Annotated in this window: 40 protein-coding genes; 23 read left to right on the forward strand and 17 right to left on the reverse strand. The window is 59.3% G+C overall.

What is annotated here, in order from left to right; translation table 11 throughout:
- The first annotated feature begins 84 nt into the window (after window positions 1–84).
- The gene (gene orn / locus ACJO5Y_RS16830) at window positions 85–627 is read left to right on the forward strand and encodes an oligoribonuclease (protein ID WP_406988839.1); all 543 of its coding nucleotides are present in this window, start codon (window positions 85–87) and stop codon (window positions 625–627) included.
- On the opposite strand, the gene queG is transcribed toward orn, so the two are convergent.
- Window positions 622–1,686 (reverse strand): tRNA epoxyqueuosine(34) reductase QueG, encoded by a 1,065-nt coding sequence (gene queG, locus ACJO5Y_RS16835; RefSeq protein WP_406988840.1) that lies wholly within the window; start codon window positions 1,684–1,686, stop codon window positions 622–624. The two genes, orn and queG, sit on opposite strands and share 6 nt — an antisense overlap.
- 131 nt (window positions 1,687–1,817) lie before the next feature.
- Here queG and ACJO5Y_RS16840 point away from each other — a divergent pair, with 131 nt between their 5' ends.
- From ACJO5Y_RS16840 to ACJO5Y_RS16890, 11 genes are all read left to right on the forward strand, one after another.
- On the forward strand, window positions 1,818–3,386 hold the full coding sequence (locus ACJO5Y_RS16840; RefSeq protein WP_406988842.1) for an NAD(P)H-hydrate dehydratase: 1,569 nt from the start codon (window positions 1,818–1,820) through the stop codon (window positions 3,384–3,386).
- Entirely contained in the window at window positions 3,386–3,916 is a 531-nt protein-coding gene (gene tsaE / locus ACJO5Y_RS16845; protein WP_406988843.1) for a tRNA (adenosine(37)-N6)-threonylcarbamoyltransferase complex ATPase subunit type 1 TsaE, read from the forward strand. Before ACJO5Y_RS16840 ends, tsaE begins: the two co-directional genes overlap by 1 nt.
- Before the next feature lie 5 nt (window positions 3,917–3,921).
- Window positions 3,922–5,283, forward strand: coding sequence for an N-acetylmuramoyl-L-alanine amidase (locus ACJO5Y_RS16850; RefSeq protein WP_406988845.1), 1,362 nt, complete (start codon window positions 3,922–3,924; stop codon window positions 5,281–5,283).
- Window positions 5,284–5,303: 20 nt separating this feature from the next.
- Entirely contained in the window at window positions 5,304–7,226 is a 1,923-nt protein-coding gene (gene mutL, locus ACJO5Y_RS16855; protein ID WP_406988846.1) for a DNA mismatch repair endonuclease MutL, read from the forward strand.
- 7 nt (window positions 7,227–7,233) lie between these two features.
- Complete coding sequence (gene miaA / locus ACJO5Y_RS16860) at window positions 7,234–8,283, forward strand: tRNA (adenosine(37)-N6)-dimethylallyltransferase MiaA (protein WP_406988848.1); 1,050 nt, start codon at window positions 7,234–7,236, stop codon at window positions 8,281–8,283.
- 34 nt (window positions 8,284–8,317) lie between these two features.
- The gene (gene hfq / locus ACJO5Y_RS16865; RefSeq protein ID WP_297791709.1) at window positions 8,318–8,569 is read left to right on the forward strand and encodes an RNA chaperone Hfq; all 252 of its coding nucleotides are present in this window, start codon (window positions 8,318–8,320) and stop codon (window positions 8,567–8,569) included.
- Between the two features lie 119 nt (window positions 8,570–8,688).
- Window positions 8,689–9,987 carry a ribosome rescue GTPase HflX gene (gene hflX / locus ACJO5Y_RS16870; protein WP_406988850.1) on the forward strand — a complete coding sequence of 433 codons (1,299 nt, stop codon included), beginning with the start codon at window positions 8,689–8,691 and terminating at the stop codon, window positions 9,985–9,987.
- A 78-nt stretch (window positions 9,988–10,065) separates the two neighbouring features.
- The gene (hflK, locus tag ACJO5Y_RS16875; RefSeq protein WP_406988851.1) at window positions 10,066–11,253 is read left to right on the forward strand and encodes an FtsH protease activity modulator HflK; all 1,188 of its coding nucleotides are present in this window, start codon (window positions 10,066–10,068) and stop codon (window positions 11,251–11,253) included.
- A gap of 2 nt (window positions 11,254–11,255) precedes the next feature.
- Window positions 11,256–12,131 (forward strand): protease modulator HflC, encoded by an 876-nt coding sequence (gene hflC, locus ACJO5Y_RS16880; RefSeq protein ID WP_406988852.1) that lies wholly within the window; start codon window positions 11,256–11,258, stop codon window positions 12,129–12,131.
- A gap of 180 nt (window positions 12,132–12,311) precedes the next feature.
- Window positions 12,312–13,493 (forward strand): ATP phosphoribosyltransferase regulatory subunit, encoded by a 1,182-nt coding sequence (locus ACJO5Y_RS16885; protein WP_406988854.1) that lies wholly within the window; start codon window positions 12,312–12,314, stop codon window positions 13,491–13,493.
- Window positions 13,494–13,507: 14 nt separating this feature from the next.
- A complete protein-coding gene (locus ACJO5Y_RS16890) occupies window positions 13,508–14,803 on the forward strand; it encodes an adenylosuccinate synthase (protein ID WP_406988855.1) in 1,296 nt (431 codons plus the stop codon).
- Between the two features lie 64 nt (window positions 14,804–14,867).
- On the opposite strand, the gene cmoB is transcribed toward ACJO5Y_RS16890, so the two are convergent.
- The 5 genes from cmoB to ACJO5Y_RS16915 are packed head-to-tail and all read right to left on the reverse strand — an operon-like array spanning window position 14,868 to window position 18,444.
- Window positions 14,868–15,860: a tRNA 5-methoxyuridine(34)/uridine 5-oxyacetic acid(34) synthase CmoB gene (gene cmoB / locus ACJO5Y_RS16895; protein WP_406988857.1), complete on the reverse strand. Its 993-nt coding sequence runs from the start codon at window positions 15,858–15,860 to the stop codon at window positions 14,868–14,870.
- A 9-nt stretch (window positions 15,861–15,869) separates the two neighbouring features.
- Entirely contained in the window at window positions 15,870–16,628 is a 759-nt protein-coding gene (gene cmoA, locus ACJO5Y_RS16900; RefSeq protein ID WP_406988859.1) for a carboxy-S-adenosyl-L-methionine synthase CmoA, read from the reverse strand.
- Entirely contained in the window at window positions 16,621–16,974 is a 354-nt protein-coding gene (locus tag ACJO5Y_RS16905) for a PA3694 family proteiin (RefSeq protein WP_406988860.1), read from the reverse strand. The genes cmoA and ACJO5Y_RS16905 overlap by 8 nt, the downstream gene beginning before the upstream one ends.
- A 35-nt stretch (window positions 16,975–17,009) precedes the next feature.
- On the reverse strand, window positions 17,010–18,011 hold the full coding sequence (locus ACJO5Y_RS16910; protein WP_406988861.1) for a serine/threonine protein kinase: 1,002 nt from the start codon (window positions 18,009–18,011) through the stop codon (window positions 17,010–17,012).
- Window positions 18,012–18,021: 10 nt separating this feature from the next.
- The gene (locus ACJO5Y_RS16915) at window positions 18,022–18,444 is read right to left on the reverse strand and encodes a hypothetical protein (protein ID WP_406988862.1); all 423 of its coding nucleotides are present in this window, start codon (window positions 18,442–18,444) and stop codon (window positions 18,022–18,024) included.
- Window positions 18,445–18,598: 154 nt separating this feature from the next.
- Between ACJO5Y_RS16915 and ACJO5Y_RS16920 the strand changes: the two genes are divergently transcribed.
- Window positions 18,599–19,708 carry an NAD(P)/FAD-dependent oxidoreductase gene (locus ACJO5Y_RS16920; RefSeq protein ID WP_406988864.1) on the forward strand — a complete coding sequence of 370 codons (1,110 nt, stop codon included), beginning with the start codon at window positions 18,599–18,601 and terminating at the stop codon, window positions 19,706–19,708.
- Here ACJO5Y_RS16920 and ACJO5Y_RS16925 read toward each other — a convergent pair.
- Window positions 19,705–20,439 carry a ComF family protein gene (locus tag ACJO5Y_RS16925; protein ID WP_406988866.1) on the reverse strand — a complete coding sequence of 245 codons (735 nt, stop codon included), beginning with the start codon at window positions 20,437–20,439 and terminating at the stop codon, window positions 19,705–19,707. The genes ACJO5Y_RS16920 and ACJO5Y_RS16925 overlap by 4 nt on opposite strands.
- A gap of 49 nt (window positions 20,440–20,488) precedes the next feature.
- Here ACJO5Y_RS16925 and bioB point away from each other — a divergent pair, with 49 nt between their 5' ends.
- The 9 genes from bioB (at window position 20,489) to ACJO5Y_RS16970 (ending at window position 30,042) form a co-directional block, all read left to right on the forward strand.
- Entirely contained in the window at window positions 20,489–21,547 is a 1,059-nt protein-coding gene (gene bioB, locus ACJO5Y_RS16930) for a biotin synthase BioB (RefSeq protein ID WP_406988867.1), read from the forward strand.
- A 37-nt stretch (window positions 21,548–21,584) separates the two neighbouring features.
- Window positions 21,585–22,763 (forward strand): 8-amino-7-oxononanoate synthase, encoded by a 1,179-nt coding sequence (gene bioF / locus ACJO5Y_RS16935; protein ID WP_406988869.1) that lies wholly within the window; start codon window positions 21,585–21,587, stop codon window positions 22,761–22,763.
- On the forward strand, window positions 22,760–23,503 hold the full coding sequence (locus ACJO5Y_RS16940; protein ID WP_406988870.1) for an alpha/beta fold hydrolase: 744 nt from the start codon (window positions 22,760–22,762) through the stop codon (window positions 23,501–23,503). Before bioF ends, ACJO5Y_RS16940 begins: the two co-directional genes overlap by 4 nt.
- Entirely contained in the window at window positions 23,503–24,348 is an 846-nt protein-coding gene (gene bioC / locus ACJO5Y_RS16945) for a malonyl-ACP O-methyltransferase BioC (protein ID WP_406988872.1), read from the forward strand. The genes ACJO5Y_RS16940 and bioC overlap by 1 nt, the downstream gene beginning before the upstream one ends.
- Before the next feature lie 11 nt (window positions 24,349–24,359).
- Window positions 24,360–25,052 carry a dethiobiotin synthase gene (bioD, locus tag ACJO5Y_RS16950; RefSeq protein WP_406988873.1) on the forward strand — a complete coding sequence of 231 codons (693 nt, stop codon included), beginning with the start codon at window positions 24,360–24,362 and terminating at the stop codon, window positions 25,050–25,052.
- Window positions 25,053–25,102: 50 nt separating this feature from the next.
- Entirely contained in the window at window positions 25,103–25,348 is a 246-nt protein-coding gene (locus ACJO5Y_RS16955; protein ID WP_406988875.1) for a flagellar basal body rod C-terminal domain-containing protein, read from the forward strand.
- Window positions 25,349–25,479: 131 nt separating this feature from the next.
- Window positions 25,480–26,022, forward strand: a complete 543-nt coding sequence (locus ACJO5Y_RS16960; protein WP_406988877.1) for a putative metalloprotease CJM1_0395 family protein — start codon at window positions 25,480–25,482, stop codon at window positions 26,020–26,022.
- Between the two features lie 240 nt (window positions 26,023–26,262).
- The gene (locus ACJO5Y_RS16965; RefSeq protein WP_406988878.1) at window positions 26,263–28,062 is read left to right on the forward strand and encodes an acyl-CoA dehydrogenase C-terminal domain-containing protein; all 1,800 of its coding nucleotides are present in this window, start codon (window positions 26,263–26,265) and stop codon (window positions 28,060–28,062) included.
- A 189-nt stretch (window positions 28,063–28,251) separates the two neighbouring features.
- Window positions 28,252–30,042, forward strand: a complete 1,791-nt coding sequence (locus tag ACJO5Y_RS16970; protein WP_406988880.1) for an acyl-CoA dehydrogenase C-terminal domain-containing protein — start codon at window positions 28,252–28,254, stop codon at window positions 30,040–30,042.
- Between the two features lie 78 nt (window positions 30,043–30,120).
- Here ACJO5Y_RS16970 and ACJO5Y_RS16975 read toward each other — a convergent pair whose 3' ends face one another.
- From ACJO5Y_RS16975 to leuS, 5 genes are all read right to left on the reverse strand, one after another.
- Entirely contained in the window at window positions 30,121–30,756 is a 636-nt protein-coding gene (locus ACJO5Y_RS16975) for an endonuclease (RefSeq protein ID WP_406988881.1), read from the reverse strand.
- A gap of 57 nt (window positions 30,757–30,813) precedes the next feature.
- Window positions 30,814–31,077 (reverse strand): hypothetical protein, encoded by a 264-nt coding sequence (locus tag ACJO5Y_RS16980; RefSeq protein ID WP_406988882.1) that lies wholly within the window; start codon window positions 31,075–31,077, stop codon window positions 30,814–30,816.
- An 88-nt stretch (window positions 31,078–31,165) separates the two neighbouring features.
- Complete coding sequence (holA, locus tag ACJO5Y_RS16985) at window positions 31,166–32,173, reverse strand: DNA polymerase III subunit delta (protein WP_406988884.1); 1,008 nt, start codon at window positions 32,171–32,173, stop codon at window positions 31,166–31,168.
- Window positions 32,174–32,175: 2 nt separating this feature from the next.
- The gene (locus ACJO5Y_RS16990) at window positions 32,176–32,757 is read right to left on the reverse strand and encodes an LPS-assembly lipoprotein LptE (RefSeq protein WP_406988886.1); all 582 of its coding nucleotides are present in this window, start codon (window positions 32,755–32,757) and stop codon (window positions 32,176–32,178) included.
- A 1-nt stretch (window position 32,758) separates the two neighbouring features.
- Entirely contained in the window at window positions 32,759–35,344 is a 2,586-nt protein-coding gene (gene leuS, locus ACJO5Y_RS16995) for a leucine--tRNA ligase (RefSeq protein WP_406988896.1), read from the reverse strand.
- 283 nt (window positions 35,345–35,627) lie between these two features.
- Here leuS and ACJO5Y_RS17000 point away from each other — a divergent pair, with 283 nt between their 5' ends.
- Window positions 35,628–36,176, forward strand: a complete 549-nt coding sequence (locus ACJO5Y_RS17000) for a zinc ribbon-containing protein (RefSeq protein WP_406988888.1) — start codon at window positions 35,628–35,630, stop codon at window positions 36,174–36,176.
- Window positions 36,177–36,211: 35 nt separating this feature from the next.
- Here the strand turns inward: ACJO5Y_RS17000 and lnt are convergent, their stop codons facing one another.
- From lnt to miaB, 5 genes are all read right to left on the reverse strand, one after another.
- A complete protein-coding gene (lnt, locus tag ACJO5Y_RS17005; protein ID WP_406988889.1) occupies window positions 36,212–37,759 on the reverse strand; it encodes an apolipoprotein N-acyltransferase in 1,548 nt (515 codons plus the stop codon).
- Window positions 37,749–38,594 (reverse strand): CorC family transporter, encoded by an 846-nt coding sequence (locus tag ACJO5Y_RS17010; protein WP_406988891.1) that lies wholly within the window; start codon window positions 38,592–38,594, stop codon window positions 37,749–37,751. Before ACJO5Y_RS17010 ends, lnt begins: the two co-directional genes overlap by 11 nt.
- Window positions 38,591–39,064 (reverse strand): rRNA maturation RNase YbeY, encoded by a 474-nt coding sequence (ybeY, locus tag ACJO5Y_RS17015; protein WP_406988892.1) that lies wholly within the window; start codon window positions 39,062–39,064, stop codon window positions 38,591–38,593. Before ybeY ends, ACJO5Y_RS17010 begins: the two co-directional genes overlap by 4 nt.
- Window positions 39,061–40,044, reverse strand: a complete 984-nt coding sequence (locus tag ACJO5Y_RS17020) for a PhoH family protein (protein ID WP_406988893.1) — start codon at window positions 40,042–40,044, stop codon at window positions 39,061–39,063. Before ACJO5Y_RS17020 ends, ybeY begins: the two co-directional genes overlap by 4 nt.
- A gap of 408 nt (window positions 40,045–40,452) precedes the next feature.
- Window positions 40,453–41,799: a tRNA (N6-isopentenyl adenosine(37)-C2)-methylthiotransferase MiaB gene (miaB, locus tag ACJO5Y_RS17025; protein WP_406988894.1), complete on the reverse strand. Its 1,347-nt coding sequence runs from the start codon at window positions 41,797–41,799 to the stop codon at window positions 40,453–40,455.
- Window positions 41,800–42,028 lie beyond the last annotated feature (229 nt).

Here is a 42,028-nt window from a genome sequence, read left to right on the forward strand (position 1 = left end):
CCGGCCATCCATGGCCTCCGACAGTCCCGGAGCGTGGCACCCGCCAGCACCCTGCACCAAACCGACAGTTTCGAGGAATAACGTATGGCGGACGTGAATAACCTGGTATGGATCGACCTGGAGATGACCGGTCTGGATCCTGAGAAAGAACGGATCATCGAAATGGCGACCATCGTCACCGACTCGGAACTGAACGTGGTTGCCGAAGGCCCGGTGATTGCCATCCATCAGTCAGATAGCCTGCTAGATGCCATGGATGAATGGTGCACCAAAACTCATGGTGAGAACGGTCTCACCCAGCGGGTGAAAGACAGCAAGGTGTCTGAGCGGGAAGCGGAGCAGGAAACCCTTGAGTTCCTGAAGCAGTATCTGGAGCCCGGCAAGTCGCCGCTGTGTGGCAACAGCATCGGCCAGGACCGGCGCTTTCTGGTGAAATACATGCCGGAACTGGAAGGCTTTTTCCATTACCGGAACCTGGATGTCAGTACCATCAAGGAGCTGGCGCGGCGCTGGCGGCCGGATGTGCTGGCGGGTGTGAAGAAGAAGGGCAGTCACCTGGCTCTTGACGACATTCGTGATTCCATCAACGAACTGCGCCACTACCGGGAAACCTTTTTCAAGCTATAGGCCGTGTTGTCTCAGTGCCCATTGGACGTGTTCCCGCACCATGTCTGATGGGTGGTCCGCGCGTTTCTTGAGGGCCTCGATTACCGGGATGGTGGAGGGCGCGTTGCCCAGGCCTACCGCCAGGTTGCGTAGCCAGCCTTCGTAACCGGTACGGCGTATCGCCGAGCCCTCGGTGCGTTTGAGGAACTGTTCTTCCGTCCACATAAACAATTCCGCCAGTTCGCTGTTGTTCAGGCCATGGCGGGGCTGGAAATCCGGTTCCTGAGTGGGTTTGCTGAACTTGTTCCAGGGGCAGACCAGTTGGCAGTCGTCGCAGCCGAACACCCGGTTGCCCATCAACGGGCGTAGTTCTTCCGGGATGCTGCCCTTGAGCTCGATGGTCAGGTAGCTGATGCAGCGGCGGGCATCCAGCAGGTGCGGGCCTTTGAAGGCGTCGGTCGGGCACAGCTCCAGGCAGGCGCTGCAACTGCCGCAGTGATCGGTTTCAAACGGCTGGTCCACCGGCAACGGGGCGCTGGTGAAGATTTCGCCCAGGAAGAAAAACGAGCCAGCTTTCGGGTGAATAACCATGTTGTTCTTGCCAATCCAGCCCAGGCCCGCACGCTGGGCCAGAGCCCTTTCCAGTACCGGTGCGCTGTCCACGAACGCGCGGTAATCGTAGCCGCTGACCGCTTCGTCAATGCGTTTGGCCAGGGTGGCCAGGCGCTTTCGCATCAGTTTGTGGTAGTCCCGACCCAGGGCGTAGCGGGTGACGTAGGCTTTTTCCCGGTTAGTAAGCGCTTCTTTCGGGCTGTCCGGTGACGCCAGGTAATCCATTCGTACAGAGATCACCCGCAAGGTTCCGGGCACCAGGGACGTTGGTGTGTAGCGCTTGTCGCCATGATCACCCATGTAGGCCATCTCGCCGTGGTAGCCTTTTTCCAGCCAGCTCCTGAGGCGTTCACCATGGACACCGGTATCCGGCAAGGTAATGCCTGCATCGCTGAAGCCCAGTTCCTGAGCCCAGGTGCGGATGGAATCGGGCAGGTTTTCAATGGCTTCGGTCGGTTTCGCGGTCATGGTCAGGCAAGCAGAATGAGCGTACGGAATTTTAATCTGATTAAGTTATGACCTTTTTCGCTGTTTTGCTATGCTTTACAGGTATCTGGCCAATTTTCTTAAACTGATTTCTTTAGCTGGAGCGCGGGTGCATGCCCCTGTCTGATTTACACAGTCTACCAGAAGACCTGTATTCCGCGGATGCAGTGCGGGAGATCGATCGTTATGTGATTGATCATCAAGGGGTTGATGGTTTCGAGCTGATGCAGGCAGCCGCCGCCTCGGTGTTCCGCCGCCTGATGAAGCGGTGGCCCGAGCCCGGCAGGGTGCTGGTACTTTGTGGCGCCGGAAACAACGGTGGAGACGGTTATCTGGTGGCGGCTGCTGTCCGTCGTCATGGCCTGGATGTGAGCTGTATTGCCGTGGCGCCGGTTGAAAAGTTGTCCGGTGATGCCCGTCTGGCCTGGCAGAAAGCAAAACAGGACGGCGTCGACATCATCGACTGTGGAAGTAGTGCCGCGGGAGAGCTGGATGCCCGTTTCGCTTCGGCGACCGTGATTGTCGATGCCATGCTGGGAACCGGTGTCGCGGGCGCTCCCCGGGAACCGTTCGCGGATATGATTCGTCGCTGTGAGGGCGCAGGGGTTCCGGTTGTGGCTGTGGATTTGCCGTCGGGACTGAATGCCACAACCGGTGCCGCAGCCGGGGATGTGGTGCGCGCGGATATGACCGTCACCTTCATTGGCCTGAAGGCGGGGCTGTTTACCGGTCATGGTCCGGAAGCCTGTGGCGAGATCTGTTTCGAATCTCTGGCCACAGAGCAGTGGCTTGAAGACAGTGGGCAGCTCCCCCTGGCGCGCAGGGTTGACTGGGCCGCCATGGGGGCGTTGGTGCCGCGCAGGCCGGTTACGGCCCACAAGGGGCGTTTTGGTCATGTGCTGGTGGTGGCCGGTGACCGGGGATTTGGCGGCGCGGGTATCCTTGCCGCCGAGGCGGCGTCCCGTGCCGGCGCGGGGCTGGTGACGCTGGCTACGCGGCCCGAGTACGTTGCGCCGGCATTGGCGCGTTGCCCGTCGATTATGGTCCAGGGGCTGATCCACGGGTCTGAGTTGCCCGCACTGCTGGACGCCGCAGATGTCATTGTGTGTGGCCCCGGGATCGGTCAGGGCCCCTGGGGGCAACAGATGCTGCAGCAGGTGGTGGCCAGTGGCAAGCCCAGGGTACTGGATGCCGATGCGCTGAATCTGATGGCATCCCGGGTTGCACTCAAGGATGATGACCATGTTCTGACCCCTCACCCCGGTGAAGCGGCACGGTTACTGGACTGCCAGCTGGCAGAGATCGAAATGGACAGGATCAAGGCCGTTACCCGATTGCGTGAGGTGTTTGGCGGCACAGTGTTGCTCAAGGGCGCAGGCACCGTGATTGCATCCGCGGAAGTCCTGCCCGGGGTGATTGCCGGGAGTAATCCGGGGATGGCGACGGGAGGCATGGGCGACGTACTTTCGGGTATCATCGGCGCCTTGTACGGGCAGCTTGGCAATCCATCTCTGGCGACCACCATGGGCGCGTGCCTGCATTTGGCCGCTGCCAACCTGGCCTCAGAGAGGCAGGGCTTTATGGGATTGCTGCCTGGTGATGTGATTGAAGCCCTGCCGCAGGTATTGGCAGAGGCAGAGCGAAATAACGGCGGTCTGGAAATGCTGGAGTCGAAAACGTGATGCAGTCTGATCAACCGGGGCTCCGGGTCTTCCTGGCTGACGAAGCCGCTACGGAAACGTTGGGGCGCCAACTGGCACAAGTGGTCTCAGGGGTCGGAGATGGCGTGACCGTCTTTCTGGAAGGCAACCTGGGCATGGGTAAGACCACGCTGAGCCGGGGTGTCATGAGGGGGCTTGGCCACGAAGGGGCCGTCAAGAGTCCGACTTATACCCTGGTGGAGCCCTATGAGCACCTTCGCCCGGCCGCTTACCATTTTGATCTCTACCGGCTGGGTGACCCGGAAGAGCTGGAGTATATGGGGATCCGGGATTACTTCGAGGGTGAAAATTTTTGCCTGATTGAGTGGCCGGAACGGGGGCAGGGCGTATTGCCGCGACCGGATCTGGTGATCACTCTCAGCCGGGAGGGCACGGGCCGTTCAGCGTGCCTGGTACCCGGAACACAGAACGGTGAGTCGCTGTTGGCAAAGTTACAGGATGCTGGCGGAATTCGACCCGGTGCAGTTGCGGGTCAGGACAAGAACAGGTGAGTCGTATGGATATCATCAGAACATCAGGCACGTCCCTGGCGGTAGGTTTGCTGGCTTTGCTGCTGGCTTTTCCTATGAGCGCCTGGGCGAGCAAGGAAGTGGAAGGTGTGCGTATCTGGCCAGCGCCAGATCACACCCGGCTGGTTCTGGATACTGCAGGCAAAGTGGAACATAACGTATTTTCCCTGTCTGGCCCGTCGCGGTTGGTCATCGACATGAAGAACGTCAGCCTGCAAGCCGATTTTTCGAAGCTGGATCTGACCGACAGCCCTATCCGGAGAATTCGCAGTGCACCGCGCAATGGTAACGACCTGAGGGTGGTGCTGGACCTCAAGAGTGATATCAAACCGCGCAGTTTTCAGCTGGAGCCCAACCAGCAATACGGCCATCGTCTGGTGGTTGATCTGATTGATGAAGGCGGGTTGAAAGTGCAAAAGGCCGCCAAGCCAACGGTGACAGAAAACGCCAATGGAAAGCGGGATGTCATTGTGGTTATTGATGCCGGTCACGGCGGCGAGGACCCCGGTGCTATCGGACCCCGGGGTACCCGTGAGAAAGACGTCGTGCTGTCCATGGCGAAAACCCTGCAGAAGCTTATTGATGAGAAGCCCGGCTTTACTGCAAAGCTGACACGCACCGGCGATTACTATATTGATCTTCGCAGCCGGACGTTGCTGGCAAGAAAGCATAATGCGGATCTGTTCGTGTCGGTGCATGCCGATGCGTTCCGGACACCGCAGCCCAGGGGCGCCTCAGTGTTTGCGTTGTCTGAGCGTGGCGCAACCAGTGAATCCGCCCGCTGGCTCGCCCAGAGTGAAAACCGTTCGGATCTGATCGGTGGCGCTGGCGGCGTGTCGCTGAATGGTCGTGATGAAATGCTGGCGGGCGTTCTCCTGGATCTGTCGATGACCGCGAGTATCAACTCCAGCCTGGGTATTGGCAGCTCAATCCTCGGCAAGCTTGGCAACATTACCAAGCTGCACAAGCGTGGCGTCGAGCAGGCGGCCTTTGTGGTGCTGAAGTCGCCGGACATCCCGTCCTTGCTGGTGGAAGCCGGCTTCATTTCCAACCCGCAGGAGGAGAGGAACCTTTCCAGCTCCGCCTATCAGCGCAAGCTGGCCAACGCAGTGTTTGAAGGGGTTTACGAGTACTTCTCCGAAACACCGCCTCCGGGGACGCTGCTGGCGGCCCGGAAGGCCAGCCGTCAGGGCGGGGACTCGGTTAGCCAATACCGGATTCGTCGCGGGGATACGCTCTCAGGTCTGGCGCGAGAGAACCAGACGACGGTCAGCGAACTGATGCGTTTTAACGGCCTGAACGACGACCGTGTTATGGTAGGGCAAACCATTCGTATTCCCGCATCCTGAACAAGAGGTTTTCCCGAAACATGCCCGCCATCCGATTGCTGACTCCACGGCTTGCGAACCAGATTGCCGCAGGCGAAGTGGTGGAGCGCCCCGCTTCCGTCGTCAAGGAACTGGTGGAAAATGCCCTGGATGCCGGCGCCAGCCGGGTTGACATCGATGTGGAGCAGGGCGGCGTTAAGCTGATCCGGGTGCGGGACGACGGCTCCGGCATCGGTGAAGCGGACCTGCCATTGGCTCTCAGTCGCCACGCCACCAGCAAGATAGAAAGCCTGGATGACCTGGAGGCGGTGGCCTCTCTCGGTTTCCGTGGCGAGGCCCTGGCCAGTATCAGCTCGGTGTCGCGGCTTGCGCTGACCTCCCGCACGGAGGATCAGGAAGCCGCCTCCCGGGTCGAAGTGGAGGGGCGCGACATGGATGCCCGCATCTCACCGGCGGCTCACCCCGTGGGCACCACCGTGGAAGTGCGGGATCTGTTTTTCAATACACCCGCCCGGCGCAAATTCCTGCGAACCGAGAAAACCGAGTTCAACCACGTTGAAGAGTGCGTTCGCAGGCAGGCGCTGAGCCGGTTTGATGCCGGATTCACTCTGCGTCACAACCAGCGGGTTATCCAGAGCCTGCGGCCGGCGGAGAATCCCCTCGACCGGGAGCGTCGTATCGGCTCCCTGTGTGGCCAGCAGTTTATCGACAATGCCGTGGTGATTGATGCCGAGGCCACCGGGCTGCGCCTGTGGGGCTGGGTCGCTCTGCCCACCTTTTCCCGCAGTCAGGCGGACCTGCAGTATTTCTTCGTCAATGGCCGGGTGATCCGTGACCGCCTGGTGGCGCACGCCGTGCGGCAGGCCTACCGGGATGTGCTGTACAACAACCGTCATCCGGCCTTTGTGCTGTACCTGGAAGTGGATCCGGCCACCGTGGATGTAAACGTTCACCCGACCAAGCATGAAGTGCGTTTCCGGGATGGCAGACTGGTACACGATTTCATTTTCCGCACGCTGCACAAGGCGCTTGCGGATGTGCGCCCGGATGACCATTTGCGTGGCGCCGTCGCCCAGTCCGCAGTGCGGGAAGAGGTTGGCGGCACGGGTGTGGCTGGCGGCGGTGCATCGCCGTTTGCCGGTGGCAGTGCCGCCTCACCCGCCGATCCGGGGATGTCCCGCAGTTGGGGGGCAACCGCGTCCGTATTTCCCACTGGGGGGAGCAGCGCGCATCAGCCGCAGCACGAATGGCAGGCGCGGGATCAGTTGGGCTTCTATCAGTCCCTGAACGAAGGCGGTGGTTTGGCCGGGCGAGAGCAGGGCGCCCCGGCACCGGATCTCACGGTGGGTCAGCCCACGCCGCCGACCGACAGCGAAGCGGAGCCGCCACTGGGCTACGCCATCGCCCAGTTGCATGGCATATACATCCTGGCCCAGAGTCGGCAGGGCATGATTGTCGTGGATATGCATGCGGCCCATGAACGTATTACCTACGAACGCATGAAGCGGGCGCTGGAAGCGCAGGACCTGAAAAGTCAGCCGTTGCTTGTGCCGGTGTCTCTGGCGGTCAGCCAGAAAGAGGCGGCCCTGGCGGAGACCCATGGCAACGAGCTGCAGCAGTTGGGGCTTCAGGTAGAACGCATTGGCCCCGAAACCCTGGCGATCCGGCAGGTGCCGGCCCTGCTGCGGGGTGCGGATACTGAGCAGCTGGTGCGCGATATCCTGGCCGACCTGATTGAAAACGGCCAGAGCGACCGGGTTCAGGCAGTGACTCATGAATTGCTGGGTACCATGGCCTGTCACGGCTCTGTCCGGGCTAACCGGCAGTTGACCATTCCGGAAATGAACACTCTGTTGCGGGACATGGAAGCGACCGAGCGCAGCGGGCAATGCAACCATGGCCGTCCGACCTGGACCGTGGTGACCCTTTCCGAGTTGGACAAACTGTTCCTGAGAGGGCGTTAGAAGCGTCATGAGCGAGCACCTGCCCCAAACATCCGGGCTTCCGCCTGCCATTTTCCTGATGGGGCCAACCGCTTCCGGCAAGACCGATCTGGCCATGGCGTTGTGTGACCGCTTGCCCTGCGACATCATCAGCGTCGACTCGGCGATGATCTACCGTGGCATGGACATAGGCACGGCAAAGCCATCCGCCGCTGAGCTGGCCCGGGCTCCCCATCGTCTGATTGATATCTGTGATCCGGCCGAAAGCTATTCGGCCGCTGATTTTCGACGGGATGCGTTGCGGGAAATGGAGGCTATTACCCGGGCAGGCCGGATTCCGTTGTTGGTGGGTGGCACTATGATGTACTTCAAGGCGCTGCTCCATGGCATGTCGAACCTGCCGTCCGCGGATCCAGTGCTTCGGCAGCAACTGGAGAATGAAGCGCAGGAGAAGGGCTGGAGTGCCCTGCATGACGAGCTGAACGCGCGAGATCCGGTGGCTGCCGGATTGATACACCCGAACAATCGCCAGCGGTTGATACGGGCCCTGGAAGTCATCAGGTTGACGGGTAAACCCATTTCAGAATTATGGCAACATCCCAGTGCGGGGGGCGACAACGGGAATAGCAAGTCCCTGAATATCGAGGATTACACCTATTTTACCCAATGGCAGGCAGACGAATCCCCCTCGCTTCCGTATACTGTAGCCCAACTTGCTGTTGCTCCGGCCGACAGAAAGGTCCTTCATGAGAGAATTCGCCTGCGTTTCATGAAAATGCTTGAGGCCGGCTTTCTTGAGGAAGTCCGGGCGCTGATGGCCCGGGAAGACCTTCATGTGGGCTTGCCTTCCATGCGTTGTGTCGGATATCGCCAGGCCTGGCATCACCTCGCCGGGGACGACGACTATGACACCATGATCAGCAAGGGCGTGGCGGCGACCCGCCAGTTGGCGAAGCGGCAGTTAACCTGGTTGCGCAAGTGGTCCAATGTGGACTGGCTCGACAGCGAAGATCAACATATCGCTGAAGAAGCCTTGAAAATTATCGGACTTCGCACCACATTTAACTCTGATAAATGACGATCTGCACTTACATATAAACAGGAGAAAACACATGTCAAAAGGGCATTCTTTACAAGACCCTTACCTCAATGCCTTGCGCAAGGAACGCATTCCGGTTTCCATCTTTCTGGTTAATGGGATCAAGCTTCAGGGCCAGATTGAGTCTTTTGACCAATTCGTGATTTTGCTGAAAAACACTGTCAGCCAGATGGTCTACAAGCATGCCATTTCCACCGTTGTGCCCGCCAGGAATGTCCGCATTCCGCCACAGGCTCCCGGCGGCGAAGGTGAGGTTGAAGACTGAGTTGTCCGGTTTTTCCGGTATTGCCACCCGCGCTTCCGACGAACCCTTGATGGTTCCGAGGGACGCGGGTGTTTGTTTTTATACGGCTAACGGTTTGACTGTTTCGGAGTTGTTACCACTTGTTTGAGCGTCCCGACGTTGGTGAAAGGGCAATTGTCGTCCATATTGATTTTTCCTCTCACGACGAGGCCGAAGACCCGGATGAGTTCCGCGAACTGGTCACGTCTGCCGGTGTTGAGCCGGTTGGTCAGGTGACTGGTTCCAGAAAACAGCCAAGCCCCCGCCTGTTTGTCGGGGAGGGCAAACTCGAAGAGATTCGCGACGCGGTTGCTGCCAATGACGCCGACGTGGTGTTGTTCAATCACGCGCTGAGCCCCTCCCAGGAGCGCAACATCGAGCGTGAGCTCCGATGTCGGGTGCTGGATCGTACCGGGGTCATCCTTGATATCTTTGCCCAGCGCGCGCGAACCCACGAAGGTAAGCTCCAGGTGGAACTTGCACAGCTTGAGCACATGTCGACACGACTGGTGCGTGGCTGGACCCACCTTGAGCGCCAGAAAGGGGGGATCGGTCTGCGCGGGCCCGGTGAAACCCAGTTGGAAACGGATCGCCGCCTGCTCCGTGAGCGAATCAAGTCGATTCACAAGCGGTTGGAGAAGGTGCGCCGGCAGCGTAACCAGGGTCGCCGGGCCCGCAAGCGCGCCGATATCCCCACGGTTTCCCTGGTTGGGTATACCAACGCCGGTAAATCAACCCTGTTCAACCACATCACCACCTCGTCCGTGTATGCGGCGGACCAGTTGTTTGCCACGCTGGACCCGACATTGCGGCGGCTGGAACTTCCGGACATCGGTCCGGTCGTAATGGCGGACACCGTCGGGTTTATCCGGCACCTGCCGCACAAGCTTGTGGAAGCCTTCCGCGCAACACTTGAGGAAACGACCGAAGCCACCTTGCTTCTTCATATCATCGACTGCCATGACAGTCGTCGTGATGAAAACATGGAGCAGGTCGAAGAGGTGCTGGCCGAAATTGGCGCTGACGAAATCCCGGTGCTTCAGGTCTTTAATAAAATTGATTTGCTTGATAATTTTATACCGCGTATCGAGCGTAACGAAGACGGTTTGCCCGTCCGGGTGTGGTTGTCGGCCGTCAGCGGCGAGGGCATCCAGGGGCTATTTGACGCCATCGTGGAGCGCCTGGCGGAGGATGTCATCCACCAGTTTGTGATGCTGGGTCCACGGGATGGCAAACTCAGGGCGCTGTTGCACCAGGCTGGATCGGTATTGAGTGAAGAGCATCGTGACAGTGGTGATACAGTACTGGAAGTCCGCCTGCAGCATCGGGACTGGCTCCAGCTATTGAGCCGTGCAGACATACAGGAAAAAGACATCAGATTAGATGCTCGGGGAAGGTAAACCGGCACTGCTATTGCCGGGGCGCTTATAAATCCCTAGTATTTGCAGCCATTCTATAAGTTAGGAACGGAGAGCATTATGGCCTGGAATGAACCGGGTGGTAACCGCAACGACAATGATCCATGGGGAACCGGTGGTGGTCGTGGCGGCAATGATCAAGGTCCGCCAGATCTCGATGAGGCGCTGAAAAAAGGTCTCGATAAACTGAACAGGATGCTGGGAGGCAAAGGTGGCCGTTCCGGTGGCTCCGGCGGTTCTTCATCCGGCGGTGGCGGCGGTTTTGGCGCCATTCTCGCGCTGGCTGCCATAATTGCGGTGGGTTACGTTGTATTCCAGTCCTTTTACACGGTCGACGAACAGGAGCGGGCTGTTGTGCTGCGGTTCGGTGAGTTCAGCCGTACCGAAGAGCCGGGCCTCCGTTTCAAGGTCCCTCTGATCGACGATGTCACCAAGGTTCGTGTCACCAATGTGCGCACGGCCGAATCCAGCGGTCAGATGCTGACCCAGGATGAAAACCTGGTGACGGTGGACCTTCAGGTCCAATACCGTGTTGGCGATGCGAAGGCGTACGTGCTGAATATCAGAGATTCCAATCAGGCGCTGGCATTTGCTACCGACAGTGCTTTGCGTCATGAGGTGGGTAGTTCCACACTGGATCAGGTGCTGACCGAAGGTCGTGTCGAGCTGGCGGTACGCGTTGAACAGCGGTTGCAGAGCTTCTTGCGTGATTACGGCGCCGGTCTGCAAATCGTGCGGGTGAACGTTGAAAGCACCCAGCCGCCTCCCGCCGTGCAAGATGCTTTCCGTGAAGTCCAGCGTGCCCGTGAAGATGAACAGCAGGTCAAGGAAGAGGCGGAAACCTACCGTAACAAGGTTGTGCCGGAGGCCCGTGGTCAGGCTCAGCGCATGATTGAGGAGGCCAACGCCTACAAGGAAGAGGTAATTGAACGCGCCAATGGTGAAACCGCGCGCTTCCTGGCCATGCTGCAGGTCTACAAGATGTCTCCGGAAGTGACCCGTGAGCGCATGTACCTACAGGCGCTGGAAGGCGTGCTGTCGAGCACCAGCAAGGTTCTGGTGGATACCGAAAGCAGTGGCAACATGATGTACCTGCCGCTGGATCGGCTGACCCAGGGCCGTATGGCCGGTGGTAGTAAAGGTTCGTCTGGCGGTTCCGGGGAGCAGATGAATATCCAGACCCTTACCGACCAGGTGATTCAGGAACTGCGTGGACGGCAGGAAACCGGCATTCGGAGGAGCAGATAATTATGGGACCCAAAGGTATAGTGGGCCTTGCAGGCGCCCTCATTGTAGTCCTGCTGGTTTTGTCGAGTGTTTACATCATTCCCGAGACCCATCGCGGCGTGAAGCTTCGCTTTGGTGAGTTGGTAGAAACGGATATGCAGGCGGGCCTGCACTTCAAGGTACCGGTGATCGATCAGATCCGGGAGTTCGATATTCGTGTGCTGACAATGGATCTGCCTTCCCGTCAGTACCTGACGATCGAGAAGAAGCCGCTGGATGTGGACTCCTATATCGCCTGGAAGATCCGCGATGTGGACCAGTTCTATCGGGCGACCGGCGGTGACGAATACCGTGCCCAGTCCCTGCTGCAGTCCCGGGTGGATAACGGCCTCCGTAATGAGTTCGGTGTACGAACCATGGTGGAGGTCGTCTCCGGGCAGCGCGACGAACTGATGCATACGCTGCGCGATCGTGCCAACGAGACTGCGATCAGTGAATTTGGTATCGAGATCCTCGATATTCGCGTCAAGGCGATCGAGTTTCCGGGTGAAGTGAGCGAAAACGTCTTTCGCCGTATGGCGACCGAGCGTGAAAAACTGGCCCAGGAATTCCGTTCCCGGGGCCGCGAGCTCGCTGAAGGTATTCGTGCCGACGCCGATCGTCAGCGCACCGTTGTACTGGCAGAAGCGTTCGCTGAGGCGGAAGAAACCCGCGGTGAAGGCGACGGTGAGGCTGCGAGAATCTATGCCGATGCCTATGGGTCGAACGAAGAGTTTTACAGCTTCTATCGTAGCCTGCAGGCATACCAGAACACCTTCTCCAGCAAGGACGACCTCATGGTGATCGACGCCAACAGCGACTTCCTGCGGTTCCTCAAGGATCCCCAGGGCGGCCGCTGAGAGTCATTGCCCTGACCTAAAACCGGAATACCTCGGTATTCCGGTTTTTTTGTGCCTGCCAACAGTGTAAAATTCTGCCGGTTTTGGTTCGGGTTTTCTCCTGCTCCGGACCTCACCCTAAAATCCTGTGCATTCCCCCCGGCTTCGGTTGCTGCGGGGCAGAACGGACAACGGAATCTCATGACAGTATCAGATCGCTGGTTACTGCCGGATGGCGTGGAAGACATTCTGCCGCCTCTCGCAGGACAGATAGAATCCCTGCGCCGGGATGTAATGGACACCTGCCAGCGCTGGGGGTACCAGCTGGTAATCCCGCCGCTGATTGAATACCTGGAATCCCTGTTTACCGGAACCGGCCACGATCTTGAGCTGCAGACGTTCAAACTGACCGATCAGCTGACCGGCAGGATGATGGGCGTTCGCGCGGACATGACCCCTCAGGCGGCAAGAATTGATGCCCACACCCTGGGGCAGGAAGGCATTACCCGGTTGTGTTACGCCGGCCATGTGCTGCATACCCGTCCACGGCACATGCTCACGGGCCGTACCCCGATCCAGGCCGGTTGTGAGCTGTTTGGCAGTGCCTCCGAAGCGGCGGATATGGAAGTGATCAGTCTGATGCTGGAGACCCTGCGGGTTTCCGGGATGCCCAGGGTGCACCTGGACCTGGCTCACGTCTCCATCTATGAAAGCCTGATGGGGGAAGCCAGTTTCGATCGGGATACCGAAGCGGCCATTTTTGACGCCATGGCCCGCAAATCCGTTCCCGAGCTGGACGAACTGCTCGGTTCCTGTGCTGCCGACTCCGCCGGTGGTCGTCTGCGGGAACTGGCCCGGGTCAGTGGCGGAGCGGAAGCTCTGCAAGAGGCCAGGAGGATCCTTGAAGGTGCGCCCGAGGCCCTGATTGGCGCCCTTGACCAGTTGGGCCGCGTGGCGGATATGCTGACCCGTGATTTCCCGGAAATCAGCTTCGGTTTCGATTTCTGCGAATTGCGCGGCTACAACTACCACACCGGTCTGGTGTTTGCCGCCTACGCGCCGGGCCACGGCGATGCGGTGGCCAAAGGTGGCCGCTACGATGCCATCGGTAGTGACTTCGGCCGCGCCAGGCCGGCAACCGGGTTCAGTCTGGACGTTCGTGCACTGGTCTCCCTGGGCGAGCGCGTGGTGCGCCGCACTGGCGCTGTGTGGGCGCCCGCCGATGCAGATCCTGCACTCGAAGGGGTAATTTCCGGACTGCGCCTGACGGAAACCGTGGTGCGGGCATTGCCGGAAGAATCGGATACCGACCCGAAAGCCAGGGGTTGTGACAGAGTTTTGGTAAAGCGTGACGGCCAGTGGGTCGTGGATCAACTGAGCTGAATTGAGAGAGAATCATGGGTAAGAATGTAGTTGTGCTGGGCACCCAATGGGGTGATGAAGGCAAGGGCAAGATTGTTGATCTGCTGACTGACAAGGTCGCGGCCGTGGTTCGTTTCCAGGGCGGCCATAACGCCGGCCACACTCTGGTTATTGAAGGCAAGAAGACCGCATTGCACCTTATTCCCTCCGGTATCCTCCGCCAGGAGGTGCAGTGCCTGATTGGTAATGGCGTTGTCTTGTCACCGGAAGCCCTCCTGAAGGAGGTGCGTGAGCTGGAAGCCAATGGTGTGGCGGTGCGTGACCGCCTGCGTATCAGTCTGGCGTGCCCCATTATTCTCCGAACCCACGTTCGTATCGACCAGGCCCGCGAGCGCGCCAAGGGTAATGAAAAGATTGGCACCACCGGTCGTGGTATCGGACCGGCGTACGAAGACAAGGTTTCCCGCCGTGGCGTTCGTCTTGGCGATCTGTGTAATCCGGTTGCGTTCGAAGAGAAGCTGCGGGAAATCATGTCCTACCACAACTTTGTGCTGACTGAGTATTTCAAGGAAGAGGCCGAGGATATCGATGCCGCACTGGCGGAACTCAGGCAAATGGCTGAAGAAATTCTGCCGATGGCTGCCGACGTCACCGACATCCTGCATGACTACCGCAAACGCGGTGAGAACATCCTGTTCGAAGGCGCCCAGGGCTCACTGCTGGATATTGACCTGGGTACCTACCCCTATGTCACCTCGTCCAACACGACGGCTGGCGGCACCGCTACCGGTTCCGGTTTCGGTCCATTGTTCCTGGACTATGTGTTGGGCATCACCAAGGCCTACACCACCCGCGTGGGTTCCGGTCCTTTCCCGACCGAGCTGTTCGATGACATGGGGCAGCACCTGGCGGTAAAGGGCAACGAAATCGGTACCACCACCGGGCGTTCCCGTCGTTGTGGCTGGTTTGATGCGGTAGCCCTGCGCCACGCGATCCAGATCAACAGTGTTTCCGGTATCTGTCTGACCAAGCTGGACGTACTGGACGGCATGGCCACGGTGAAGGTGTGCGTGGGTTACAAAACTCCCAAGGGTGAAATTTTCCGTCCTCCCATTGGTTGTGACACCTACGAAGACATCGAGCCGGTGTACGCGGAGCTGCCGGGCTGGAAGGAAAGTACTTTTGGTCTGACCAGTCTGGAGCAGTTACCGGAAAACGCGAAAGCCTATATCCGCTTCCTGGAAGAACAGATCGAGGCCCCGATCGACATCATCTCAACCGGGCCGGATCGGGTGGAGACAGTGACGCTCCGCCATCCGTTCGGAGAATAAGGCCTAAGGCCTGGCGATAAAAAAACCCGCTTCCGAGCGGGTTTTTTTATAGGGAGCCGGGGAATCAGGGCTTGCTGGCGATGACCGTCGCCCGCTTTGGTCCGGGGTAGCCCTCAACGGTTTTACCCGGGTCATCCGGGTCGAGGAAATCCGCCAGGGAGTTGAACCGCATCCAGTCGGTCTGGCGCTGTTCCTCAATGGTGGTCTCGGTGACATCCACCACCCGCGCATCCCTGAATCCGGTGCGGTCGAGCCAGCGCAACAGGGTGTCGCAGCTGGGCAGAAACCACACGTTGCGCATCTGGCCGTAGCGATCCTCAGGCATCAGGCTGAAGCCTTCCGGGCCATCCACCACCAGTGTTTCCAACACCAGCTCACCGCCGCGGCGCAGGGTGTCCTTCAGCTCCAGCAGGTGATCCAGAGGGGACCGGCGGTGATAGAGCACGCCCATGGAGAACGTGGTGTCGAACGATTCCAGTTTGCCGGGAAGGTCCTCCATGCGCACAGGAAGCAGGTCCACGGGGGCGTCTTTCACATATTTTTTAATGCTGAGGAACTGAAACAGGAAGAGCAGCCCGGGGTCGATTCCGATGACCCGCCCGGCGCCTTCCCCCAGCATGCGCCAGCAGTGATAGCCGGAACCGCAGCCCACGTCGAGAATACGTCGCCCCGTTAAATCCGACAGGTAAGGAGCAACCCGGTCCCACTTCCAGTCGGAACGCCATTCGGTGTCGATGTAGGTGCCAAAGAAATCAAAGGGTCCCTTGCGCCAGGGCATCAACCCCCTCAAGCCAGATTCCAGCTGCTTCTGCTGTGAATCGCTGAGGGTCGTTTCCGTACCCAGGGTAATGGCGGGCGTGTCCAGCCTGGAACGGGCGTCGGGAACCTCGGGAAGCTGAGCCAATGCCCCCATCCAGCGGGCGATGTCGCCGTGGGGGTTGTCCTCGAACCGGCGCCGGAGTTGTTGGGTCAGCAGGGTGGACCAGCGTTCCTGGCCGTCCGTGTTTAATTCGTCGAGGAGGGCCTGGTAGCAGCCCTGCCAGTCAAAGGTTGCCATGGAAACTCCTCAGGCAGCGGATTTGATGGCCAGCATGGACACGAAGTTGAAGCACTGGTACCAGACCACAACCTGGTCAAAGCCGGCCTGCTGCAATCGCGTGCGGTGATCGGCCAGGCTTTCGGGAATCAGTACCTGTTCAATGGCGGAGCGCTTCTGGCTGATTTCCAGGTCGGAATAGCCGTTGGCCCGCTTGAACTCATGGTGCAGGCGGGTCTGGGTGTCCTGTTCTTCGGGTGATTCGAAGCGGATCTTTTCCGACAGGATCAGCACCCCGCCCGGGCGGGTGGCGCTGGCAATGCGCTGTAGCAAGGCTGCCCGCTGCTCCGGTGGCACGAACTGCAGCGTGAAATTGAGCGTGGTTACCGAGGCATCGCTGAGTTCTGTCTCAAGGATGTCCTCGCAACGCAGCTGCACCGGCAGGGCGCTGTCATCCAGGGCGACGTAGTGTTCGCAGCGCTCGATCATGGCGTCGGAGTTGTCGACGCCGATAAGGGTGCAGTCGTCGAACGGGATGCCGTGTCTCATCGCCAGGGTGGAGGCACCGAGGGAACAGCCCAGATCGTAGCAATTGGAACCGGCCTGGACGTACTGTTCGGTGATCACCTCAATCATCGGAATAATGGTGGTGTACCCGGGAACCGAACGGCGGATCATGTCCGGGAATACCCGGGCCACCGAGGCATCGAAACGGAAATCCTCGGGGTTACGCTCGGTGGCGAACAGGCGATCGGTTTCCTGCAGCGGCACGCGGGGCTTGTCACTCATTGCCGGCGGTGTCCTCTGACGGCTGCTGGGCAGAGGGGCGGCTGCATCGCACGCCCCGGTTCTTGTAGTCCACCACAATGCCACGGAAATCCGGGTCCACGTCTGCGGCGATGGCCAGGTAGCCCTGTTCGCAGGCGGCGTGCAGCTCAGAGGATTTTGGCGACATGCGGAAATCGTCTCCGGGGGTAACGTGAACGGCCTGGAATTCGCCGACCGGTACGTTGTCCTTGTTGCTGGAGTGATCAATGCGACCACTCACCTCAAGGATTACCACGGTGGCGATGGCTGTGCCAATAGCCGTAGCGATCAGACTGCGGACCGTAAATCTGGCCTCTTTCTCGCTCATCAGAAATTCTCCGGGTTAATGCGTCTGTCCGGTCGTCAGTACTGACCGGGAATATTGATCGGCGGCGCCTGCAGGGCGGCAAGCTGCTCCCGCATGGCCAGTACCTGGTCTGACCAGAACCTGGGCTGGGTAAACCAGGGGAAGAATCTGGGGAACGCCGGGTCATCCCAGCGTTTTGCCAGCCAGGCGCAATGGGCAATCTGCCGATAGCATCGCAGGGGCTCGATCAGGTGGCGCTCGCGTCGATTGAAATCGCGAAACATCTCATAGCCTTCCAGCAGTTCGCCGAACTGCTCACCCCGTTCGGCATCGTCGCCATTGAGCAGTAGCCAGAGATCCTGGATCGCCGGCCCGGTGCGGCAGTCGTCCAGGTCGACAAACAGCATCTGCTCTTCACGGCACAGGATGTTGCCGGCATGGCAGTCGCCATGGAGTCTCAGGGATTCGACTTCACCGGCGTCATCAATCCTGCGGGCACAGGCATCGTACAGATCGGGTATCAGGCTGTCCCAGGCCGGGCGAAGGTCTGCGGGAATCCAGTCGCCGTCAATTAACAGCTGATTCTTGCTGGTGATGCCGTCGAGGATATTGAACGCGGGGCGGTGCTCGAAAGGCTTGCTGGCACCGATGTTGTGGAGCTGTCCCAGCCACTGGCCGAGCCGGTAGAGGGTATCCGTGACACTGGTGTCCGGCGCCTGACCGCCGCGTTGGGGAAAGACCGCAAACTGGAACTGTTGCCATTGGCCCAGGGTATCCCCGGAGGGCATGGCCATCGGGGCGACCACCGGGATATCCGCTGTCGTCAGTTCCGTGGTAAACGTATGCTCCTCACGTATCTGGGCTTCGGACCAGCGGCCGGGCCGATAGAACTTGGCAATGATCGGCGTGCTGTCCTCAACGCCGATCTGGTAAACCCGGTTTTCGTAGCTGTTAAGGGCGAACAGGCGGCCGTTGATCACGAAACCTGCACTTTCCATGGCGTCCAGAATGGTGTCGGGAGTCAGGGCGTCGTAGGGGTGGGTGGAGGTTTCGGTCATAGGATCGGTATCAGCGCCTTGAGTCTTGCCTGGCCTGCATGTTGCTGAGGTGGTACCAATTGTCATCCAGCTCCCAGCGAATACGGTCGATGCCGGAAGCGTTCAGTACAATATCACCAGCCCTGGCCTGGACTTGGGCAAGCTCGCGCTCTGCCCGCTGCCAGTCCCGGTGATTGTCACCCAGGTTCTGCATGCTCGGAAAAATGGTGGTCAGTGCCTGGTGGGTGGAGACATTGTGGGACCGCAAGGAACTCATGATGGCGGTATTGCCTTCCACCCTCAGCACCCGGTGCTGGTAGGGGTAGTCTGCCACCATGGCGTCTGCTTTCAGGCTGTTGTTGAGGCTGATCACCTCGAACCCTCTCCAGCCCAGCCAGCCCACAAACAGGGCGGCAACCAGCATGACCGTTAAAAACTGCTTCCTGTCCGACATCTCACACCTGCATCCTGCACTAACGTGACTCCCCAGTATAACGCGTCCGGTGCGGGTTCGTAATGCGAATACCGATGAGTCCGGGGGCTTTTTCGCGGTTACCGGGTTTTGAGGTACTCTCGGGTGACAAAGAGCAACGAAAAGGCAGTGAATCATGGCGCAGCTGGAGAAACTCCAGGCGGATACGGTGGTGATCGGAGCGGGAGCTGTCGGGTTGGCGGCTGCCCGGGCTCTCGCCAGGCAGGGCAGGGAGTTACTGGTGCTGGAAGCGGGGGATCATTTTGGCGAGGGGCTCTCCTCCCGGAACAGCGAAGTGATCCACGCGGGTATCTATTATCCGCAGGATTCTCTGAAGGCCTTGCTGTGCGTGCGCGGGCGGGATCAGCTCTATGAATACTGCCGGAAACGTCACATTGGCCACCGCAAAACCGGTAAATGGATTGTGGCAACCCGGGAGTCGCAAATCGCAAAACTGGAGGAGATCCAGGCCCGGGCCAGACTCAATGGCGTGGCGCTGGCCATGAATGACGCGGATGCTGTGAACACACGCTTGCCCGGAGTTTCCGCCTGCGCGGCGCTGTATTCGCCGGAAACCGGCATTATCGATAGCCATGGCCTGATGGTTTCCCTGTTGGCAGACCTGGAGCATGCAGGCGGGCAACTGGTGAGGCGTGCGCCGGTGACCGCTGCCTGCTCCGATGACGCAGGGCATCGCCTGATAATCGGCGGGGCCATGCCTTGTGAGCTGTTTGCCCGTCGAGTGATCAATGCCGCTGGGCTGTGGGCCGTGCCGTTGGCCGGAATCTGGCAGGGGTTGCCGGATTCCGGCCGACCCGAGCAATGGTTCGCGCGCGGCGTCTACTTCAGTTACAACGGCCGCCATCCTTTCAGCTCCCTGATTTATCCGGTGCCCGAACCCGGTGGCCTGGGTGTGCATCTGACGCTCGACCTCGCCGGGCAGGCCCGTTTCGGGCCGGACGTAGAATGGATTACCGCTGAGGACTACACCGTCGACCCGGCGCGGGTAAACGCGTTTATCGACGGGATCAGGCAGTGGTGGCCAGAACTGGACCCCGACCGTTTGCAGCCTGCCTATGCCGGTATTCGCCCCAAACTGACCGGGCCGGACGGCGGTTTCGCCGATTTCCGGATTGATGGGCCCGCGGATCATGGTGTGCCGGGACTGGTGAACCTGTTCGGGATCGAGTCACCGGGCCTGACCTCCTGCCTGGCCATTGCCGATTATGTTGCTGCCAGGGTCTAGCCGGGTGTCCGGGCCAGCGCCCAGACCTGCACGTCCGCCGCACCTGCCTCCATCAGTGCCGCCGTCAGCATCCGGGCAGTGGCGCCGGTGGTGACCACGTCATCCACCAGTGCTATTCGCGCCGGTACCGCACCGCTCACTTCGAACATGCCGCGCAGGTTGTGCAGCCGCGCTTCCCGGCCAAGTTCCCGCTGTGGCCTGGCGTGTCGGAGGCGTCTGATCCGGGTGCTGGACCAGGGGATCTTCAGTGTCAGGGACAACTGCTCCGCAATATCCTCAGCCTGGTTAAAGCCCCTCTGGCGCCTGCGTTTGCGGTGCATTGGAGCGGGCACGATCAGGTCCGGTCTGAGCTCAGGCCTGGCCTGAAAGTGTCGGCACAGGTGCTCTGACAAACCGGCCACCAGCGGTCTCGCATACTTGCTCTGACCGTTGTATTTGTAGCGCCCAATCATCCCGTCCACCGGATACTGATACCGCCACGGTGCGATGGTATGGCTGAAAGGCGGCGGCGTGGACAGGCATTCACCGCAGGTCAGCGTGTCTGCGGGAAAGGCCATGGGCAGGGCGCAGCGCCGGCAATGCCAGCGGTTAACCGGTAAGTCATCGTGACACCCCGGGCATAAGCCGTTGATGGCCTTGTGGTCGAGGCAGGCGACACAGCTTCCTGCTGTTTTCTCGCTGTTAACCTTTAGTTCTATCAAGGTTGACAGCAGTCTCAGTCCCTTTATCATTCGTCTATCCGTAAACCAGTAACCCGTAAAAGGTTAACAGGGCCCTATTATGACCGCTACTACTCCCCGTCACGACTGGACGCTTCAGGAAGCCCGCGAACTGTTCCAGCTGCCGTTCAATGACTTGCTGTTCCGTGCCCAGAGCGTCCACCGGGAATTCTTCGATCCCAATGAAGTCCAGGTGAGCACGCTGTTGTCGATCAAGACCGGCGCCTGCCCGGAGGATTGTAAGTACTGTCCCCAGAGCGGTCATTACAACACCGGCCTTGAGAAAGAAAAACTGTTGGAAATTGAGAAAGTGATCGCAGAAGCTCAGGCCGCCCGCGAGAAAGGGGCCTCCCGCTTCTGTATGGGCGCTGCTTGGCGCAGTCCCACCAAAAAGGATATGCCCTACGTTCTGGACATGGTGCGTCAGGTGAAGTCCCTGGGGCTGGAAACCTGCATGACCCTGGGTATGCTCCAGGAAGACCAGGCCAAAGAACTCGCCGACGCGGGGCTGGATTACTACAATCATAACCTCGACACGTCCGAGAAGTATTACAGCCATATCATCACCACCCGTACTTACCAGGATCGTCTCGATACCCTCGACAATGTGCGCAAGGCCGGTATGAAGGTCTGTTGTGGCGGCATCATGGGTATGGGTGAGGACGAGGACGACCGTGTCGGTCTGCTGGTGCAGCTGGCGAACCTGCCGCACCATCCCGAGAGTGTGCCGGTGAATATGCTGGTGAAGGTGAAGGGCACGCCCATGGAGGACGTGGAAGACCTGGATCCGTTCGATTTTGTGCGCATTATTGCCGTCGCTCGCATCATGATGCCGGAATCCCACGTGCGGCTGTCCGCCGGGCGGGAGAACATGAACGAGCAGATGCAGGCATTGTGTTTCATGGCCGGCGCCAACTCCATTTTCTACGGCGAGAAGCTGCTGACGACGGCCAACCCGGAAGCTGATGCCGACATGGCGCTGTTCCGTCGCCTGGGAATCAACCCGGAGCAACGGGAGCAGTGTGCGACCGAGGAACAGGAAGAGGAGGAGATTGCCGAGGCAGTAGAATACGAGGCAACTCGCCACATGTTCTACGACGCAACCCGGGAATCCGCGTAACCGACAGACACCGCCATCAACTCCCAGGAATTGACCAGTGCGAGACTTCGCGGCAGAACTTGAGCAACGTAAACAGGCGGGCCTTTACCGGACCCGCCGGCAGATTTCCGGCCCCCAGCAGCCGTCCCTGACCTCCGATGGTCAGCGCCTGCTGTCGTTCTGCAGCAACGATTACCTCGGCCTGGCCAATCATCCCGCTAACATTGAAGCCCTCAGGGATGCCTTGCCGGAAACCGGCCTGGGTGGCGCGGCATCTCACCTGATTTGTGGCCATCACGATGCCCACCACCGTCTGGAAGAGCGTCTGGCGGCGTTTACCCAGCGCAGCGCTGCGTTGTTCTTCTCCACCGGTTATATGGCCAATATGGGCGTAATCTCTGCCCTGGCCGGACGGGGAGATACGATTTTCTCCGACCGCCTCAACCATGCGTCCATCATAGACGGCTGCATTCTCAGCCGCGCCAAGGTTCGTCGCTACCCCCACAGCGATATGGCGGCACTCGAGCGGATGCTGGCGGACACGTCGGGCCATAAGCTGGTGGTGACCGACGGGGTGTTCAGCATGGATGGCGACCTGGCGCCGCTCAGGGAATTGGCCGCGTTGTGCAAGGCACATGATGCCTTGTTGGTGGTGGATGATGCCCACGGCGTTGGTGTGCAAGGCCCCCAGGGGCGTGGCAGTGTCGCGGAACTGGGCTTGTCCGAGGATGATGTGCCGGTACTGATTGGCACCCTTGGCAAGGCGGTGGGAACCAGTGGCGCCTTTGTCGCCGGGCCCAGGGTATTGATGGATTACCTGGTGCAGAAAGCGCGAACCTATATCTATACCACGGCCATGCCGCCGGCCATCGCCATGGCGACCTGTGCCAGTCTGGACCTGATCGAGCGGGATGATGAGCGGCGAGCACACCTGCGTGAATTGATCGAGCGATTCCGTCGTGGGGCCAGCGAGCTTGGGTATCAGTTGATGCCTTCCGAAACACCGATCCAGCCGATCATGGTGGGTGACAACTGGTCTGCGCTGGCACTGAGCAAAGCGTTGGAAGAGAAAGGTCTGCTGGTGACAGCCATTCGTCCGCCAACAGTCCCTGAAGGCGAGGCGAGGCTACGGGTGACCCTGAGTGCCGCCCACCGGATGGCGGACGTGGACACTTTGCTGCAGGGGCTGGCGGACTGCCGCGCACTGTCGGGCATCGTGGTGGAACAGACGGCATGAACACCGTAGGCAGCGAGACGCTGGTTGTCATTGGTGGTTGGGGCGTGCGGTGTGAAATGCTGTCAGGCCTGTATGACCGCTGGCCCGGCGAGGTGATACCGGTCAGCCTGGATGATGAGCTGATGGCTGGGTGCGACTCTGTCAGTGCGGCTGCAGACGAATTACTGGGTCGCTTTCCAACGCCTGCGGTGTGGATGGGGTGGTCTCTGGGATCGCAGATTGCCATGACGGCCGCTGCTCGCAACACCGGTGCTGTGACTTCCTTGATCACCGTAGGGGGATTCCCCCGATTCACCGAAACAACGGGGTGGCCTTCTGGTATGCCGCAAGGCGAATTTGAGGCGTTTGCCAGAGGTATCGTCAGGGATCCTGGCCGGTACTGGATGCATTTCCTGTTGCTGATGATCAATGGCGATGCCGGTGAAGGTCGGGCCCGGGAGAGGCTGAAGTTCTGGTTGGAGCAGGGGCCTCCGGTATCCAGCGAGAATCTGGTCAAAGGGTTGGACTGGCTCAGGAAAGAGGATTTCAGGTCGCTATGGGGCAGCCCCGGGGTGCCAGCGTTGCATCTCATGGGAGAAAAGGACGTTGTGGTCAGGCCCTGGCGTGAGTGGCCTGAGCTGTCAGGGAAAAGCTGCGCTGGCGTTATCTCGGGGATGGCCCATTGGCCAACGGGCGAAGCTGCCGATGAATGTCAGCAGGTCATGGCAGAGTTCCTGGCGGGCGCGCGGGAGGTGGATTAATGGATGTCCTGATGCGTTCACCCGGTGAGGCCCAGCGCAACGACCAACCGCGAAAGCAGGACATTGCGCGGGATTTTGGTGAGGCTTCTGAAACCTACGAATCCGCGTCGCGGCTTCAGCGCCACATGGGCGACGTGATGCTGGACCGGCTTGGCCAGTGGCGGGCCGGGGGCGATAACCCTGATATTCTCGACCTTGGCTGTGGTACCGGTTGGTTCACGCGCAAACTGCTCCAGGCGTATCCCGGGGCTCATGTCACCGGGATCGACCTGTCGCCGGGCATGATCAATCACGCCAGCCTCAACAGTCCGACCCCCATTGATTGGCTGGTGGCGGACGCAGGAAGTTTGCCGCTTCCCGACAGCAGCGTCGATATCATCTTCAGTAACCTGATGATTCAATGGTGCGACCATCCGCAGCAGGTTCTGGCCGAATGCCGGCGCCTGTTACGCCCTGGCGGCATGCTGGTGTGTTCAACGCTGCTGGACGGCACCCTGAAAGAGCTGGAGCAGGCATGGGCGCAGGCAGATCCGGGGCGCCGGCATGTCAATCGGTTCGAGGCTGCATCCGCCATCAATCGGTACGTGGAAGAAGCGCTGCCTGGCGGCGAAGTAACGACAGGAACCGTCACCCTGGACTATCCCTCGCCCCTGGCGCTTACCCGTGAACTGAAATCCCTGGGCGCGGGTTACAAGGGCCAGGACCGTCGTCGCACAGCGACGGCCCCGGGGCGTCTGCGAGTCATGTGTGCGAACTATCCGCGCACCCCCGAAGAGACAATTCTGGCGTCTTATCAGGCGTGTTGGATTACGTACTCATCCCCTTTCCCTAATCCCAATTTCTGAACAGGTTGAACATGGCCAGGAAAAGCTTTTTTGTCACAGGCACGGACACCGGCGTGGGCAAGACCATCGCATCGGCTGCCATATTGGAAGCCGCCAGGGCGATGGACAAACGCACCATTGCCATGAAGCCGGTGGCCTCCGGCTGCGAGCAGACACCGGAAGGGCTGCGGAACGAAGATGCGCTGATACTGCAGGCTTCGATGACGGAATCCTTGCCCTATGATCAGATCAACCCGGTCACCCTGGAACCGGCGATTGCACCCCATGTGGCGGCGGAGCAGGCCGGTCGGCAGCTGACGGCGCAGCGGCTGGTTGGATTTTGCCGGGGCTTGCAGATGCAGCCTGCGGATTTGATGCTGATCGAAGGAGCCGGTGGCTGGCGGGTACCCCTGAACGACCGGGAAACCTACTCGGCGGTGCCGCGGGAGTTGGGCACCGGGGTTATCCTGGTGGTGCCCCTGAGGCTGGGTTGCATAAACCACGCGCTGCTGAGTGCGGAAGCCATTCGGCAGGATGGATTGACGCTGGCTGGCTGGGTCGCAAACCGTCCCGAACAGGAGGCCATGAGTTGTGAGCAGGAAACCCTGAACTACCTGCTTACCCACCTCGGGGCGCCCTGTCTGGGGGTTCTGCCCTGGCATCAGGACCCGAATCCGCAGGAACTGGCGGGGTTCCTTAAAATCGAAGCCCTGTTTGAAAATTGATCATGTTTGTGGCCTACTGAGCTCAGTCAGGGTCATCAGGTATCGCAGTCATGATCAATAACGCATTGGGTATTGGTATCCAGGGCATCCAGGACGGCATGGCGGGCATGGAGAATGCGGCCCGGAAGATTGCCCGTGGTGGCGCCGATGGTCCCCAGGGCACTGCTGAGGGCGCCGGCTCCCTGGTCGAGCCCATAGTCGAACTGAATCTGTACGAACGCAGTGTTGAGGCGTCGGCACAGGTTGTCAAAACCGCTGATGAAACACTCGGCACCCTGCTGGATATCAAGGCCTGAAAGCAGGCCCCTTTCGACATTAAACTGGCCACATTGAACCGGTTTTTCGAGCCAACCCGATGATGATATCCGGCGCGCTTCCTTCCTTTTCTCCCACCTTTTCCCCGGCCACGCCTGAGGGGAAATCTGCTGTGTCTGGTGCAAGCGAACCGGGAAGACCTGATGAACCCGGAAGCACCAAGCCATCCGCCGAACAGGATAAGTCTTCCGCGACCCGCAGGTCGGACAGTGCTCCCGGAACCGCCCAGTCGCTGGATGAAGCGCAGCTCAAGGAATTGACCGAGCTGAAGGCGCGGGATCGGGAGGTGCGGGCTCACGAAACCGCGCACAAGGCGGTCGGTGGCCAGTACGCCGGTGCGATTTCCTACGACTACCAGCGTGGGCCTGATGGTGCCCGCTATGCCGTCGGCGGCGAAGTATCCATTGATGTTTCGCCGGTACAGGGCGATCCGGAAGCCACCATTGATAAAATGCGCGTGGTTCGTGCCGCTGCCATGGCTCCTGCGGAGCCTTCTTCCCAGGACCGGGCCGTGGCGGCCGAGGCTACGCAGGTTATGCTGCAGGCCCAGGTCGATTTTTATCGGCAGGCCAGTGACACCTATCAATCGGTGTCAAAAATGAATGACTCTGATACAGAGTCAGGGCGCTCAACCTCTCACTCCGTAATGGCCTGATTGGCCAATCTTTTCTCCTCAGAAAGGCGCTGCATCCGCACCGCTCCGGTCTTTTCTGGCCACAAATCGCAACACAAATTTCCGGCCGGGCTATTGACAATTCTGTGCCTCTAAACGTATGTTTCAAACAAGTGTTTAATTAAGGCTGTGGTGCGATAGCGTCACAGTGTCTGAGCAAACCCCAAGGCCAAGTACTGCAACCTGCGTTGCAGATGTGACCGAAAACCTGAGGTGGATTACATGCCTGAATACAAAGCGCCCCTGCGTGATATCAAATTCGTAATGAACGAGCTGCTGAACAGCGAGCAGCACTACGCCAATCTGGAAGGTGCCGAGGATGCAACTCCGGATATGGTGGACGCCATTATCGGGGAAGGTGCCAAGTTCTGTGAGCAGGTTCTGTCTCCGCTGAACCAGGTGGGTGACAAGGAAGGCTGTACCTGGAGCGAAGACGGTGTGAAAACACCGACTGGCTTCAAGGAAGCGTACCAGCAGTACGTTGAAGGTGGCTGGCCGTCCATGACTGCCGATCCCAACTACGGTGGTCAGGGCCTGCCGCACTCCCTGGGCCTGGTCATGAGCGAAATGGTCGGCACGTCCAACTGGTCCTGGGGCATGTACCCGGGTCTGAGCCACGGTGCCACCAATACGATTGAAGCGCACGGCACCGAAGAGCAGAAGCAGACTTACCTCACCAAACTGATCAGCGGTGAGTGGACCGGCACCATGTGCCTGACCGAGCCGCACTGTGGTTCCGACCTGGGCACCCTGCGTTCCAAGGCCGAGCCGAATGCCGATGGCACTTACGCCATCACCGGCACCAAGATCTTCATCTCCGCCGGTGAGCACGACATGGCAGAGAACATTGTTCACATCGTTCTGGCACGCCTGCCGGGCGCTCCGGAAGGCACCAAGGGTATTTCCCTGTTCATCGTGCCCAAGAACCTGCCGAACGAAGACGGTTCTTCCGGTGAGCGTAACGCTGTTTCCTGTGGCTCCATTGAGCACAAGATGGGCATCCACGGCAACGCCACCTGTGTGATGAACTTCGACGGCGCCAAGGGCTGGCTGATCGGGCCGGAGAATAAGGGCCTGAACTGCATGTTCACCTTTATGAACACCGCTCGTATCGGTACCGCCATCCAGGGTCTGGGTGCAGCTGAACTGGGCTTCCAGGGCTCGCTGACCTACTCCAAGGACCGTCTGGCCATGCGCTCCCTGAGCGGCCCCAAGAATCCGGAAGGCATTGCTGATCCGATCATCGTTCACCCGGACGTCCGTCGCATGCTGCTGACCCAGAAGGCCGTTGCTGAAGGCGCCCGTGCCCTGATCTACCTGACGGCACAGCAGGCGGATATCGTTCACAGCGGCAAGACCGAAGAAGAGCGCAAGGCCGCTGATGAGGCCCTGGGCTTCCTGACGCCGATTGCCAAGGCCTTCCTGACCGAAATCGGTTACGAAGCGGCCAACCTGGGCATGCAGGTGTTCGGTGGCCACGGCTTCATTTCCGAGTGGGGCATGGAGCAGAACGTACGTGACGCCCGTATCGGCATGATCTACGAGGGTACCACCGGTATCCAGGCGCTGGATCTGCTGGGCCGCAAGGTTCTGATGACCCAGGGCGAGTCCCTGAAAGGCTTCACCAAGCAGGTACACGTATTCTGTAAGGAAAACGCCGACAACGAACAGCTCAAGGAATTCCTGGAGCCGCTGGCGGCCCTGAACAAGGAATGGGGCGATCTGACCATGAAGATCGGCATGACCGCCATGAAGAACCGCGAAGAAGTCGGTGCCGCATCCGTGGACTACCTGATGTACTCCGGTTACGCCGTGTTCGCCTACCTTTGGGCCCGTATGGCCAAGGTTGCGCTGGACAAGATGGCCGAAGGAACCAGCGAAGAGCTGTTCTACAACGCCAAGGTGCAGACCGCGCGCTTCTACTTCAAGCGCATGCTGCCCCGTGCCAAGGGGCATGCCGAGAGCATGCTGGCCGGCGCTGACAGCCTGATGGATATGCCGGAAGAAGCCTTCGCCATCTAAGGCGCGGGCAGGCAGACCCAGAAAAGCCCGCTCTCCCCGGAGGCGGGCTTTTTTCATGAGTTAGGCTCGCCAATAGGGTAGAATACGCCCCTATAAAAACAACGTTGAGCGGACACATAGCCGAGGTGCGCGACAGCAAACCGCTGGGTGCGTGCCGACAGACTGACTGGATTTTTGGAGAGTTTTTAGATGGCTGATTATCAGGCACCTTTACGTGACATGCGCTTTGTTCTGAACGAAGTTTTCGATGCACCGGCACTTTGGGCGTCACTGCCGAAAGTGGCGGAGAACGTGGACCCGGACACCGCCGATGCCATTCTGGAAGAAGCCGGCAAGATCACCAGTGGTGTGCTGGCCCCCCTGAACCGCGAAGGCGATGAGCAGGGCAGCAAGTGGAACGAAGGTGAAGTGACTGCGCCAGAGGGCTTCAAGGAAGCCTACCAGACCATCGTGGAAGGTGGCTGGAATGGCCTGGGCGGTAACCCGGAATTTGGCGGCATGGGCATGCCCAAGACCCTGGTGGCCCAGTTCGAGGAAATGATGCAGGGCGCCAACATGGCGTTCGGTCTGGCGCCGATGCTGACAGCCGGCGCTTGCCTCGCCCTGGACGCCCACGGTAGCCAGGAACTGAAAGAAAAGTACCTGCCCAACATGTATTCCGGCGTCTGGTCCGGCGCCATGGATCTGACCGAGCCCCACGCCGGTACCGATCTGGGCATTATCCGCACCAAGGCCGAGCCGAACGACGACGGCTCCTTCAATGTCACAGGCACCAAGATTTTCATTACCTGGGGCGAGCACGACATGGCGGAGAACATCATCCACCTGGTGCTGGCCAAGCTACCGGACGCTCCGAAAGGGCCGAAGGGCATTTCCCTGTTCCTGGTACCGAAGTTCATGGTGAACGAAGACGGTTCGCTGGGTGAGCGCAACAGTCTCAGCTGCGGCTCCATCGAGAAGAAGATGGGCATCAAGGGCTCCGCCACCTGCGTGATGAACTTCGACGACGCCAAAGGCTGGCTCGTTGGCGAAGAGAACAAGGGCCTGGCGGCCATGTTCACCATGATGAACTACGAGCGTCTGGGTGTTGGTATTCAGGGCATTGGCGCGGCGGAAGCTTCCCTGCAAAGTGCCCGTGAGTATGCTCTGGAGCGCACCCAGAGCCGTGCCCCGACCGGCGCCGAGCAGCCGGAGAAGACCGCAGACCCGATTCTGGTGCACCCGGACGTCCGTCGCATGCTGCTGACCATGAAAGGCTATGTGGAAGGCGGTCGCACCTTCTCCACCTACGTTGCCCAGTGGCTGGATATTTCCAAGTACGCCGAGGATGATGAGCGCCGCAAGCACGCCGAAGGCATGGTGGCGTTGCTGACTCCGGTAGCCAAGGCCTTCCTGACCGACCGCGGCCTCGACGCCTGCATCATGGGGCAGCAGGTCTTCGGTGGTCACGGCTTCATCCGTGAATGGGGTCAGGAGCAGTTGGTTCGTGACTGTCGCATTACCCAGATCTACGAGGGCACCAACGGTATCCAGGCGCTGGATCTGATGGGCCGCAAGGTGGTTGGTAGCCAGGGCAAGCTGTACGAGCTGTTTGCCAGTGATGTGGCTTCCTTTATCGAGGAAAACAGCGGTGATGAGAACCTGCGTCCATACCTGGAACCACTGGCTGCTGCGTTCGAGCGTCTGTCCGATGTGACAGAGCACGTGATCAATCAGGCGGGGGACAACCCCAATGCCATCGGCGCTGCGTCCGTGGACTACCTGGACCTGTTTGGTCTGACGGCCCTGGGCTATATGTGGGCGAAGATCGTCAAGGCCGCTGCTCCGAAAGCGGAAGGTGACACCTCCGGTTTCTACACCGGTAAGCTGAAGACAGCGCGGTTCTACTTTGACCGTCTGTTGCCGAAGACGGTATCACTGGCGGAAGGCATCCGCAGTGGCAGTGAGTCGATGATGGCGCTGACTGCTGAGGAGTTCTGATCGTTAGGGTCAGATGATGTAGTCGGAAAAGGCAGGTCCTGCGAGGGATCTGCCTTTTTTGTTATTGGGTCAGGAGATTTACAGGTTATCCATGCGGTCCGGGTTCAGGATGAACAGGTTCTCGTTACCCTGAAGCTCACTGACCTGACGATGGCGCGTCAGCTCGCTGTCGTCCGGCGGATCTTTCCGGTTCCAGCTTTTAAAGACCGAAGACGCGCCGACCCAGGGCAGGTCGTAGGTATCCACCATGTAGGCAACCGCGCGGGCGACATCGCCTTTCACCTTGCCGGGTGGTTCAAAAAACTGCGCACTTTCCCGGTTGCCACACTCATCTTCCCGTGCGCCTGCGCTGAGTTCCTCGTAGCGGGCGTTGCGGCGACGCATTTCAACACGGCTGCTGACAGGTACCATGTTGTGGAGATCGGAGGCTATCTGGCGATAGCGGTCATCCCGGTCGCACTGGCTGGAGGTGCCGCAGCCCAGTGCGCTTCGGACTGCGGCGAGGGGGTATATATGGCCTTCCGTCATAGTGAAGCCCTTGTTTTTAAAAGGGGTCTCGCAGAAGAAGGAGGTTCCCCCATCGGCGTAAAGGGCTCCCCAGAACTGGTCCCGGACAACGGTATCGGGATCACTGAATCGGGTGTTCTGACCGTTGGTCAGGGGTGGGGCCAGTAACAGTATGAGCGTAACGATAAAGGCACTTGTTTGGTTCATGCGTTCTTATACCCCGCTACAAGGGTGAGTGCCTTTGCCGATCAGGCCCAAACCCCATTACTTCAAGCGATCACGAATGCGCTGATACCCCGCACGAACCTCCTCTCCGAGCTGGTGGGCTGTCTGCCGGGCTTCGTGGGTGGCATCCTCGGCATCGTGAAGGATCTTGTCGAATTTGTGGCGAAACTTCTCCCAGTCCTTTTCCAGGTCGTCCCACTCATCCTTGACGTCTTCACGGGCGAGGTGAAGCTGGACGCGGGCCTCGTCACGGTACTGTTTGATTTTTTCGGACAGTTTCTTGAGGTCATTATGAAGCGTCATAGGAAGCACCTCCTTTGACAGAGACTGTCTTTACAATGCTCCCGAACGTGAGAACCTGTCAAGAGGGGTGTTGGGGTGCTCCAACCGCTCAGGCAGGGCGGGCCAGCAGGATGGCCATGTCTTCCAGATAATGCCAGGGAGAGGAGGCGGCAAACCCTTTTGCGGCGCGATCGATATCGCTGCACAGTTCCAGGGCAGAGTGAAGCTGGGGGCGGGAAAGCCGGCGTGCGGCCTGCTCAATGGTACGCGCACGTTGTGGCTGGAAGACGCCGCGTTGCTTGAGGAAGGCCGATGGGTTCTCACGTTGTGCAGTCGCTGCCCGCAGTTCCATGGTCAGGTTCAGGTCGCGAGTCAGTACCGCCAGTAGCCCCAGAGGGTTCTCGCCTTCCTGCCGGAGAACCCCGATCATCTTGCGGGCGTGGGGAGCCCGTCCGGCCAGCAGTTCGGTTACCAGCTCGAATCCGGTAAAGCGTGAACTGTCCTGGACGGCCTGTTCTATCGCTTCTTCGTCGATGGTCTTGCCGGTGCCAAAGAGCGCGAGTCGGTCCAGCTCCTGGCTGGCTGCCAGCAGGTTGCCTTCCAGTTTCTCGGTGAGAATGTTCAGGGCACCCCGGGTCAGGCTCAGCCCCCGGGATTTGGCGCGCTGTTGCAGCCAGCCGGCAAACTTGTCGCCATCCACCGGCCACACCGGAACATGCACGCCTTTATTCTGCAGTTCCTTGTACCATTTCCTGCGGGTTTCGGCGGCATCAAGTCTGGCGCTGATCAGCAACAGGACGATGTCTTCGGGAGGATTCTGCAGAACCCGCTCCAGTACGGCGCGACCGTCCCCGAGCTTGCCCGTCGGCAGGTGGATCTCGATGCGGCGTTTTTCCGCAAACAGGGACAGGGAACCAAATTCCTCACCCACCGTATTCCAGTCCAGCTGGTGATCGGCGTGAAAGGTCATGCGTTCCTGGAAACCAGCTTCCCGCGCGGCGCTGCGCACCTGGTCGCAGCATTCCTGGACCAGCAGGGGCTCATCTCCGGAAATCAGATAGACCGGTGCCAGGGATTTCTTCAGTAACTGGGGAAGCTGGGCCGGTTGGGTTTTCATAATCAGCGAGAGTCTTGTTCTTGATCGTCGGCCGCCTGTTCACGCAGCTGTTCTCGTAATTGGGTCACCCGGGCGTCGGTCAAGGGTGCAAGCCGGAAAATGATCTGCTGTGCTAGCCGTTCGTAAAGCTGCTGTCGCAGCTCTTCTTCTTCCCGTTGTTTGGCGAGCACATTGGTCTCATCGTAGCGGTAGGTTTCGCTGCTGTTGAGACTGGTTTCCGCAATCAGAGGCAGCTCATCACGGGTGAGCACGTCCATTTGCACGGTCTGCCGCAGGGTGTACTCGGCGGCGGATGCCTGAACCGTAATGGCGCTGGCACGCCGGTCCTGCTGGAATCCGCGAAGGCGCAGGATATAATCTGCCTGCTCGGGATCACGAACATCGATCTTGCCCAGTTCCAGTTGCTTCTTCACCGCGCGGCAAAGTTCCCCGGGTATCTGCTCAACGCAGGAAACCGCCAGCGGCTGAAGGCCGGGGGGAACCGGTGGTGCCCCCCGTAACTGAAAACCACACCCCGCCAGTGCCAGGGACAGGAACGCCGCCACTGGGAGTCTGACGTTACGGAGCGGGTGCGGGAAGATCATCTTAATTGGCCACCACGTTGACCAGTTTGCCTGGCACCACGATCACCTTACGAACGGTCTGGCCGTCGGTAAAGCGCACCACATTCTCGTTTTCCAGGGCCAGCTTTTCCAGGCCGGCCTTGTCGATGTCGGCGGGTACGTCGGCCTTGGCGCGGACTTTTCCGTTCACCTGCAGCACCACCTGGATCTGGTTGCGAACCATGGCTTCCCGGTCAGCCTGCGGCCATGTGGCATCCACGACGGGCGTTTCGTGTCCCAATGCCTGCCATAGGCTATGGCAAATATGGGGCACGATGGGGGACAGCATCAACACCGCGACTTCCAGCGCCTCTTGGCGAACAGCCCGGCTTTGCGGGCTATCGTCGGTCAGCTTGCCGACCTCGTTAAGCAGCTCCATTACCGCAGCGATGGCGGTATTGAAGGTGAGACGGCGGCTGATGTCGTCGCTGACTTTGGCGATGGTTTCATGGGTCTTGCGGCGCAGATCCTTCTGGGCGTCGGTCAGGCCGGCCACGTCCAGCGTGGGCGTGTCGCCACCTGCCGCCAGTTCATTCACCATGCGCCAGAGGCGCTTGAGGAACCGGTGGGCGCCTTCCACGCCGCTGTCTGACCATTCCAGGGATTGCTCGGGCGGTGCCGCGAACATCATGAACAGTCGCACGGTGTCCGCGCCGTGCTGATCAATAATGGCCTGGGGATCAATGCCGTTGTTCTTGGACTTGGACATCTTGGTGACGCCGCCAACCTCAACCGGCTGGCCGTCTTCCTTGTGGACCGCTCCAATAACCTGACCCTTGGCGTCCCGCTCGACGGTGACGTCGGCCGGTGAGATCCAGGTCTTGCCGCCATTGCCGTCTTCGCGGTAGTAGGTCTCCGCCAGAACCATGCCCTGGCACAGCAGGCGGTTGAAGGGCTCGGAGCTGGTGACCAGGCCCACGTCCCGCAACAGTTTGTGGAAGAAGCGGGCGTACAGCAGGTGCAGGATGGCGTGTTCGATACCACCGATATACTGGTCAACCGGGAGCCAGTAGTTGGCGGCGGCCGGGTCCAGCATGCCCTTGTCGTAGTTGGGGCTGCAGAAACGGGCGTAGTACCAGGACGACTCCATGAAGGTGTCGAAGGTGTCGGTTTCCAGGGTCGCTGGCTGTCCTTCAAAGGTGGTTCTGGCCCACTCAGGATCGGCCTTGATGGGAGACTGGACGCCATCCATTTCCACATCTTCCGGCAGGGCGACCGGCAGCTGGTCATCCGGGACCGGTCGTTCGGTGCCGTCTTCCAGTGTCATCATCGGAATCGGTGCGCCCCAGTATCGCTGGCGGGAAACACCCCAGTCACGCAGGCGATAGTTCACGGTGCGTTTGCCGATACCGTTCTCTTCCAGGTAATCCGCAATGGCATCAAAGGCTTCTTCACTGGTCAGGCCGCTGTATTTGCCGGAGGACACCAGGGTACCTTTTTCAGTAAATGCCTTTTCCTGTATGTCGATCTCGCGACCATCGAGGGCCGCGATGACCTGCTTGATTGGCAGGCGGTATTTGACGGCAAACTCGTGGTCCCGCTCGTCGTGGCCGGGAACGGCCATCAGGGCGCCGGTGCCGTAATCCGTCAAAACGAAGTTGGCGACCCAGACCGGAATTTCTTCTTGGGTCAGGGGATGAATGGCTTTGAAGCCGGTATCGATCCCTTTCTTTTCCATGGTGGCCAGCTCGGCCTCGGCGACCTTGCTGTTACGGCACTCGTCTACGAATTCCGCGACATCACGGTGACGCTCCGCCGCGGCCTTTGCCAACGGGTGCTCGGCGGCTACGGCCATATAACTGACGCCCATCAGGGTGTCCGGACGGGTCGTGTAAACGGTGAGGCCGTCATCCCCGCCTTTCAGCGGGAAGGTCAGCTCGGTACCGATGGACTTGCCGATCCAGTTGCGCTGCATGGTCTTGACCTGTTCCGGCCAGTCTTCCAGATCATCCAGGTCGTTCAGCAGTTCTTCGGCGTAATCGGTGATACGGATAAACCACTGGGGAATCTTCTTCTGCTCAACCAGGGCGCCGGAGCGCCAGCCGCGGCCGTCAACGACTTGTTCGTTGGCCAGTACGGTCTGGTCCACAGGATCCCAGTTGACCGTGGACATTTTCTTGTACACCAGGCCTTTCTCGTAAAGGCGGGCGAAGAACCACTGTTCCCAGCGGTAGTAGTCCGGCTTGCAGGTGGCCAGTTCGCGGTTCCAGTCATATCCGAAGCCCAGCTGCTTGAGCTGGTTCTTCATGTATTCGATATTGGCGTAGGTCCACTTGGCAGGCGCGGTCTTGTTGGCGATTGCCGCGTTTTCAGCGGGCAGGCCGAAGGCATCCCAGCCCATGGGCTGCATCACATTCTTGCCCTGCATGCGCTGGTAGCGGGAAATCACGTCGCCAATGGTGTAGTTGCGGACGTGGCCCATGTGCAGTTTGCCGCTCGGGTACGGGAACATGGACAGGCAGTAGTACTTGGGCTTGCCGGGCTCTTCCTTGACGGTGAAGGTGTTGTTCTCTTCCCAGAAAGTGCGGGCATTCTGTTCTACGTTACGTGGATTGTATTGCTCGTCCATTCCTGCCATTACCGAAATTACCTTGTGTGAAAAATAAAACCCTGTATCAAAACGATGTCCGGAGCGGGCCGGACATTCTAACGCACACGGAGGTTAACAGGTAGTCTGCCAAAAATCGTTTCATGTGCCAGACTTGTTATCAGGCGGGCAGGATCAGGCAGTTACCCCCTCTCCGGGACACGCTGTGGATACACCCCTGTACGCTTGACTGCAGCATCCATGCTGCAGACAGTCACGGAGAGGGAGTAACTGCCTGATCCCCGAACCATAGTGAGGATTATATATGGCCGAGTCAGAACGCAGTCACCTATCCGGAAAAGCTCTGGAAGTCTACGACCGGATGCTGGAGCGGGTGCAATCGCGCCTCAATCAGTTACAGGAAACGTCCTACCAGACCCTTGAAGAGGAAGTCCGCAAAGCCGTTGAGTTTGAATACGAACTGGAGGAAATGACTCGTGAGGAGGCGGATCTGCTGGGCGCCTATCTACAGCGGGATCTGGAGCACCTTATGCACTTCGTGGGGGAGACCGGCGAAGGGCTGACTGAGTGGTTACAGCTGGATATTGCGCTCCTTGAGCACCAGCTTGCGGATCGCCTGCTGTCCGTCGCGGACAAGACGCTGGTGGACACCCTGGAGCTGAGCCAGAAACTGGAGAACCAGGAGGCCGGCCATTACATTTCCGGCGAGGTAGCCACGGCCGGCATGTTCCAGTGCCTCAACTGCGGCCACATGCGCTGCCTGACCGCAACCAGTCACCTGGAGCCCTGCGAAGCCTGTGGTTCCCACTACTACGAACGGGTGACCAGCCGCTGGCCCCGTAGGTCGGATTAGGCGAAGCCGTAATCCGACACCAGAGCCAACAATGATTATGACTTGGGAATGATCCGTTCGCGCACGAAGACTATGAGGATAAGCGCCAAAGTCAGTGCCGGCCAGGAGCCGGTCTGCATATAGGGCGTGGTGCCGTTGGCGGCGAATACCTCACCGGTCAGGACCGCGCGTTCGAACTGGGGAATGGTTTCGGCCAGTTGCCCCTTGTGATCGATGATCGCAGTCACGCCGTTGTTGGTACCTCGAAGCATGTAACGGCCGGTTTCCAGTGCTCGCATGCGGGCGATCTGCAAATGTTGCAACGGGCCGATGGAGTCGCCAAACCAGCCATCGTTGCTGATGGTCAGCAACAGGTCGGTGTTCCGGGTATTGCGGGCAACAAAGTCCGGGTAGGCCACTTCGTAGCAGATGAACGGCATGATGCGCGTACCATTGGCGATCAGGGGTGACTGGTTCGCCGGCCCGCGGCTGAAGCTGGACATCGGCAGATCGAAGAAGCCGATCAGCCCACGCAGCCATTGCTGCAGGGGCACGTACTCCCCGAACGGCACCAGCTTCTGTTTGTGGTACATGCCTTCGCCATTGCCAATGGCCATGATGCTGTTGTGAAAGGTGAAATCCTCAATCCGATCACTGAACCCATACCAGGGAATGCCGGTAATCAGGGTGCTGTTGTCACCCAGCTCCCCGGCGATGTGATCAATGATCTTGCCAGCCTGATCCTGGGGGATGGGAATGGCGGTTTCCGGCCACAGGATAAGGTCAGTGTCCCACTGGTCCTCCGTGAGCCCCAGATACACCACGATCTGGTCCCGCAGAAAATCCGGATCCCACTTGATCTGCTGGGGGATGTTGCCCTGCATGGAGGCAAACGTGGTGGCTTCGTCGCTGACGTCGGTCCATTCAATTTTTGACAGGGCCGGGCCGGTTACCCAGGGCAGGAGGGTCAGCACAGCGACGATCCCGGCACTGGCGGCGCGCTTGTTGAGGGCCAGCCACCACACGCCGTAGATAGCGACACCGGTGACCGTGACCCAGAACGTGATGCCATGCACGCCAACCAGTGGCGCAAACCCGCCCAGTGGTCCGTCTACATGGGCATTGCCGAGGTACAGCCAGGGGAAGCCGGTCAGCAACCAGCCGCGCACCCAGTCGCCAAGAATCCAGATGGCGGGGAACAGCAATAGCCGACGCACCAGGCTCTCTTTCGCCAGTTTGCCCCAGCCCCAGAACGCGATGGCATGAAACAGCGCCAGGCCCGCGACAAACAGTGTCGTCAAAAGGATGGCGACGGGGATGGAGGTGTTGCCGTGTTCACTGATGCTGATGTAGACCCAGCTGGCGCCACTGCCAAACAGCCCCAGTCCGGCAAACCACCCGGCCCGGAAAAGCTTCCGGGGGGCGAGTGGAACGCTGACCAGCAGGATTAGAGCGATGGAAACGGGGCCCAGCCACCACCACTGAAAGGGTGACAGGGTCAGGGTTTGCAGCGCGCCGGCAATGACGAGGGTAATGGCCCCCAGCCAGTTATTGCCGGACAGACGCGTATCGGGAAGTCGGGAATCGGTGTCGTTATTGCTCACTACGGGTTACCTGCAGCAGACGGATGACTCGGTTATCAGCGTTCGCAATAGTAAATTGCAGCCCGCCAAATGCAACCGATTCGCCTCGCCTGGGCAGGTGACCGAATTCTTTGAGTACCACACCGCCAATGGTGTCGAACTCCTCTTCATCCAGTTCCGTCTCGAAAAACTCGTTAAAGTCATCCACCGGTGTGACCGCTTTTACCGCAAAGGTGCCGTCGCCCCGGGCTTTGATGTGGGTTTCCTCATCAAAGTCGTGTTCGTCCTCGATTTCACCCACGATCTGTTCCAACACGTCCTCAATGGTAATCAGCCCGGCGGTGCCGCCGTACTCATCCACCACGATGGCCATGTGGTTCCGGTTTTCCTTGAACTCTTTCAGCAACTGGTTCAGCCGTTTGCTTTCGGGCACGAAGGTTGGCGGGCGCAGTATTTCGCGAATGCGCGACCAGTTGACCTCATTGTTCAGGGCCAGTGGCAGCAGGTCCTTGGCAAGGAGTACGCCAATCACATCGTCCTGGCTGTCGCCAATAACGGGAAACCGGCTGTGGGCAGAGGAGATGATTTCGCCAAGAAACTCTTTTGGTTCCTGGGCTGCCTTGACGGTGACCATCTGGGAGCGGGGGATCATGATCTCATCCACCCGCATGTCGATCACCTGCATCGCGCCTTCGATGATGCTCATGGCATCGGCATCGATGATGTTCTCGGATTCCGCATCCCGCAGGATCTCCAGCACGTCCTCTACGGACTCAGGCCCGCTGGAAAAGGCCTGTGATATACGCTCCAGCCAGGACTTGCTGCCCTGACTGCGACTCGACTGATCGTCGCTCATGAGTCTTGTTCCGCTTCCTCTGATTCGTAAGGATTGCCATACCCAAGCTGCTTCAGCAGTTGGACTTCGAGGGCTTCCATGACCTCGGCATCGTTGTCTTCAATATGATCATAGCCCTGAAGATGCAGCATGCCATGCACCACCATGTGGGCCCAGTGGGCCTCAAGCTCTTTATGCTGGTCTTTGGCTTCTTTTTCAACAACCGGGGCACAAATGATGAGATCCCCGGCCAACGGAACTGTTATACCCGCTGGGGCCTCAAATGGGAAGGACAGCACATTGGTTGGCCCGTTTTTGCCCCGGTACTCGCCATTGAGTGCCGCGCTCTCGTCGGCATCGACAATGCGAATGGTCACTTCGGATGAATCTTCTCCGAGCCAGGCACGCTGGGCCCAGCGCCCGAACGCGTTATCGTCGGGAATACCCGGCGTCTCAAATACGCGTTGCAGATCTACTGTCAGCTCGCTCACTGGCCCGTTGCGCTCTCATCATCAAAGTGGTCATAGGCTTCAACGATACGCTGCACCAGCGGGTGGCGAACCACATCCCTGGCTTCGAAGCGGGTAAAGCCAATACCGGAAACCTTGCTCAGCACGCCAGCGGCATGAATCAGTCCGGAATTCTGTCCCCGGGGCAGGTCAACCTGGGTAGTATCGCCAGTGATTACCGCCGTGGAGCCAAAACCAATCCGGGTCAGGAACATTTTCATCTGCTCCCGGGTAGTGTTCTGGCTTTCATCCAGAATGATGAACGAGTTATTCAGCGTACGGCCACGCATGAAGGCCAGAGGCGCAATCTCGATCACACTCTTTTCAATCAGCCGGGTGACATGGTCAAAGCCCAGCATTTCATAAAGGGCGTCGTACAGTGGGCGAAGGTACGGGTCCACTTTCTGGGCCAGATCGCCAGGCAGGAAGCCCAGCTTCTCACCGGCTTCCACCGCCGGGCGAACCAGCAGGATACGTTTGACCTGTTCATCCTTCAGCGCTTCCACCGCACAGGCCACCGCCAGCCAGGTCTTGCCGGTACCGGCCGGACCAATACCGAAGTTAATATCATGGGTGCGGATGTTGTGCACATACTTCTGCTGGTTGGCCCCGCGAGGCTTGGCCTGGAGCTTGGGCGTCTTGATGACAGTCACCGCGCCATCGTAAGGCACGTCCTCGGGCAGCCGCTCGAAGCCGGTCTCACGGATGAACAGGTGAACGGTGTCCGGGGAAAGGTCGTCGGTGGCTTCGGTTTCCCGGTAAAGATGGCGGATCACCTCCACCGCTGCGGCGACATGCTCGGTTTCGCCTTCCACCCGGAAATGGTGATTGCGGCGGCCAATCCTGACCTGCATACGCCGCTCAATGTGCTTGAGATGCTCATCGAACTGGCCACAGAGGGTAGTCAGCCGATGCTGGTCGACCGGGTGCAGATCAAATTGTCTGGAATCGTTGGCTTTCAAAGGTGCTCCGTTTGTTTACTCCCCCGTTTTTGGTTGGGAGTATGTCTGTCTGATAATTGGAGTATGGCCGCTACGTGGTATTGCTTCTTCAGACTATGTGCAGGCCTGATGCTAAAAAACAAGTAGGTCGGATTAGACGAAGTCGTAATCCGACAAAGTTCGCGGTTGCATGTTTTTGTTGGATTACGACTTCGTCTAATCCAACCTACGATCAAATCCATCTAGCTAAACTCTGCTCCAAGCATGCACGCTTAAAGTCAGCGGAGAGTGGTGGGAAGCCCCTCCCAAAAATTTCGAAGGCCATGGATGGCCTGAGAGAAGCGCACATGGATGTGCTCGTAGCGGTTTTTGGGAGGGGCTTCCCACCACTCGACAACCTCCGAGCCACAGACCAATAGGAGCCGAACCCTAAAACAACTCCGAGTTAACAGGCACCCCACGCAAAGAATTGGGATAAGCCTCAACAATCTCGACGTCGATAAAGTGCCCCACAACCTCCGGATTTTCATGCCGGAAATTCACAATCCGGTTGTTCTCGGTACGACCGGCATACTCGCCAGGATCCTTCTTGGACAGGCCAGTCACCAGAATACGCTGAGTCGAGCCCACCATCTTGCGACTGATGTCCATGACGTTCTGATTCAGCCGGTCCTGCAGAATGCTCAGGCGCTGCTTCTTCACCTCCATGGGCGTGTCATCCGGCAAATCCGATGCCGGAGTGCCCGGCCGGGCGCTGTAAACAAAACTGAAGGACATGTCGAATCCAATGTCGTTGATCAGCTTCATGGTGTCTTCGAAGTCCTTCTCGGTTTCACCCGGGAACCCGATAATGAAATCCGACGAGAAACTGATGTCCGGACGAATCTTGCGCAGGCGGCGAAGCTTGGATTTGTACTCCAGCGCCGTGTGGCCGCGCTTCATGGCAGCCAGGATACGATCCGAACCGCTTTGAACCGGCAAATGCAGGTGGCTGACCAGCTCCGGCACCTGCTCGTAGACATCAATCATGGCATCGGTGAACTCCACCGGGTGCGACGTGGTGTAACGGATGCGGTCGATGCCGTCGATGGCGGCCACCAGAGTGATCAGTTCCGCCAGATCCATAGTGTCGCCGTCGTAGGTCTCGCCACGGTAGGCGTTCACGTTCTGGCCCAGCAGATTCACTTCCCGAACGCCCTGGCGCGCCAGGTGCGCCACTTCGGCAATCACATCATCCGCCGGTCGGCTGACTTCCTCGCCACGGGTATAGGGCACCACGCAGAAAGTACAGTACTTGCTACAGCCTTCCATGATGGACACAAACGCAGAGGGACCATCAGCGCCAGGCTCCGGCAGGTTGTCGAACTTCTCGATTTCCGGGAAGCTGACATCCACCACGCCAACGCCGTTACCCTTGGCGCGCACTTCGGTGATCATGTCTGGCAGACGGTGAAGGGTTTGCGGGCCGAACACCATGTCTACATACGGGGCGCGGTCGAGGATGGCCTGACCTTCCTGACTGGCCACGCAGCCGCCAACGCCGATGATCAGGTCTGGTTTTTTGCTCTTCAGACCTTTCCAGCGACCAAGTTGGTGAAACACCTTCTCCTGCGCTTTTTCACGAATGGAGCAGGTGTTCAGCAGCAGAATGTCGGCGTCATCGGGTGTGTCCGTCATTTCGACGGTTTCACCGGTCTTGAGCAGGTCTGCCATGCGGGCAGAGTCGTACTCGTTCATCTGACAGCCGTGGGTCTTGATGTACAGCTTCTTGGCCATGATTCTCACGTAATCTGGTGGATGTTGCGCCGGGCTTGCGTTGGTTTTCAGAGGCGCTAGCAAAAAAGGAACTGCGTATTATAACGGGGTGATCAATCCGCAACCACCATTGTCTCGGCTTGTTGCTAGTTCCGTTGTGGTATTATTTTGTCCTGGTTTGCTGCTTATGGTGCATGAAGCCGCTGGCAGAGCTCTTCCCAAAACACGCTACGAGCACATCCATGTGCGC

Source organism: Marinobacter alkalisoli, assembly GCF_045449855.1.
Lineage (GTDB): Bacteria > Pseudomonadota > Gammaproteobacteria > Pseudomonadales > Oleiphilaceae > Marinobacter.

Coding starts and splice junctions, on each gene's coding strand:
- bioD (WP_406988873.1), top strand. CDS start 24,360: ATGGCCAGGAAAAGCTTTTTTGTCACAGGCACGGACACCGGCGTGGGC.
- bioC (WP_406988872.1), top strand. CDS start 23,503: ATGGATGTCCTGATGCGTTCACCCGGTGAGGCCCAGCGCAACGACCAA.
- ACJO5Y_RS16955 (WP_406988875.1), top strand. CDS start 25,103: ATGATCAATAACGCATTGGGTATTGGTATCCAGGGCATCCAGGACGGC.
- ACJO5Y_RS16915 (WP_406988862.1), bottom strand. CDS start 18,444: ATGTCGGACAGGAAGCAGTTTTTAACGGTCATGCTGGTTGCCGCCCTG.
- ACJO5Y_RS16980 (WP_406988882.1), bottom strand. CDS start 31,077: ATGACGCTTCATAATGACCTCAAGAAACTGTCCGAAAAAATCAAACAG.
- ACJO5Y_RS16890 (WP_406988855.1), top strand. CDS start 13,508: ATGGGTAAGAATGTAGTTGTGCTGGGCACCCAATGGGGTGATGAAGGC.
- cmoB (WP_406988857.1), bottom strand. CDS start 15,860: ATGGCAACCTTTGACTGGCAGGGCTGCTACCAGGCCCTCCTCGACGAA.
- mutL (WP_406988846.1), top strand. CDS start 5,304: ATGCCCGCCATCCGATTGCTGACTCCACGGCTTGCGAACCAGATTGCC.
- ACJO5Y_RS16905 (WP_406988860.1), bottom strand. CDS start 16,974: ATGAGCGAGAAAGAGGCCAGATTTACGGTCCGCAGTCTGATCGCTACG.
- miaB (WP_406988894.1), bottom strand. CDS start 41,799: ATGGCCAAGAAGCTGTACATCAAGACCCACGGCTGTCAGATGAACGAG.
- ACJO5Y_RS16975 (WP_406988881.1), bottom strand. CDS start 30,756: ATGAACCAAACAAGTGCCTTTATCGTTACGCTCATACTGTTACTGGCC.
- ACJO5Y_RS16885 (WP_406988854.1), top strand. CDS start 12,312: ATGACAGTATCAGATCGCTGGTTACTGCCGGATGGCGTGGAAGACATT.
- hfq (WP_297791709.1), top strand. CDS start 8,318: ATGTCAAAAGGGCATTCTTTACAAGACCCTTACCTCAATGCCTTGCGC.
- tsaE (WP_406988843.1), top strand. CDS start 3,386: ATGCAGTCTGATCAACCGGGGCTCCGGGTCTTCCTGGCTGACGAAGCC.
- ACJO5Y_RS17010 (WP_406988891.1), bottom strand. CDS start 38,594: ATGAGCGACGATCAGTCGAGTCGCAGTCAGGGCAGCAAGTCCTGGCTG.
- ACJO5Y_RS16910 (WP_406988861.1), bottom strand. CDS start 18,011: ATGACCGAAACCTCCACCCACCCCTACGACGCCCTGACTCCCGACACC.
- holA (WP_406988884.1), bottom strand. CDS start 32,173: ATGAAAACCCAACCGGCCCAGCTTCCCCAGTTACTGAAGAAATCCCTG.
- ACJO5Y_RS16965 (WP_406988878.1), top strand. CDS start 26,263: ATGCCTGAATACAAAGCGCCCCTGCGTGATATCAAATTCGTAATGAAC.
- ACJO5Y_RS16925 (WP_406988866.1), bottom strand. CDS start 20,439: ATGATAAAGGGACTGAGACTGCTGTCAACCTTGATAGAACTAAAGGTT.
- miaA (WP_406988848.1), top strand. CDS start 7,234: ATGAGCGAGCACCTGCCCCAAACATCCGGGCTTCCGCCTGCCATTTTC.
- ACJO5Y_RS16920 (WP_406988864.1), top strand. CDS start 18,599: ATGGCGCAGCTGGAGAAACTCCAGGCGGATACGGTGGTGATCGGAGCG.
- queG (WP_406988840.1), bottom strand. CDS start 1,686: ATGACCGCGAAACCGACCGAAGCCATTGAAAACCTGCCCGATTCCATC.
- bioB (WP_406988867.1), top strand. CDS start 20,489: ATGACCGCTACTACTCCCCGTCACGACTGGACGCTTCAGGAAGCCCGC.
- leuS (WP_406988896.1), bottom strand. CDS start 35,344: ATGGACGAGCAATACAATCCACGTAACGTAGAACAGAATGCCCGCACT.
- hflK (WP_406988851.1), top strand. CDS start 10,066: ATGGCCTGGAATGAACCGGGTGGTAACCGCAACGACAATGATCCATGG.
- ACJO5Y_RS16840 (WP_406988842.1), top strand. CDS start 1,818: ATGCCCCTGTCTGATTTACACAGTCTACCAGAAGACCTGTATTCCGCG.
- orn (WP_406988839.1), top strand. CDS start 85: ATGGCGGACGTGAATAACCTGGTATGGATCGACCTGGAGATGACCGGT.
- cmoA (WP_406988859.1), bottom strand. CDS start 16,628: ATGAGTGACAAGCCCCGCGTGCCGCTGCAGGAAACCGATCGCCTGTTC.
- hflC (WP_406988852.1), top strand. CDS start 11,256: ATGGGACCCAAAGGTATAGTGGGCCTTGCAGGCGCCCTCATTGTAGTC.
- ACJO5Y_RS16940 (WP_406988870.1), top strand. CDS start 22,760: ATGAACACCGTAGGCAGCGAGACGCTGGTTGTCATTGGTGGTTGGGGC.
- ACJO5Y_RS16850 (WP_406988845.1), top strand. CDS start 3,922: ATGGATATCATCAGAACATCAGGCACGTCCCTGGCGGTAGGTTTGCTG.
- ACJO5Y_RS16970 (WP_406988880.1), top strand. CDS start 28,252: ATGGCTGATTATCAGGCACCTTTACGTGACATGCGCTTTGTTCTGAAC.
- ACJO5Y_RS17000 (WP_406988888.1), top strand. CDS start 35,628: ATGGCCGAGTCAGAACGCAGTCACCTATCCGGAAAAGCTCTGGAAGTC.
- ACJO5Y_RS16990 (WP_406988886.1), bottom strand. CDS start 32,757: ATGATCTTCCCGCACCCGCTCCGTAACGTCAGACTCCCAGTGGCGGCG.